General features: G+C 59.2%; 47 protein-coding genes and 1 tRNA gene. 29 read left to right on the top strand and 19 right to left on the bottom strand.

Features of this window, described 5'->3' with window-relative positions:
- Positions 1-287 precede the first annotated feature (287 nt).
- The 3 genes from HNQ50_RS20875 to HNQ50_RS20865 form a co-directional block, all read right to left on the bottom strand.
- Positions 288-1,580, bottom strand: coding sequence for a sugar MFS transporter (locus HNQ50_RS20875; RefSeq protein WP_184103191.1), 1,293 nt, complete (start codon positions 1,578-1,580; stop codon positions 288-290).
- Positions 1,581-1,980: 400 nt separating this feature from the next.
- Positions 1,981-3,000, bottom strand: a complete 1,020-nt coding sequence (locus tag HNQ50_RS20870; RefSeq protein ID WP_184103189.1) for a DUF1700 domain-containing protein — start codon at positions 2,998-3,000, stop codon at positions 1,981-1,983.
- A gap of 296 nt (positions 3,001-3,296) precedes the next feature.
- Positions 3,297-4,169 (bottom strand): AraC family transcriptional regulator, encoded by an 873-nt coding sequence (locus HNQ50_RS20865; RefSeq protein WP_221303299.1) that lies wholly within the window; start codon positions 4,167-4,169, stop codon positions 3,297-3,299.
- 126 nt (positions 4,170-4,295) lie between these two features.
- On the opposite strand from HNQ50_RS20865, the gene HNQ50_RS20860 reads away from it, so the two are divergent.
- The 10 genes from HNQ50_RS20860 (at position 4,296) to HNQ50_RS20815 (ending at position 12,855) form a co-directional block, all read left to right on the top strand.
- Positions 4,296-5,210, top strand: coding sequence for a DMT family transporter (locus tag HNQ50_RS20860; protein WP_184103185.1), 915 nt, complete (start codon positions 4,296-4,298; stop codon positions 5,208-5,210).
- Positions 5,211-5,337: 127 nt separating this feature from the next.
- The gene (locus HNQ50_RS20855) at positions 5,338-5,901 is read left to right on the top strand and encodes a biliverdin-producing heme oxygenase (protein WP_184103182.1); all 564 of its coding nucleotides are present in this window, start codon (positions 5,338-5,340) and stop codon (positions 5,899-5,901) included.
- Between the two features lie 167 nt (positions 5,902-6,068).
- Complete coding sequence (locus tag HNQ50_RS20850; protein WP_246428811.1) at positions 6,069-6,494, top strand: ProQ/FINO family protein; 426 nt, start codon at positions 6,069-6,071, stop codon at positions 6,492-6,494.
- A 240-nt stretch (positions 6,495-6,734) separates the two neighbouring features.
- Positions 6,735-6,938, top strand: a complete 204-nt coding sequence (locus tag HNQ50_RS20845) for a cold-shock protein (protein WP_184103178.1) — start codon at positions 6,735-6,737, stop codon at positions 6,936-6,938.
- A gap of 134 nt (positions 6,939-7,072) precedes the next feature.
- Positions 7,073-7,666, top strand: coding sequence for a gamma carbonic anhydrase family protein (locus HNQ50_RS20840; RefSeq protein ID WP_184103176.1), 594 nt, complete (start codon positions 7,073-7,075; stop codon positions 7,664-7,666).
- A gap of 101 nt (positions 7,667-7,767) precedes the next feature.
- Positions 7,768-8,229: a MarR family winged helix-turn-helix transcriptional regulator gene (locus HNQ50_RS20835; protein WP_184103174.1), complete on the top strand. Its 462-nt coding sequence runs from the start codon at positions 7,768-7,770 to the stop codon at positions 8,227-8,229.
- On the top strand, positions 8,226-10,253 hold the full coding sequence (locus tag HNQ50_RS20830) for an FUSC family protein (RefSeq protein WP_184103172.1): 2,028 nt from the start codon (positions 8,226-8,228) through the stop codon (positions 10,251-10,253). Before HNQ50_RS20835 ends, HNQ50_RS20830 begins: the two co-directional genes overlap by 4 nt.
- 54 nt (positions 10,254-10,307) lie before the next feature.
- Complete coding sequence (locus HNQ50_RS20825; RefSeq protein ID WP_184103170.1) at positions 10,308-10,517, top strand: DUF1656 domain-containing protein; 210 nt, start codon at positions 10,308-10,310, stop codon at positions 10,515-10,517.
- Entirely contained in the window at positions 10,514-11,410 is an 897-nt protein-coding gene (locus HNQ50_RS20820; protein WP_184103168.1) for an efflux RND transporter periplasmic adaptor subunit, read from the top strand. The genes HNQ50_RS20825 and HNQ50_RS20820 overlap by 4 nt, the downstream gene beginning before the upstream one ends.
- Complete coding sequence (locus HNQ50_RS20815; RefSeq protein WP_184103166.1) at positions 11,407-12,855, top strand: efflux transporter outer membrane subunit; 1,449 nt, start codon at positions 11,407-11,409, stop codon at positions 12,853-12,855. Before HNQ50_RS20820 ends, HNQ50_RS20815 begins: the two co-directional genes overlap by 4 nt.
- Before the next feature lie 256 nt (positions 12,856-13,111).
- Here HNQ50_RS20815 and HNQ50_RS20810 read toward each other — a convergent pair.
- Positions 13,112-13,188 (bottom strand) — tRNA-Arg (locus HNQ50_RS20810).
- 139 nt (positions 13,189-13,327) lie between these two features.
- Between HNQ50_RS20810 and HNQ50_RS20805 the strand changes: the two genes are divergently transcribed.
- Both HNQ50_RS20805 and HNQ50_RS20800 read left to right on the top strand, forming a co-directional pair.
- Positions 13,328-14,080, top strand: coding sequence for a c-type cytochrome (locus tag HNQ50_RS20805; RefSeq protein ID WP_184103164.1), 753 nt, complete (start codon positions 13,328-13,330; stop codon positions 14,078-14,080).
- 137 nt (positions 14,081-14,217) lie between these two features.
- A complete protein-coding gene (locus HNQ50_RS20800) occupies positions 14,218-14,709 on the top strand; it encodes a GNAT family N-acetyltransferase (protein WP_184103162.1) in 492 nt (163 codons plus the stop codon).
- Positions 14,710-14,778: 69 nt separating this feature from the next.
- On the opposite strand, the gene HNQ50_RS20795 is transcribed toward HNQ50_RS20800, so the two are convergent.
- From HNQ50_RS20795 to HNQ50_RS20785, 3 genes are all read right to left on the bottom strand, one after another.
- Positions 14,779-15,642: a dienelactone hydrolase family protein gene (locus tag HNQ50_RS20795; protein ID WP_184103160.1), complete on the bottom strand. Its 864-nt coding sequence runs from the start codon at positions 15,640-15,642 to the stop codon at positions 14,779-14,781.
- A 58-nt stretch (positions 15,643-15,700) separates the two neighbouring features.
- Positions 15,701-17,152: an aminoacyl-histidine dipeptidase gene (locus HNQ50_RS20790; protein ID WP_184103158.1), complete on the bottom strand. Its 1,452-nt coding sequence runs from the start codon at positions 17,150-17,152 to the stop codon at positions 15,701-15,703.
- Positions 17,153-17,269: 117 nt separating this feature from the next.
- Complete coding sequence (locus HNQ50_RS20785) at positions 17,270-17,737, bottom strand: DUF4124 domain-containing protein (RefSeq protein ID WP_184103156.1); 468 nt, start codon at positions 17,735-17,737, stop codon at positions 17,270-17,272.
- Between the two features lie 99 nt (positions 17,738-17,836).
- On the opposite strand from HNQ50_RS20785, the gene HNQ50_RS20780 reads away from it, so the two are divergent.
- Positions 17,837-18,517 carry an SDR family oxidoreductase gene (locus HNQ50_RS20780; RefSeq protein WP_184103154.1) on the top strand — a complete coding sequence of 227 codons (681 nt, stop codon included), beginning with the start codon at positions 17,837-17,839 and terminating at the stop codon, positions 18,515-18,517.
- 75 nt (positions 18,518-18,592) lie between these two features.
- On the opposite strand, the gene HNQ50_RS20775 is transcribed toward HNQ50_RS20780, so the two are convergent.
- Positions 18,593-18,898: a c-type cytochrome gene (locus HNQ50_RS20775; RefSeq protein ID WP_184103152.1), complete on the bottom strand. Its 306-nt coding sequence runs from the start codon at positions 18,896-18,898 to the stop codon at positions 18,593-18,595.
- Positions 18,899-19,056: 158 nt separating this feature from the next.
- Here HNQ50_RS20775 and cysG point away from each other — a divergent pair, with 158 nt between their 5' ends.
- The 7 genes from cysG to HNQ50_RS20740 all read left to right on the top strand — a co-directional run bounded on the left by cysG (position 19,057) and on the right by HNQ50_RS20740 (position 26,896).
- Positions 19,057-20,445, top strand: a complete 1,389-nt coding sequence (gene cysG / locus HNQ50_RS20770; protein ID WP_184103150.1) for a siroheme synthase CysG — start codon at positions 19,057-19,059, stop codon at positions 20,443-20,445.
- A 405-nt stretch (positions 20,446-20,850) separates the two neighbouring features.
- Positions 20,851-23,430, top strand: coding sequence for an ATP-dependent chaperone ClpB (clpB, locus tag HNQ50_RS20765; RefSeq protein ID WP_184103148.1), 2,580 nt, complete (start codon positions 20,851-20,853; stop codon positions 23,428-23,430).
- A gap of 475 nt (positions 23,431-23,905) precedes the next feature.
- Positions 23,906-24,349, top strand: coding sequence for a GNAT family N-acetyltransferase (locus HNQ50_RS20760; protein ID WP_184103146.1), 444 nt, complete (start codon positions 23,906-23,908; stop codon positions 24,347-24,349).
- 15 nt (positions 24,350-24,364) lie between these two features.
- Positions 24,365-24,769 carry a GFA family protein gene (locus HNQ50_RS20755; RefSeq protein WP_184103144.1) on the top strand — a complete coding sequence of 135 codons (405 nt, stop codon included), beginning with the start codon at positions 24,365-24,367 and terminating at the stop codon, positions 24,767-24,769.
- A 74-nt stretch (positions 24,770-24,843) separates the two neighbouring features.
- Positions 24,844-25,536: a tRNA (adenosine(37)-N6)-threonylcarbamoyltransferase complex dimerization subunit type 1 TsaB gene (gene tsaB / locus HNQ50_RS20750; protein ID WP_184103142.1), complete on the top strand. Its 693-nt coding sequence runs from the start codon at positions 24,844-24,846 to the stop codon at positions 25,534-25,536.
- Positions 25,533-25,982: a ribosomal protein S18-alanine N-acetyltransferase gene (gene rimI, locus HNQ50_RS20745; RefSeq protein ID WP_184103140.1), complete on the top strand. Its 450-nt coding sequence runs from the start codon at positions 25,533-25,535 to the stop codon at positions 25,980-25,982. Before tsaB ends, rimI begins: the two co-directional genes overlap by 4 nt.
- Positions 25,982-26,896, top strand: coding sequence for a uracil-DNA glycosylase (locus HNQ50_RS20740; protein WP_184103138.1), 915 nt, complete (start codon positions 25,982-25,984; stop codon positions 26,894-26,896). Before rimI ends, HNQ50_RS20740 begins: the two co-directional genes overlap by 1 nt.
- 380 nt (positions 26,897-27,276) lie before the next feature.
- Here the strand turns inward: HNQ50_RS20740 and HNQ50_RS20735 are convergent, their stop codons facing one another.
- On the bottom strand, positions 27,277-27,867 hold the full coding sequence (locus HNQ50_RS20735; protein WP_184103136.1) for an acyl carrier protein phosphodiesterase: 591 nt from the start codon (positions 27,865-27,867) through the stop codon (positions 27,277-27,279).
- 95 nt (positions 27,868-27,962) lie between these two features.
- On the opposite strand from HNQ50_RS20735, the gene HNQ50_RS20730 reads away from it, so the two are divergent.
- The 5 genes from HNQ50_RS20730 (at position 27,963) to HNQ50_RS20710 (ending at position 32,999) form a co-directional block, all read left to right on the top strand.
- The gene (locus HNQ50_RS20730) at positions 27,963-28,697 is read left to right on the top strand and encodes a TIGR02117 family protein (RefSeq protein WP_184103134.1); all 735 of its coding nucleotides are present in this window, start codon (positions 27,963-27,965) and stop codon (positions 28,695-28,697) included.
- A gap of 122 nt (positions 28,698-28,819) precedes the next feature.
- The gene (locus tag HNQ50_RS20725; protein ID WP_221303298.1) at positions 28,820-29,905 is read left to right on the top strand and encodes an MBL fold metallo-hydrolase; all 1,086 of its coding nucleotides are present in this window, start codon (positions 28,820-28,822) and stop codon (positions 29,903-29,905) included.
- A 126-nt stretch (positions 29,906-30,031) separates the two neighbouring features.
- On the top strand, positions 30,032-30,760 hold the full coding sequence (locus tag HNQ50_RS20720; protein WP_184103132.1) for a response regulator: 729 nt from the start codon (positions 30,032-30,034) through the stop codon (positions 30,758-30,760).
- A gap of 5 nt (positions 30,761-30,765) precedes the next feature.
- Entirely contained in the window at positions 30,766-32,190 is a 1,425-nt protein-coding gene (locus HNQ50_RS20715) for a sensor histidine kinase (RefSeq protein ID WP_184103131.1), read from the top strand.
- 125 nt (positions 32,191-32,315) lie between these two features.
- The gene (locus tag HNQ50_RS20710; RefSeq protein WP_184103130.1) at positions 32,316-32,999 is read left to right on the top strand and encodes a polysaccharide deacetylase family protein; all 684 of its coding nucleotides are present in this window, start codon (positions 32,316-32,318) and stop codon (positions 32,997-32,999) included.
- Between the two features lie 13 nt (positions 33,000-33,012).
- On the opposite strand, the gene tauD is transcribed toward HNQ50_RS20710, so the two are convergent.
- From tauD to HNQ50_RS20670, 8 genes are all read right to left on the bottom strand, one after another.
- Complete coding sequence (gene tauD / locus HNQ50_RS20705; protein ID WP_184103129.1) at positions 33,013-33,852, bottom strand: taurine dioxygenase; 840 nt, start codon at positions 33,850-33,852, stop codon at positions 33,013-33,015.
- Positions 33,853-33,890: 38 nt separating this feature from the next.
- Entirely contained in the window at positions 33,891-34,727 is an 837-nt protein-coding gene (gene tauC, locus HNQ50_RS20700; RefSeq protein WP_184103128.1) for a taurine ABC transporter permease TauC, read from the bottom strand.
- Positions 34,727-35,536, bottom strand: a complete 810-nt coding sequence (gene tauB, locus HNQ50_RS20695; protein ID WP_184103127.1) for a taurine ABC transporter ATP-binding subunit — start codon at positions 35,534-35,536, stop codon at positions 34,727-34,729. The genes tauC and tauB overlap by 1 nt, the downstream gene beginning before the upstream one ends.
- A gap of 22 nt (positions 35,537-35,558) precedes the next feature.
- On the bottom strand, positions 35,559-36,545 hold the full coding sequence (gene tauA, locus HNQ50_RS20690) for a taurine ABC transporter substrate-binding protein (RefSeq protein WP_184103126.1): 987 nt from the start codon (positions 36,543-36,545) through the stop codon (positions 35,559-35,561).
- A gap of 214 nt (positions 36,546-36,759) precedes the next feature.
- The gene (locus tag HNQ50_RS20685) at positions 36,760-37,434 is read right to left on the bottom strand and encodes a DUF799 domain-containing protein (RefSeq protein ID WP_184103125.1); all 675 of its coding nucleotides are present in this window, start codon (positions 37,432-37,434) and stop codon (positions 36,760-36,762) included.
- Positions 37,431-37,808, bottom strand: a complete 378-nt coding sequence (locus HNQ50_RS20680) for a DUF4810 domain-containing protein (RefSeq protein WP_184103124.1) — start codon at positions 37,806-37,808, stop codon at positions 37,431-37,433. Before HNQ50_RS20680 ends, HNQ50_RS20685 begins: the two co-directional genes overlap by 4 nt.
- A gap of 14 nt (positions 37,809-37,822) precedes the next feature.
- On the bottom strand, positions 37,823-38,494 hold the full coding sequence (locus HNQ50_RS20675) for a CsgG/HfaB family protein (protein WP_184103123.1): 672 nt from the start codon (positions 38,492-38,494) through the stop codon (positions 37,823-37,825).
- Positions 38,495-38,861: 367 nt separating this feature from the next.
- A complete protein-coding gene (locus tag HNQ50_RS20670; RefSeq protein ID WP_184103122.1) occupies positions 38,862-40,169 on the bottom strand; it encodes an MFS transporter in 1,308 nt (435 codons plus the stop codon).
- A gap of 282 nt (positions 40,170-40,451) precedes the next feature.
- Between HNQ50_RS20670 and HNQ50_RS20665 the strand changes: the two genes are divergently transcribed.
- From HNQ50_RS20665 to HNQ50_RS20655, 3 genes are all read left to right on the top strand, one after another.
- On the top strand, positions 40,452-40,874 hold the full coding sequence (locus HNQ50_RS20665) for an organic hydroperoxide resistance protein (RefSeq protein ID WP_184103121.1): 423 nt from the start codon (positions 40,452-40,454) through the stop codon (positions 40,872-40,874).
- A gap of 73 nt (positions 40,875-40,947) precedes the next feature.
- Positions 40,948-41,397, top strand: a complete 450-nt coding sequence (locus tag HNQ50_RS20660) for a MarR family winged helix-turn-helix transcriptional regulator (protein WP_184103120.1) — start codon at positions 40,948-40,950, stop codon at positions 41,395-41,397.
- Positions 41,398-41,403: 6 nt separating this feature from the next.
- Positions 41,404-41,664 (top strand): hypothetical protein, encoded by a 261-nt coding sequence (locus HNQ50_RS20655; RefSeq protein ID WP_184103119.1) that lies wholly within the window; start codon positions 41,404-41,406, stop codon positions 41,662-41,664.
- Between the two features lie 21 nt (positions 41,665-41,685).
- On the opposite strand, the gene HNQ50_RS20650 is transcribed toward HNQ50_RS20655, so the two are convergent.
- Complete coding sequence (locus tag HNQ50_RS20650; RefSeq protein ID WP_184103118.1) at positions 41,686-42,909, bottom strand: MFS transporter; 1,224 nt, start codon at positions 42,907-42,909, stop codon at positions 41,686-41,688.
- 102 nt (positions 42,910-43,011) lie between these two features.
- Between HNQ50_RS20650 and HNQ50_RS20645 the strand changes: the two genes are divergently transcribed.
- Positions 43,012-43,905, top strand: a complete 894-nt coding sequence (locus HNQ50_RS20645) for a LysR substrate-binding domain-containing protein (RefSeq protein ID WP_184103117.1) — start codon at positions 43,012-43,014, stop codon at positions 43,903-43,905.
- Positions 43,906-43,912: 7 nt separating this feature from the next.
- Here HNQ50_RS20645 and HNQ50_RS20640 read toward each other — a convergent pair whose 3' ends face one another.
- Positions 43,913-44,857: a LysR family transcriptional regulator gene (locus HNQ50_RS20640; RefSeq protein ID WP_184103116.1), complete on the bottom strand. Its 945-nt coding sequence runs from the start codon at positions 44,855-44,857 to the stop codon at positions 43,913-43,915.
- Between the last annotated feature and the right edge of the window lie 165 nt (positions 44,858-45,022).

Genomic DNA, 45,022 nt, shown 5'->3' with positions numbered 1-45,022 from the left:
TTCGTTTTCGCCGTTTCGCTGTTGTGTCTGCAGCGGAGAAACCGAACTATACGGACCATCCCCGGACCCGTCAACACCTTCCTGCAATATTTCCTCTCTTGATCACTCAAGTCATTGATGAAAAAGGAAATCGGCCAGCACCGATTTTTGGAGTGAAGAATTCGAGTGTGCGCCTGGCGGATATTTCAGGCAAAACCGGCCGACGAAATACGGGTGTAACAAACAAAAAACCGCTCCCAAGAGCGGTTTTTTTGTCTGGCCCTCCCCTTGGGGAAGTCACAGGTCTGTCAGGCGCCCTGAACCACTGGTGCGCGACGATCAGCCGGCTTTTTCTGACCGACCAGTTCACGATGGCCGCGTGCGCCGAAGTGAACAATATATAGATAGCAAACCAGCGGCACGGCAAACGAAGCCAGGATACCCAGGTGATCGGCCAGTGCGGCTTGCACTACCGGTACGATGGCACCGCCCACAATCGCCATGCACAAAATACCCGACCCTTCGCTAGTAAAGCTGCCCAGACCTTTCAGGGCAAGCGAGAAGATGGTCGGGAACATGATGGAGTTGAAAAGGCCAACTGCAATCAGTGCCCACATGGCTGTCTTGCCCCCCACCAGCATTGCCGCAGTAATCAGTACGACATTGATCAGCGCGTTGACGGTCAGAATGCGGGCCGGATTGATTCTGGTCATCAAGGCCGAGCCGGCAAAACGCCCCACCATGGCGGCGCCCCAGTAAATAGACAGATATTTACCGGCGGATTCCGGAGAAAGGCCGGCAATTTGTGGCTGGCCCATCAGGCTGACCAGGAAGCTGCCAATGCCGACTTCTGCACCAACATAAGCAAAGATACCCAGCGCCCCCAGGACCAGGTGGCGGAACTCCCACACACTTTTCTTGCCATGAACGCGTTCTTCCTGGGCGCGGGCCACTTCGTCCGTACCTTCAGCTTCTTTAATGACAGGCAGTTGGACCATGCCAATGATCAAGGCCAGCAGGAACAGCAAGCCGGCCAGTACCAGATACGGGGTTTGCACTGCGGCGGCCTGCGCAGAGGCTTGTGCGCCAGCGGCCGGTGCTGCAACAGCCAGGATGGTCACGGCGCCAAGCAGCGGACCAAGGGTAGCACCCAGCGAATTGAAAGCCTGGGTGAGATTAAGGCGGCTGGACGCGGTTTCCGGGCGTCCCAACACTGTGACGTACGGGTTGGCCGCCACCTGCAAGATGGTGATGCCACCGGCAAGAATGAACAGCGCCGACAGGAAGAACGGATACGACTGCGCACCTGCAGCCGGATAGAACAGCAGACAGCCCAGGCCTGCGGTAACAAGGCCCAGCACAATGCCGCGTTTGTAGCCAATCTTGCGGATGATGAAACCGGCGGGAAACGACACCACAAAATAAGCGGTAAAGAAACAAAACTGGATCAAGGCTGCCTGCAGATAGGTCAGCGAGAAGATGGCTTTCAGATGGGGAATCAATATGTCATTGAGCGAAGTGATCAAACCCCACATGAAAAACAGCGACGTCAACACCGTCAATGCCTTGCCATATTGATGGCTACCGGCAGTTGCTTGCATTTCGAACTCCTCAGTACAACGGGTAAAACGGGCCGCAACGTGTGCGCGCCCGGCACGGGATAGGTCTTATTACTTTGATTTCTCTGATCAACCTCAGCCAGCCACCTGTCCGGATGGCGGGAGTAGAACTCCGGCGCTGAATGCGTCAGTGCATCGTGGGACATTTATGTCAACAGCATTATCCCATCGCGCTAGCGCAATTTTAGAAGCACCACAAGCTGCGCGGAATACATGGAAACCGGCAGAAACTGCCTTTCAGTCCAGTGAACATTCACACTTTTGTGCTTTTGAGCAAAGACTGATGGCCCCTTCCCCGAACTTCGATCTGCTCTGAAACGAAAAAAGGGCCGGCATGACGCCGGCCCAGCACTTACCAACTCCGTGACACCAGCACGCCGGTTCAGAACACCAGGTGCAAAGGGATCTGGGCAATCTGGTCACGACCGTAGCGCACCACACCCCGCCAGGTCATGATCGCCAGCTTGAGCAGAACAAACAGAACCAGCGCCGCGATCAGCAACACCCCCACCGAAGCCCGCAGTACATGCGCAGTCTGATGTTGACCAGCCGGGACACGTACTTGCACAACGCCATCATTGATGGTGACTGCAATATGACCTGAACCGGTATGCGGGGTAATCACCGAGGCATCAATGCCGTCGTGGTTCATGGCGTACCAGTCGATGCGGCCCAGCTTGCTGTCCTGACTCCAGGTCAGGCTTTCTCCATCGGCCGCTTTGACGCTCACAGAAACCAGATTGCCCTGAGCAACGCGATATCCATGATCAAGACTGGACGGTGGCGTGCCATCGACCACCAGCACGCCGTTACGTGCCACAAGACGTGTGCTCTTGCCGTCACGCTCGGCCAGTTGCACTTGATCGCCCTCTTGTAACTGGACTTCCACATCGTCGTTGCGATAGCGGAACAGGTCTGCCTTGGCGACCCCTGGCATGCGGGCGACAATTTTCAGATCACCCGTGCCTTGCGTAGCATCGGTCAGCCGGACTGTCGGCGTCCCAAAGAGTGAATGGGCGCCCACCGCAAGCAGCGCGGCCAGCGCACCGGCGACCACAGCGCTGCTCACAAAAATGCCAGCGGTCAGCACACTCAGATAAATGATGAAGGGAATCGCCAGCAGGAAGTTAACCACCCCCAGGCGGGCGATGGCACCGACAGTGCGGACAAGACCACCAAATGTGCGCTTCTGTTGCCACTGGCCATACAGCTTTTGCACCCGCAGATCATGCCCCAGACGTTGCGGATCGCCCAGGCTGGCAGCCACCTCTTCTTCGCTCCGCCCCACCTGTGCGGCAGCGCGGAAGTATTCATTGTAATCGGCCAGGATTTGTTCGATATCCATTTGGGTCAGGCCAGCCAGGCTGGATTCCAGTTGCGACATGAATGCTTGTTGTTTCATTTTTGATTGCTCCAGTTCACGACGGTTACTGCGGCTTTTGATTGGTTGCGTTCAACGGGCCACAGTGCCTGTCGATGCGCTACGCCTGTGCTGGCACTACCTTGTATGCCAGCCTACCGTGCTATGCACGATACGATAAGTGCATCGTATAGCGATGTACCTTTCTTTGCAAGGTACATGTTCAAGCAAGAATGAACATCATGACAAACGGTTATTCTGATTACAGACGTAAGCAATCAACCGTAATACAACAAGGCGGGACTGGCGGGGATGTTATGGTGCTGGCTTGCGTTTTTTTATCGGGCAAGCGCAGCGCGGTATTGCGATGGATTGGCGCCAAGTGTGGCGCGAAAGCGGTTGCTGAAGTGACTGGCACTGGCAAAACCGCAAGCCACAGCCACATCCAGCAAAGGCATGGTGCTATGGCGTAAAAGCTGCCGGGCGCGGTCCAGTCTGCGCAAAGTCAGCCAGGCATGCGGTGGCATGCCAAAACTGGCCCGGAATGCCCGGGCAAAGTGAAATTCCGATAACGCCACCAGGGAGGCCAACTCCCCTAACGTCAGGCTGGCATCAAGGTGACTATCTATATACTCAAGCACGCGCCGCCGTGCCTGCGGGGCCAATCCACCTTTGGGCACGTACAGCCGGCGACCGCTGTGCGCACTGACCAGTCTGGCCAGGACCGCATGCGCCTGTTCGTTGGCAGCCAGCCGGGCACTACTGTCTTGCCAGTCCTGCCGGGCGATGTCACTGCACAGCGCGGCCAGAACCGGGTCCTCGGCATAAGTCAGGTCATGCAGTTGTACGCTGCGCGGTTCCCGATCCAGCAAGGTCACCGTTGCACTGGCCAGTTGGGCTGGCGAAAAATACAGATGCATGAACTCAAGGTCGCCCTCGATCACCCACGCGGATTCGTGCTCATCCGGCAACAGGCATAAACGCCCCGGGGCCCCAAATACGCCGGGCTTGTCCCGGCGCCACGTCCGGTATCCACCAGCCAGATAAAGCGACAGTGTGTGATGACCCGGGCCGCGATAGGTTGTCGCATCGTTCTGGTTGCGCCAGCGTGCCACGGTCATGCCATCCCCCAGATCACCCGCACGCTGCAACGCCGCGCGTGAACGCTGCAGCGTGGCAAATACATTGTGATCGAGAGTGACGGAGTCCATGTTGTACATGTTACCCGTAACCGCCCCGACCGCATGCCGCCACGCGACAAAAGCGCAAGATTACGCAAGTACCAGCCAGCCTCCCCTGTTTGAATACCCTCATTCAAATAGCTCCTGATACTCCTCATGAATGCATTGTTATATTTGGTGGTCGTTCTGATCTGGGGAACGACCTGGTTTGCGATCAAACTGCAACTGGGCCCGTCTCCAATTCCGCTATCGATCGCATGGCGTTTTGGCCTTGCCGCGATCGTTCTGTTTGGATTGCTGGCCTGGCGGCGCCAGCTCAAGCCATTGCCACGCAGCGCGTTGAGCCTTGTGGCCGTGCAGGGCCTTTGCCTGTTCTGTGTCAATTTCCTGTGTTTCTACAATGCCAGCCGCTATATCCCGACCGGACTGGAAGCCGTGGTGTTTTCGACATCCACCCTCTGGAATGCCATTAACGCCCGTATTTTCATGGGTCGCACCATTGCATCCAACGTGATTGCGGGGGCGCTGGTCGGTTTGATAGGCCTCGTGGCGCTGTTCTCGCCCGAATTTGCCAACACACACGACCATGCTGGCACGATCCTGGGCCTGCTCCTGGCTCTGGGCGGAACGCTGTGCTTTTCAGCCGGCAATTTACTGTCTGCCCGTTTGCAAGCGCAGGGTTTGAAGCCCGCTCATACCAATGCCTGGGCCATGCTGTTCGGCGCGCTGGTATTGCTGGCGGGAAGCCTGATTGCCGGGGTGCCTCTGGTGGTAGACACCCGGCCGGTGTATATCGGCGCATTGCTGTGGCTGGCGATCCCCGGCTCTGTCATCGGATTTACCGCCTACTTGATGCTGGTGGGGCGCTTGGGTGCGGAAAAGGCGGCCTATTGCACGGTGTTGTTTCCGCTTGTGGCGCTCAATATTTCAGCCTTGCTGGAGGGCTACCGCTGGACGCCTCTGGCGCTGGGCGGGGTCTTGCTGGTCATGGCTGGAAACTGGCTGGTGTTCCGCAAATCACGGCGCGCAATCCCGCCAACCACCGCAACAGGGCAATCACAATCCGCATGAGTTGTATACAAAAAAATACGGTCACGTGATTAATGGTCAAAATCTGGACTATAGTGTTAGTCCCCGTCAGTACGGTGCATTGCAGCAATAGTGCTTGGCAATCAACCGGATGCGACAAGAGGACGACATGACGACCAGAATTGATCTGAAATTGGCCACGGCCGACCGTCACGAAGCACTGGATCAGGCATTTTCGGGTTTTGCCCTGACCACCCTGCCCGGCTACAGCGCATTTTTGAATGCGCATGCCGCCGCATTGTTGCCACTGGAAGCGCGCCTTGAGGCCGCCGATGTGCAGCGCAAAGTACCCGACTGGGCCGCTCGCTCACGCAAAGCGGCTCTGCTACGAGATCTGGCGCACCTGGGCCTGGCTGTGCCCGGCGCGCTGGATATCCCGGCCATCGATCCCGATGGGCTGGGTGGCGCAGTCTATATCCTGGAAATTCTGCGGCAGAACGCACGCAGCCAGCTACGCCATGTTGAAGCGGCGACCGATCCGCGATTGCATGCTGCCACCCACTACCTGGCAGACCATCAGGACATGCCACTCTGGAATAGCTACACCACGTGGCTGGATCAACAGGACGCGGCGCGCTTTCCCGCCATGCTGACTGCGGCACGCCAGGTGGCGGATGTCTTTTTACTGGCCGCGCAACGCCACCACCCGGAACGCTCGCTGGTCACCTTGTAACTGGCGGTAAACCACCGATGTGGCCGCAAGGTGTCGCATCGGTGCGTTCCTTTTATCAAAAAAACGTAAAATTTGGCCACAAAGCACCGCCGGCAAGGCTTGCGGCATTGAGTCTCTAGCGCTGGCGCGGTATGCTGCCGCCAATCAGGAACCCCACAGTACCGAATATGTCTTCTTCCTCCCTCGGCGATGCCCTGCAAAAAGCCATTGGCACGCAAAGCAAGCGCAAACAACTCGAAATGATCAACGAGGAAATGTACCGCCGCTTTGCCGTGCTGCGCGAAAACCGTCCGCTGGCCATTGGCACGCTCGATATTCTGGTTGCCGCCCTGCCGCACTTTGATGCCATTGTGGTCAAACGCGCACTCAGCCAGCACTGCGCCCGTCTCACTTATCAGAAGCAGCTGGCCCGTGGCGGCAAGCGGTTTAACCTGAAGGGCAAACCGGACGGTGAGATCACAGATTCTGAAAAACAGAACGCCGCCAGCATCATTCAGGCCGCCAAACCGCAGGCCAAAGCGGCCAAAGCGGATGCAGCTGCACCGGCTGCCCAGAGCAATGCCGCCACTGAAGGCAGTACCGATCAAGCCTGAAAGTCCTCGTGACCGACAAAAAGGCCTGCGTCGATGCAGGCCTTTTTTGTTGTCAGTTTGACGTGAATCCACCTCAAAACCCGTAAGGAAGCCTTTTTGGCTGCCCGAACATCGGTTAATAAGGCCAGATTCGCGGTAAATGACGCAGTTTTCGTCCGATCCGTTTGTACAAGCCATACACGTTGGGTATGATACGGGACTTGAGCGCATGCTCAATTCAAGATATAGGAATCATAGGTAATGGCAACCGGTACGGTTAAATGGTTTAACGACGCCAAGGGTTTTGGCTTTATTTCTCCTGACGATGGTGGCGAAGACCTGTTCGCTCACTTCTCGGCGATCAACTCCAACGGCTTCAAGTCGTTGCAAGAAGGTCAAAAGGTCAACTTCGATGTAGTGACCGGCCAGAAAGGCAAGCAAGCTTCGAACATCACGCCAGTGTAATTTTACACAGGCGTACAAAACCCGGCCTCGTGCCGGGTTTTTTGTTGCCCGCGTTTTGCGGCACACGACGCAGCACATGCAATTGGCATCAGCTAAAGTAAGCGGAACCCGCCCTCTTACCGAGCCACCCCACTATGCTGATGACCCACGCTGGCCACACTCCCCGTATCGACCCCACGGCCTGGATTGCCCCCAATGCCGTGATTTGCGGCGATGTGACCATCGGACCCAACTGCCGCGTGATGTACGGCGCGCAGATCATTGCCGAAGGCAGCAGCATCCAGATCGGGCAGCAATGCATCGTGCTGGAAAACGCAGTTCTGCGCAGCACACACTCACACCCCCTGCGTATTGGTGATCATTGCATGGTAGGGCCAGGCACACACCTGGTGGGCTGTACGGTGGAAGATCAGGTCTTCATCGCCACCGGGGCGGCCGTGTTTCATGGCGCGCATCTGGAACAAGGCTGTGAAATCCGCATCCACGCTGTGGTTCATATCAAGACCCGCGTCCCCGCCAATGAACATGTGCCGATCGGCTGGGTGGCCGTGGGCGATCCAGCGCACATCTTGCCAGCGTCGGCGCATGAGCAAATCTGGCGGCATCAGCATCCGCTCAATTTTCCCCTTACCGTCTACGGCATTGATCGCAGTGAGGCCGACATGATCAAGATCACGGCCAGGATGGCTGATCTTTTGAACAGCCATAGTGATGATCAGCCTGCATAAGTACATTTAGTGTTTATTGTTCGTTAAAGCGGACAATCATTGCGTCTTGCCGTCCAATTATTAGCTTGCTAACGAATATTCTCCATGGTAACTTTTACTGCATGGATGATCTCGACACACTCCGCCTTGCTTTGACCAGTTCCCTGTTGCAGGTTGGCCGCCACTGGCGCCAGGTTTCGCAGGATGTCGTCACGGTATATGGCGTTTCCGCTGCCTGTGCCACCCCGCTGCTATTCATCGGCCGACTGGGCGAAGGGGTGCGCCAGGTGGCATTGGCTGACTATGTTGGAATAGAGAGTCCGTCACTGGTCCGCCTGCTGGATCAGTTGTGCAAAGCGGGCCTGATAAGGCGCGAGGTCGATCCGGCAGACCGGCGCGCCAATACGTTGTGGCTGACTGACACGGGGCGGGCCATGAGCGAAAAAATCGAACAGGATCTGATCAGCCTGCGCGCTGAGGTGCTCAAGAACATTAGCCAGGAAGACCTTCAGGCCACTCTGCGGGTATTTGGTGCCATTGAAGCCGCTGCAGCCAGCGATACCGACTCTGGCGCCGCATCATGATCCATTGGCCCACCGCCAGAGACTGGCTGTTTTCCTTCAAAGCCTTTTTTGCCTCGATGCTGGCTTTGTATATTGCGTTTGCCCTGGGTTTGCCACGCCCTTACTGGGCCATGGCCGCGGTGTATGTGGTCTCGCACCCGCTCACCGGCGCTACCCGCTCCAAGGCGCTGTACCGGGTACTGGGGACCATTCTGGGCGCCAGCGCGGCGGTCGCCCTGGTGCCGCTGCTGATTGATGCCCCGGTGCTGCTGTCTGCGGCTATCGGTGCCTGGACTGGCACACTGCTGTATATCTCTTTGCTGGATCGCACCCCACGCGCTTATGTGTTCATGCTGGCCGCGTACACCTTGCCCATGATCGCCCTGCCCGCAGTCAACGCGCCGCAAAACGTGTTTGATATTGCCAGTGCCCGCACACAAGAAATCCTGGTCGGCATTCTGAGCGCCAGCGTGGTGGCGGGTCTGATTTTTCCGGGCAAGGTCGCGCCGGTGATCAGTGCACGCACCGCGGGCTGGTTGCGTGATGCCGCAGCCTGGGCCGCCGACACACTCACCCCGGTGGCGGACCAGCGCGCGCATCTGGCCAGTCGCCATCGTCTGGCGTCTGACATTCTGGCGCTGGACCAACTCATCAGCCAGCTGGCTTACGACCCGGATACCGCAGATACCGTCGGCTATGCCCGCGCCTTGCGGGGCCGTATGAGCATGTTGCTACCGGTGTTGTCATCCATGACCGGCATGATGCAAGAACTGCGCGCCAACAATCAGGCATTGCCTGACGGTGTCGACACGTTGATGCATGACGTCACCCAGTGGATTCTCTCGCCCGCTTCGCGCCCGGAAGATGGCCAACGCCTGAAAGAAGAAATTGCCCGATTGGGTCAGACGGTCGTGCATAGCAGCGAATGGCGCAGTGCGCTGGGGCGCACCATGCGTTCCCGTGTGGGCACGCTGGTCGAGCTGTGGCAAGACTGTCTGCATCTGCAGCAACTGTTGTCGGGACAAGAAGGGGTCAAACCCTGGGTGCCGGTCTACACGCGGCGTGATGTGAATGGCGGTGCGCGTCACTATGATCACGGCATCATGCTGTTTTCTGCCATCAATGCCTCGGTTTCTATTTTTGCCGGCTGCATGATCTGGATCGGTATGGGCTGGGAAGATGGCGCGGGGGCCGTCACGCTGGGTGCCGTGGCCTCGTGTTTCTTTGCCGCAATGGATGAGCCAGCCCCGTTTATCCGGCTGTTCTTTGTCTGGACCATTGTCAGTATCGGGCTCTCGGCGTTGATGCTGTTTGCCATCATTCCCGCATCGCACGACTTTGCTACGCTGGTGGCGCTGCTGGCGGTGCCGTTCCTGATCATTGGTACGCTGATTCCCCTGCCCCGCTTCAACATGATTGCCATGTTGCTGTCGGTCAACACGGCCACGTTCCTGGGCCTGCAAGGCGCATACGACGCCAACTTCACCGCCTTCTTCAATGGCAACCTGGCCGGTGCCGCCGGCGCCTTGTTTGCGCTGGTCTGGACACTCATCACCCGGCCATTTGGCGTGCAACTGGCCACCCACCGTCTGGTTCATGCCAGCTGGCGTGATCTGGCAAACACCGCTGCCGGCGAGGATGCCCAGGATTACGCCCGCTTGAGCTCGCGCATGCTGGATCGCCTGGGCCAACTGGTGCCGCGCCTGGCAGCCAGTGGTGATGACAGCTACAGCGACGGTTTTACCGAATTGCGCGTGGGCTACAGCGCGCTGGAATTGCAGCGCGATGAACTCGATCTGTCCGAGCTGGATCGCCACTCCATTGATGCTGTGCTGGGTGGCGTGGCCGGTCATTACCGGGCGCGGATTGAAAACAGCCGTCACAAGCGCGCCCCTGACACCCTGCGGGCGCGGATTGATGACGCCATGAGCCTGGTGATCGGCCGGGCCGATCATGCCTCCCGCGAGGCGCTGCATGCGCTGGTGGAGTTGCGGGTGAGCTTGTTCCCCGGCACGCCGGGCTACCGACACGCGCCAGCCTTCTGAGTACCCGGTCATGCCTTGCAGAACTGACATCACATATGAAAAGAGAAACACCCGATGAGCGGTGAAATCGATATTTACGGCGTGTTCATCCCCAGCTTGCTGGCCTGGATGGTCATTGCTTTTTTTGTCACCGGCGCCTTGCGCTTTGTGCTGGCCCGCGTCGGCTTTTACAAGCTGGTCTGGCACCGCTCGCTGTTTAACCTTGCGCTATACGTACTCGTCCTTGGCGCAACCGTCACCCTGATCCACTGGTTAAAACCATGAATAAAATTGTTCGCAAAACGGGGACTATCGTCCTGACGCTGATCTTTGTCATCGCGGCGTTCATCGTCGGTCGCCACCTGTGGGACTACTACACCACCGCTCCCTGGACACGCGACGGCCATATCCGCGCCGACGTGGTTCAGGTCGCGCCCGATGTCTCAGGCCAGATTACCGACGTCAACGTGGCCGATAACCAGATGGTCAAACGCGGCCAGGTACTGTTTGTCATTGACCGCGCCCGTTTTGAGTTGGCACTGCGCCAGGCCGAAGCCACGGTCGCACTGCAAAAACCGCTACTGGCGCAAGCCAAACGTGAAGCCGCGCGTAACCGCAAGCTGGCAGACCTGGTGGCCACCGAAACCACGGAAGAGAGCATCGCCAAGGTGGAGCAGATAGAGGCCACCATCACCCAGGCGCAAACCGCTGTGGATGTCGCCAAACTGAACCTGCAACGGGCCACCGTGGTGAGCCCGGTCGATGGGTATCTGAATGACCGTGTGCCCCGGCAGGGTGACTACGTAAGCACTGGCCGCCCGGTGTTGTCCGTGGTGGATAGCCACTCTTTCCACGTCGACGGTTATTTCGAAGAAACCAAACTGGCGGGCGTGCAAATCAACCAGCCCGTCGAAATCATCATCATGGGTGAATCACGCCGCCTGCATGGTCATGTGGAAAGCATTGCCGCCGGGATTGAAGACCGTGATCGCACCGCGGGCGCAACCGGCCTGCCCAACGTCAACCCGACTTTCAACTGGGTACGCCTGGCCCAGCGCGTACCGGTACGGATTGCGCTGGATGAAGTCCCGGAAAACCTGCGGCTGGTCGCCGGCCGCACAGCCACGGTATCGGTGCTGCAAAACGCAGCCCCCGCCAAGGCAGGAGCAAAATCGTGAAACTCGTTAAAACCGCGCTGGCACTGGCCTTGTTGCAGTCGCTGCTGGCGTGTACCACGGTCGGCCCGGACTACCGGGTGCCAGACAAGGCCGTCGTCAACAACCCCAGCGCGGCTGGCAGCTTTATCGGTGCGCATGATCCGGCGGTTGCCATTGCGCCCGTGCCGGACGATTGGTGGAAGCTCTACGACGACCCGCAACTCAATGGTCTGGTGCAGCAAGCCATGACCGCCAATACTGAACTGCGGGTGGCCTCGGCCAATCTGCGCCGCGCGGTCTACATCATGGGTCAAGTCGAGGCCGAAGGCGGTCTGCACGGCGGCTTTGACTTTGCCGCCAAGCGCGCACAAGAGTCAGGTGAATCGTTTTTGCTTACCGAAAAACTGCCAGTACTGAACGAAGGTGACGTCGGTCTTGCCGTCTCTTATGACCTGGACCTCTTTGGCAAGCTCAAGCGCGGCGAAGAAGCCGCCCACGCCAACGCCGAAGGCGCACAAGCGGCACTGGATCTGGCACGCGTGAACGTCGTGGCGCAAACCGTGCGTGCCTATGTGATGGCGTGTTCGGCCAACCGTGAGCTATCGGTCGCCCAGCATGAGCTGGATTTGCAAAACCACAGTGTGGATATCACCCGCCGCATGGCAAACGCCGGGCGTGGCCGCAATACGGATGTGCTGCGCGCAGCAGCCCAGGCCGACATGTTGCGCGCCAATCTGCCGCGTTTTCAGGCCGATCACGATGCCGCCATTTACCAACTGGCGGTCATGGTCGGCAAAACGCCAGCCGAAATCACCCAGGCATCAATCCAGTGTGCCGAAGAACCCCGCCTGAGCCAGGCTATCCCGGTGGGTGACGGTGCCGCGTTGCTTAAACGCCGGCCGGATATCCGCGAGGCGGAACGGCAACTGGCCACTGCCACCGCCAAAATCGGCGTGGCCACGGCGGACCTCTATCCGGATATCAAGATTGGTGCGTCGGTGGGCTCGACCGGTATTTTTGCAGACCTGGGCACGCCAGCGGCCAATCGTTGGGGTATCGGCCCGCTGATTAGCTGGACCATCCCGGACAGTGGCTCGCGCGCGCGCATTCACGCCGCCGAAGCCAGCACCGATGCCGCACTGGGCCATTTTGATGGGGTGGTGCTGGGGGCACTCAAGGAAACCGAAACCGCCCTCACCCGCTACACCCATGATCTGCAACGCAATGCCGATCTGCGCGCCGCTCGGGACAAAGCGCGGCAGGTGGCGGCAGAAAACCGCACCATGTACAAGGCCGGCCGGGCACCGTTCCTGACCAGCCTGGATTCCGACCGCACGCTGGCCAGCGCAGATGCCGCTCTGGCGGGCTCGGACAGCCAGTTGGCGCAAGATCAGATCAATCTCTTTCTGGCGCTGGGAGGTGGCTGGCAATCTGCGGCAAAAGCGCAAACCACCGCCGAAAACTGATCTGGATCAAACCATCGCAAAAGCCCGGACCGCTATGGCCGGGCTTTTTAATGTCCGGTGTCATACTGCGCCCTGCGCACAAATACGCCACGCAAATGCAACATCGCGCGCAAATTCGGCAAACATGGCAAATAATAGGATTCAGATGAAAAACAGATGCACCCGGCCCGTATGGCAAAACAACCGGAAAACAAGCCTGAACGGCGCGCTGATGCCTGATCTGGCTATAGAAGGAGGAACAAGGGGAAAAGGAGATTGGTGCGCCCGACAGGAATCGAACCTGTGACCCTTGGTTTCGGAAACCAATACTCTATCCAACTGAGCTACGGGCGCATAACTTGCGAGGGATTGGATAATACCGTGTTTGGCTGAGAGCGTCTACGCAGCTTTCGCCCGTACTACCGTGCCGGTATAATCCGGCGCAAATTCTTGACTTGATTCACCTGACTTCACGATAAAAAGGGATGGCAGCATGAGTGGTTCAAACGCCTCAGGAGTTAAGAGCTTTGTCGGCCTCATCGTTGCGGCGCTGGTTGGCGTGCCGTTGTTTATCTTCATGGTGGTCAAACTGTTCACCTCCGGCAGCGGGGTGAATCTGGGTTTGATGACCATGACCGATCAAGCCATTGAAGCTCGCCTGCAACCCATTGGGATCAGCAAAGTGGTTGATAGCGCACCCATTGGGCAGCGCAGCGGCAAAATTGTATTTGAAAGTGTCTGTATTTCCTGTCACGGCGCAGGGCTGATGGGTTCACCCAAGTTTGGCGATACCGCCGCCTGGGGCCCGCGTATTTCCAAGGGGTTTGAAACCCTCTGGACCCACGCGATCAAGGGCTTCAATGCCATGCCGGCACGCGGTGGTTCGACGGATCTGACCGATGACGAAGTCAAACGTGCGGTGGCTTATATGGCCGACGACGCCGGTGCCAAGTTTGAAGCACCAGCACCCGCCGCAGCGGCTGGTGGCGTAGTTGATCCGGAAACCAAGGGCAAGGAAGTGTATGAAAGCACTTGCCAGGCCTGCCACGGTACCGGTGCAGCAGGTGCACCCAAGTTTGGCAACAAGGCAGACTGGTCAGCCAAGTTGCAAGGCAAAAAACCTGAAGACGTGATCGAAAACGTACTCAAGAACGGCAATGGTGCCATGCCACCGAAAGGTGGTTACAGCGGTAGCGACGACGAGTTCCGGGCTGCTGCGCACTATATGATCAATCACGCCAAATAAGCATGATTTGCCAGCATTGATTACTTTTTGCACGTTTTTTCGTAAATAGAACGACCGGACGGGCAGCCAGTGCTGCCCGTTTTGTTTTTACCGCTCCGGCGGATTGTTTTAGCAAAACCAGCATAAGGAAGCAGCGGATGTCCGCCCACGTAAAGATTCGCCCCGCCACCCCGGCCGATGTAAATGAAATTCTCGCCATGGTGACCGAGTTGGCCGAATTCGAGAAATTGACCCATTTACTCGATATGAGTGCGGAACGCCTGACCGCCGATTTGTTTGGCGATAAACCGCTGATTGAATGTTTGATTGCACAAGATGGCGATAACGTCCTGGCTTTTGCGCTCTATTTCCAGAGCTATTCCACTTTCTTGACCCGTCGCAGCCTCTACCTGGAAGACCTCTATGTGCGCCCGCAGGCGCGCGGTATGGGTCTGGGCAAGCGCATGTTGCTGCAGTTAGCCAAAATCGCCAAAGCACGCGGTTTTGGCCGTTTTGAATGGAGTGTGCTGGACTGGAACGTGAACGCGATCGGCTTTTATGAAGGGCTGGGCGCGACCGTCATGCCAGACTGGCGGATCTGCCGGGTGCATGGCGCAGCGCTGGATCAAATGGCCGCGCGCGAAGATTAAGCGCTGGCCCCCGACATCATGAAAAAAGCCGGCATCCCTGCCGGCTTTTTTGTTTGCGCCATGATGCGCTCATACGCCGTATTTGTGGAACCAGCCCAGCATGCGTTGCCAGGCATCCGTGGCGGCTTCGGCATTGTAACTGGGGCGGTAATCCGCATTGAAACCATGTCCGGCTTCCGGATAGACATGCAATTCAAATGACTTGCCGGCCGCGTCCATTGCCGCGCGCATCTTGCCCACGTTTTCCTGAGTAATCCCCTGGTCCTTGCCCCCATAAAAGGCAATCACCGGCACTTTCATTTGCGCCACCAGATCCAGCGGTGACTTGGGGCTATTGGCCGTGGACGGTTGCAACACCTGGCCATACCAGACCGCAATGGCCTTCATGCGCGGGTTATGCGCTGCATACAGCCACGCAATGCGGCCACCCCAACAAAAACCGGTCAAGGCCAGCCGGGCCGGGTCGCCGCCGTTCGCCACGGCGTAGTTCACCGTGGCATCCACGTCAGACAGAACTTGTTCATCGGGCACCTGACTCACGATGTTCTTGAGCAGATCGGCCACTTCCGGATATTTGCGCGGGTCGCCCTGCCGAAAATACAACTCAGGGGCAATGGCCAGATAACCCAACTTGGCCAGACGCCGACACACATCCTGGATGTGTTCATGCACACCAAAGACTTCCTGCACCACGATCACCACCGGCAACGGGCCCTGACCGGTCGCGGGCCGGGCCCGATAGGCCGGCATGTCGCCACCATTCACCGCAATGGTAATGGCACCGGCAGTGAGCCCCACCGAGTCGGTCGTGATGGTGGATGCGGCAACGGGCCGCACCGCAAGGGCAAAGCCCGTTGCCAGGGTGGCGCCAAGGAAACCCCGGCGGGGGGGACTTGCGGGTGCAGCGGGTATTTGATCGTCTTGAACCGACATGGATATTGCCCTCCAGTGCTATCAAAAACTGTAAACAAACCAGACTGCACCTGCAGGTTTAGCGCACCGGCACTGCCTTGAGTGCGTCCACCAGCAAGTCCCAGAAATACGCCACGCTTTCAATTTCCACGCGTTCATCCGGCGAATGTGCGCCACGAACCGTCGGACCAAACGAGACCATCTGCATCGCCGGGTATTTGCCCGCGATCAAACCACATTCCAGACCCGCGTGGATGACCTTGATTTCGGCGGCCTTGCCATAACGCGCCTGGTAGGCATCCTGCACCAGCTTGAGTGCGGTGGAAGACAGATCAGGCGTCCAGCCAGGATAAGCGCCGGAGCGCTCGGATTGCGCACCGGCCATGCGGGCGATGGCTTCAATCCGGCGAGCCACTTCATCCTGACCTTCGTCGGTCAGCGAGCGCACCAGTAATAACGCAGAGAATCCAGCTTCGCCGACACGGACCACGCCCAGGTTATTGGAGGATTCCACCACCCCCGGTACAGCCTGGCTCCAGCGCGATACCCCATGTGGCAGCGCCATCAACAGGTCGATCACCTGGCGGCTGGTTGGTGCGGAGAGGCTTTGCGTGGCTTGCGCGCTCTCGACACTCAGCTTGATGCCCTCATCCACCCGCGCCAGTTCGCGGCTCAACCGCTGTTGCCAGCGCCGCACCACGCCCTGCACGCGATCGCTGCCCTCTTCGGCCACGGCGATCACCGCAAAAGCTTCACGCGGCAAGGCATTGCGCAAAGTGCCGCCTTCAAACGTCACCAGACGCGCGTGCGGCAGCGCCAGCAAGTCATCCAGCACACGGGCCAGAAGCCGGTTGGCATTGCCCCGTTCCAGGTGGATATCCACGCCGGAATGCCCACCGTGCAAGCCCTTGACGGCTACGCGCAGGACTTGCATCCCGGCCACAATGGGCTCGTATGCCAGCGGGCGGCTGACGGCGACATCGACCCCGCCCGCGCAACCCACATACAACTCGCCCCAGTCTTCGGTATCCAGATTAAGCAGCAACTGGCCCGCGAGCCAGCCCGACTGCAAACCGTGTACGCCGCTCATGCCGGCTTCTTCATCGACGGTCAGCAGCACTTCCAGCGGGCCGTGTTCGATGTCTTTGCTTTCCAGCACAGCCAGTGCTGCGGCGACACCAATGCCGTTATCTGCGCCCAGCGTAGTTCCCTCAGCGCGCACCCAGCCCTCTTGCACGCGCGGGCGAATCGGGTCGGTATGGAAATCATGCGCGGTATCGGCGTTTTTTTGCGTCACCATATCCAGGTGACCTTGCAACACCACGGTCTGGCGATCTTCCAGACCCGGTGTGGCGGGCTTTTTGATTAACAGATTGCCAGTGGCATCCACTTCATACGCCAGGCCCTGGCCTTTGGCCCAATCCTGCAAATGCGCGCGCAAGGCGGCTTCATGCTTGGACGGGCGGGGAAAACTGCACAGCGTCTGGAAATGGCGCCACAACAGCGCCGGCTGCAATTGCGACAACGGCATCTTTACTATTCCCTAAATCAACTCAATCAACTCAATCAAAAGCGGACAAACAGAAAACCGGGATGTTACCCGTGGCCGACGGTGCTGGCAGTAAATATCCGCACACACCCCACCTGCTCAACGCCCGCCCGGCAGTGGCTGAACCCGTGGCCAGTTGCGTAGCGGCTGCCGGTTGGCGTCGCCTGATGAAGACCCCCGGCCCGTGTCATCCACCGGATTACCGTAAACAGAGCGCAGGTTATTGGGCTGACAGAAGACCGGATCGTAGGCCGGGTTATCCATATTGCAGTTGTCGCCCGCAGGGAGCTGCGGATTGGGTGTCGGCTGCCCTTGTACCGCAGCGGGGTTGGTTGCAGGTGCGGGAGTTTCGACCGGCGCAGGAGTGGGTGTGACCACCCGGCGCGGTACTTCAATGGTGGTCACCGTGCCGGCCTCGTAGGGCAAACGCTTTTGCTGGGCATGACAAGGTGTCTGCCCGTAAGTCACCTTGCCTTGTTCGTCCTGACATTTGTAGACATCCGCCCCGATGGCCAACTGGCTGGCGAACAGGGCGGCAAACAGTACGCAACCCGTTGATTTGCGCATAACATCCTCCTGAGGCAGCGCCTTGCACTGCTTGATATGCTTTGTTCTTGTAGGTTCTACCCACCGAGTTCCTTTCTTGTGCAAGCACCCGGAGCCTTCATGAGTACCGTTCTGATTACTGGCGCAGGCCGAGGCATCGGCCTTGAATTTGCCACCCAATACCTGCAAGACAACTGGCGGGTGATCGTCACTGTGCGTGAGGTCAGCCCGGCGCTCTCCAGCCTGCAGATTGCCTGGCCTGACCAGTTGAAAGTCATACTGCTTGATATCACCGATTGGCCGGGTGTCGCGGCGCTGGGGCAAACCCTTGCCGATGAGCGGATCGACCTGCTGATCAACAATGCGGGCTTCTACGGCGGCAACCGGCAAGACCTGGGTCATACCGAGGTCGAGACCTGGTTACAAACGCTGGCCATCGACACAATCGCTCCCATCAAGGTAGTCGAAGCCGTGCTGCCACGCCTGGCAAGCCATGCAAAAATCGCCACGCTGACCAGCAAAATGGGCAGCATTGCCGACAATCATTCCGGCGCGGCTTATCACTACCGTAGCGCCAAGGCAGGCTTGAATGCCGCAGTGAAGAGCCTGGCGCTAGACCTGGGCCGCCGCCACACCGTGTTGCTGTTTCATCCTGGCTGGGTACAAACAGATATGGGCGGCCCGGGCGCGCTGGTCACGCCAGAAGAATCCGTTGCCGGTATGCGCCGCATCATTCATCAGGCCGGGCCGGATGAATCAGGTCATTTTTACAACTTTGATGGCACGCCTTTGCCCTGGTAAGTCATCCCGTAAAGACAAAAAAAGCCGGATTGCGTTCCGGCTTTTTCATGGGGCTACCCTGCCCCTGACCCACGTTCAATATTTGCGGGTCAGAATCCATTTGGCCAACTGTGCCGCCTCCGCATCGCTGACCGGGTTGGGCGGCATGGGCACCGCGCCCCAGGTGCCGCTACTGCCATTTTTGATCTTGTCTGCCAGCAACTGCTCTGCGCCCTTTTGCCCATTGAACCTGGCCGCCACATCTTTCCAGGCCGGGCCCACGATTTTGTTATCCAGCCCATGACAGGCAAAACAGTTTTTGCTCTTGGCCAGATCCTGCGGGTCTGCCGCCAGAGCGGGCGTGGACAACACCAGCAACAACAATGCACTGCGCAGCAACATAAGGATTCCTTTTGCCCGGCATGGTATGGGCGGTTCGCGGTAAAATGCGCGGCTGTACTGGCGCGCGCCAAATGGTTCAGACTAGAACAATGGCATGGTGTATGTCTTGACCAGCGTCAGGCCACTGAGCCGCTTTGCTCCCTCTTTCCGGATAGACCATGGATTATTTCCCGCTGTTTCTTGACCTCAACCAGCAAGAGTGCCTGATTGTCGGTGGTGGCGAAGTCGCCCTGCGCAAAGCGCGTCTGTTGCTGGGTGCCGGCGCCAGCGTGACGCTGATTGCGCCAGAACTGGTCACGGAACTGGCGCAATACGCCAGTGAGGGCAAGATTAACCATGTGGCCCGCGCCTTTGCCGAAGAAGATATCCAGCGGCAACGCGTAGTCATTGCCGCCACAGATGATGAAGTGGTCAACCGGCGGGTTTTTGAGGCCTGTGAAGCGCGCGGCATCCTGGTGAATGTCGTGGATGACCCGGCGCGTTGCCGCTTTATTGTGCCAGCCATCATTGACCGTTCTCCGCTGCAAATTGCCTTGTCGACAGGTGGCCAGGCCCCGGTGCTGGCCCGCCTGCTGCGTGCCCGCCTGGAAGCCATCCTCCCGCATGGTTACGGCGTACTGGCCAAACTGGCCGGTCAGTTGCGCGATGCCGTCAAACAGCGGTTTGGCGACGATGAACGCGCGCGCCGCCGCTTCTGGGAGCAAGCACTGGATGGGGTGGCGGCAGAACAAGCGCTGGCCGGCGACGAAGCCGGTGCACTGGCCAGCCTGCATGACTCGCTGGACAAGGCTAGCGATGCCGAACTGACCCAGGGTGCGGTCTATCTGGTCGGTGCTGGTCCTGGCAATCCGGATTTACTGACTTTCCGCGCCCTGCGGTTGATGCAGAAGGCCGATGTGGTGCTGTACGACAACCTTGTCTCACCGGCCATTGTGGAACTGGTACGGCGCGATGCAGAGCGCATTTACGTGGGCAAGAAAGCCGACAACCACGCGCTGCCGCAAGAAGAAATCAATCGGCTGCTGGTGCGTCTGGCGCAGCAAGGCAAAACCGTCGTGCGCCTTAAAGGGGGTGACCCGTTTATCTTTGGCCGGGGCGGTGAAGAGATCGAAGAACTGGCCGCCGCGCAAATTCCGTTTGAAGTGGTGCCGGGCATTACCTCGGCGTCTGGCGCATCCAGTTACGCCGGTATTCCGTTAACCCACCGGGACTACGCGCAATCGGTCACCTTTGTCACCGGGCACCGGCGCGCGGGTGAGATTGAACTGGACTGGCCAAGACTGACCAATCCGACAGAAACCGTCGTGATTTATATGGGTGTGAAGCAGGCGCGGCGTATTTGCGAGCAACTGATTGCACACGGCCGCACGGCAGACACCCCGGCAGCCATCGTGCAGCAAGCGACAACGCCGCATCAGAAGACCTTGATTGGCACGCTGGCCACACTGCCTGGCTTGATTGAGCAAGAAGGGGTGAAGCCGCCGGCACTGATTATTGTGGGGGGCGTGGTGACGCTGGCGGACAAGCTCTCCTGGCGCAAGAATTGAGGTTTGAGGTGTGTGAGTGCCGGTCTGCCGGTTGCAACCTCTTTTTTCGTGCACCACCACTTCGTCATTCCGGTCCTCGGCGGCCCCCTTGCGCCGGAATCCAGGGTACCGCCGAGGGACGCCCACCAAAGGTGGGCAGACACTGGCAAACCATTTGATAAACCATTGTCAGTGCCTGCGGCACACCTGTTTACACCTGGATTCCGGCTCAAGGCCGGAATGACGAGTCTGGGGTATGCATCCTTCTCACTCCTCACTCCTCACGTCAGTCCCCCTTTCCCCCCAGCCGCTTTTCAAGCCTTCCTCCATTTTCCACAGCAAAAATTTTCCACATCTCCCCACGCTTGAAATGGTCTTAATGGTGCCCATCTTTTGTGCAATAACGCACATTGATAGAGGGCCACTATGCGCTTCGACAAACTGACCACCAAGTTCCAGCAAGCCTTTGCCGATGCCCAGAGCATGGCGCTGGCTAACGACAACAGCTATATCGAGCCGCAGCATTTGCTGCTGGCTTTACTCAACGACCCCGAGTCTGGCACTGGTGCCTTGCTGGCCCGCGCCGGGGTCAACGTGCAGCCGCTCAAGAACGCACTGCAAGACAGTATTGATCGCCTGCCCAAGGTAGAAGGCAACGGCGGCGAGATCACCGTGTCGCGTGATCTGGCTAACCTGTTGAACCTGACCGACAAAACCGCCAGCAAACGCGGCGATCAGTTCATCAGCAGCGACTCGCTGATTCTGGCGCTGAGCGATGACAAGAGCGATGCCGCCAAATTGCTGAAACAGCACGGTGGCAACAAGAAAGCCATTGAAGCGGCTATTGATGCCGTGCGCGGCGGTGCGGCGGTGGATAACGCCGATGCCGAGCAAAATCGTGAGGCGCTCAACAAATACACGCTTGATCTGACCGAGCGTGCTCGTCAAGGCAAGCTGGACCCGGTGATCGGCCGTGATGATGAAATCCGCCGCGCCATTCAGGTGTTGCAGCGCCGTACCAAGAACAACCCGGTGCTGATTGGTGAACCGGGCGTAGGCAAGACCGCTATTGTGGAAGGGCTGGCGCAACGGATTATCGAAGGCGAAGTACCTGATTCGCTCAAGCACAAGCGCTTGCTGGTGCTGGATCTGGCCTCGTTGCTGGCCGGTGCCAAATATCGCGGCGAGTTTGAAGAACGCCTGAAAGCGGTGCTCAACGAACTGGCCAAGGATGAAGGCAGCACCATCATCTTTATTGATGAGTTGCATACGCTGGTCGGTGCGGGCAAGGCCGAAGGCGCCATGGACGCGGGCAATATGCTCAAGCCAGCGCTGGCGCGCGGCGAGTTGCATTGCATTGGCGCCACCACGCTGGACGAATACCGCAAGTACATCGAGAAAGATGCCGCGCTGGAGCGCCGTTTCCAGAAAGTGCTGGTCGATGAGCCGAGTGTGGAAGACACCATCGCCATCCTGCGTGGTCTGCAAGAAAAGTATGAAATCCACCATGGTGTGGAGATCACCGACCCGGCGATTGTGGCAGCGGCCGAATTGAGCCATCGCTATATCACGGACCGGTTCTTGCCAGACAAGGCGATCGACTTGATCGATGAGGCCGCAGCCAAGATCAAGATGGAAATCGACTCCAAGCCAGAGTCAATGGACAAGCTGGATCGGCGCATTATCCAGCTCAAGATCGAACGCGAAGCGGTGAAGAAAGAGAAAGACGAGGCCTCGCAACGCCGGTTGGCGCTGATCGAGACCGAGATCGAAACGCTCTCCAAAGAGTATTCAGATCTGGAAGAAATCTGGAAAGCCGAGAAAGCCGCTGTGCTGGGCAGCCAGTCGATCCGCGAAGAGATTGAACAGGTGAAGCTGGCGATGGATGCCGCCCGCCGCCGTGGCGAGTGGGACAAAGCGTCCGAGCTGCAATACGGCAAGCTGCCGGAACTGGAAGACAAGCTGACCGTGGCGGAGGCCGCTGAAGGCCAGGACACGCCCAACAGGCTCTTGCGCACGCAAGTGGGTGCGGAAGAAATTGCCGAAGTGGTCAGCCGCGCTACCGGGATTCCGGTATCCAAGATGATGCAGGGCGAGCGCGACAAGCTCTTGGGCATGGAAAACGTCTTGCACAAGCGCGTGATTGGGCAGAACGAGGCCGTGCGCCTGGTGTCCGACGCTATCCGCCGTTCGCGTTCTGGTCTGGCGGACCCCAACCGGCCTTATGGTTCATTCCTGTTCCTGGGGCCAACCGGGGTTGGCAAGACCGAACTGACCAAGGCGCTGGCCGAGTTTTTGTTTGATTCGGAAGAGCACCTGATCCGCATCGACATGAGCGAATTCATGGAGAAACACTCCGTGGCCCGCTTGATTGGCGCCCCGCCGGGGTATGTCGGGTACGAGGAAGGCGGTTATCTGACCGAAGCCGTGCGCCGCAAGCCGTACAGCGTGATCTTGCTGGATGAAGTCGAAAAGGCCCATCCGGACGTGTTCAACGTGCTGTTGCAAGTGCTGGACGATGGTCGCCTGACCGATGGCCAGGGCCGCACGGTGGACTTCAAGAACACGGTCGTGGTGATGACCTCCAACCTGGGTTCGCAGCAAATTCAGGCGATGGCAGAACAGGAATACCAGGTGGTCAAACTGGCCGTGATGGCGGAGGTAAAAACCCACTTCCGGCCAGAGTTTGTAAACCGGATCGACGAGGTCGTGGTGTTCCACGCGCTGGATCAACTGCAAATCCGCAATATCGCCCGCGTGCAACTGGCGCGGCTGGAAAAGCGGCTGGCGCAGATGGAGATTGGCCTGCAGGTCAGCGATACGGCGGTCGACCTGATTGCCGATGCCGGGTTCGATCCGGTGTATGGCGCGCGGCCACTCAAGCGCGCAATCCAGACGGAGATCGAAAACCCGCTGGCCAAAAAGCTGTTGTCTGGCGAATTTGCGGCCAAGGACGTGGTCACGGTCGATGCCAGCAACGGCATTGTGAAGTTCGGTAAAGCCTGAGCACCGTTGCCCTTTGGAGAAAAGCCCGCCTTGTGCGGGCTTTTTTTTATGGGTATCTGCGAACGCGTAGCCCGGATGGAGCCACAGGCGGGAGTCCGGGGTGCATTGGCCCCGGCCCATTCAACACACATCCCACGGATTCGTCATTCCGGCCCTGAGCCGGAATCCAGCTGCAATACCTGCATGGTTGTCAGGGTGAATCCGGAGTAGAGCGGTCATCCACCGCAAGCAGCCCCTTGGGCTGCGGGCTGGATTCCTGCTTTCGCAGGAATGACGAGGTGGTGTGCCGGCACCGCAGCATCGTAGCCCGGACGAAGCCGCAGGCGAGCATCCGGGGTGGCAATGTGTACCAGGGCGGGGTTCTGTTCAGGCGTCCCCGCCCCGGATTCCCGGCCTTTGGCCTTCATCCGGGCTACATTGACTGCCTTCTGCCACCCGGTTAGGGTTTGATCCTCATCAATCAGCCTGCCCTGCCATGCAAATCCGCCCGCTCATTGCCACCGACCATACCGCCTGGCTCACCCTCTGGCAGGACTACTGCCAGTTTTATCACTCGGCGCTCTCAGGCGAGGTCAACGCCACCTTGTGGCAACGTCTGCTGGACGAAGCATCCCCCATCAATGGGCTGATTGCACTGGCCGACGACGGCCAGCCGCTGGGTTTTTGCCATACCGTATGCCACCCGCACACCTGGAGCGCGCGCAATGTGTGCTACCTGGAAGATCTGTTTGTCAGCCCGACGGCACGCCGTATGGGGGTTGCCTCGCAACTGATTGCCGCACTGCGTGAGCAAGGCCAGCGGGACAACTGGTACCGCATATACTGGATCACCAACACCAACAACGCCGCCGCCCGTGCGGTGTACGACAAACTGGCCACGCGTTCGGATCACGTGCGCTATGAGATTGCGCTGGCCTGAACCACGGAGAGCATCATGCAATTGCGCGGACAATGCCTGTGCAGCGCGGTGCATTACGAAGTAGAGGACGCGTTTGAATACGCTGGCTACTGCCATTGTCAGCGCTGCCGCCGCCGTACCGGCTCGGCTTTCAATACCTATGCCGGCATCAAGGCCGCCAAAGTACACATCACGCAAGGCACCAGACACGTCAAATACCTGGATGAAAGTGACCAGGGTTATGACGCCTACTGCGCCGAGTGCATGTCGCCGCTGTTCTCTGCCGTACGTGACCGCGAATACATTCATGTGCGGATTGGCTCCTTGACCGATACGCCCACGCGTCAGCCCGATCACCACATCTACGTGGCATTCAAAGCGCCGTGGTATCAAATCACCGACCAGTTGCCGCAGTTTGCCGAACTGCCACCGCATGATTGAACGCCATCTGAAACGGCCTGCGAGGGTGGCGACACGCGTGGTAAAATCGCGCCTTTGCCTGTCGGCCCGTGGCCATGCCTCATTACCTTGCGCTTGATACCTCTACCGAATACCTCTCGCTGGCACTCTCTGGCACCGCAGAGGGCGTGACCGTGCGCGACTGGCACGTCGGCCAGCGCCACGCCGAACTGACCCTGCCGTCGATTGAACAACTGCTGGCCGATACCGGCGTATCCCGCAAGGACATCGCCGGTATTGCGTTTGGTATGGGGCCCGGTTCGTTTACCGGGCTGCGCATTGGCTGCGGCATTGCGCAAGGTCTGGCGTTTGGCTTAAGCGTGCCGATTCTGGGCGTCTCTACCCTGTTGGCCCTGGCTGAACAATGTCCGGCCGAGCGCGCCTATGCCTGCCTGGATGCCCGCATGAACCAGGTCTACAGCGCGGCCTGGCAGCGCGACGCCAACGGCCAGTGGCAAGAAGCTATCGCCGCCACCGTCTGTGACCCCGACGCCGTTCCCGTGCCGGACGACGCTGGCTGGACTGTGCTGGGCAGCGGTTTTGCCGCGTATGCCGATGCACTCAATACCCGTCTGGCCGGCAAGATCAGCCAGCACATTGCTGAACGTTTTCCGCACGCGCGGGAAATCCTCAAGCTGGCTGCGCCGCAGTTTGATGCGGGCAAAGGTCTGCCGGCGGATCAGGCAGAACTCTTGTATCTGCGCGATAAAGTTGCCCTCAAAACGCACGAACGGGTCGCCAAGCCTTGAAAATCCGCGCGCTGCATCATCGCGATCTGGATGCCATTCTGGCGCTGGATAGCCAGACCAATCCGCACCCCTGGGCGCTGGGGCACTGGCATGACTCGCTGGAAAACCACACCTGTCTGGTGCTGGAAGACGACGGTGAAATCATTGCCTTTGCCATCGCCAGCCTGGTGCTGGATGAAGCGGAACTCCTGCTGATTGCCGTGGCACCCTGGCTGCAAGGGCAAGGTCTGGGCCGCAAGATACTGCAAGCCTTGATCGACCAACTGCGCCAGCGCGGCGCCGCACAGATGTTCCTGGAAGTGCGCGAAGGCAACACCGCTGCCCGCGCCCTGTATGAAAAACTGGGCGGCAGCGTATCGGGCCGGCGCAAAGGTTACTACCCGCTGCCAGGCGGCGCGCGCGAGGATGCGGTACTCTACGCCTTTGCCTTCACTGGGGCCGCCTGATGGGTCGTCGCGAGAACCTGCTGCATGAAATGGGCTTTACCCCGCTGTGGGTGGAGCGCACGCGGCTGGCGGCTTTGCAGGAACAAGCCGCATTAGAGACCCCGGCAGACAACGCGGCACCCACTGCGCCGGTCGCGCCAGCGCCGACCGTTACCCCAATCCGCGAGCACATTGCACCGCTGGTCGCAGCGGTGGCAGAGCACGCACCCGCAGTTGCGCAAACCCCCGCAGCCCGGCCGGCGCCGTCGATCCCGATTGCCATCCCGGGTGCAGCCCCCACCGGTCGCGAACGCACGCCAGCGCCGGTCGAAGCCCCCGCAGAAGACGCGCGCAGCCTGGAAATCGGGCAGATGGACTGGGCAGCGTTACAGCAATCCGTCGCCGCTTGTACCGCATGCGGTCTGTGTCAGGGCCGCACCAACACCGTTTACGGCGTCGGCAACCCCAACGCAGACATCATGGTGATTGGGGAAGCCCCCGGTCAGCAGGAAGACCTGCAAGGCGAACCCTTTGTTGGCGCGGCCGGGCAGTTGCTGGACAACATGCTGAACGCCATTGGTGAGAAGCGCGGCGAGCGCGTTTACATTGCCAACGTACTCAAATGTCGCCCGCCGGGTAACCGCAACCCGCAGCCGGATGAGGTGGCGCAATGCTCGCCCTATCTGCGCCGTCAGGTGGCGCTGGTGCAACCGCGCGTGATTTTTGCGGTCGGCCGCTTTGCCATCCAGACCTTGTTGCAGACCGATGCGCCGGTCAGCGCACTGCGTGGCAAGTTACATCACTACCAGGGCGTACCGGTGGTGGTCAGCTATCACCCGGCCTACCTCTTGCGCAACCTGCCGGACAAAGCCAAGGCCTGGCGTGATTTGCTGTTGCTCAAATCAGTGGAAAACGGAATACCGCCCAAGGGTTGAGTTTGATGGCGCGGCCTGCAAACAAACGGGTTGCCGTTGCCGTTGCCGTTGCTTTTGATTGTCCTTCCCCATTAAAGCCCAGCGCCGATGGAGTGGAGGGAGACCTTAGGCTCCCGACCGACTGAGGGGGCCGCCGAGGTGGCGACACACCTCGGCGGCCCCAAAGAAAGTAACGTGCTCCGGCCACCGCCGGGTTGCAAACAACGCGCCAAAGGCGCTAACAAAGGTTTAAAGCTTTGTGGCAGCCACGGTGGATTGTCGCTTCGCTCCGAATCCACCCTACGCCCTCAGCAATATGAACCAGGCCAGTCACCCCGGATTCCCGGCCTCGCGGCCTCCATCCGGGCTACGCAGTGGTTCTCCCCGCAGAAACAGCCCCCTCACCCGCGCGCCAGCAAAAACCCCTGGGCATGGGCCAGCACCTCTGGCCAGAAAGCCAGAAAATCCGCCTCAAACTCCGCGTATTTCTCCAGTAACTCCTCCCCGCCCCCACCCAGTGCGTTAGGCTGGCTGAGCCGGTGGGTCGCCATGCCGTTGATGGCACCGGCAATGGCCTCTGGCCGGCGATAAGAGGTCAGCCAGTCATTGCGCGTCATATTGGGCAGAATCTGCGCCAGCCGTGGTGGCAGCAGCGCGCTGTTTTGCGCAAACAAGGCATAGGTGTCGCGGGCAAAATCGGGTAGCGTATCCCGGCCCAGCTCGGCCCAGTGTGTCGCCAGAAAATGATCGTAAAACATATCGATCATGATCCCGGAATAACGTCGCCGCGCATGACTGACCCGGGCCCGACTGATCAGAAAAGCCGGGTGAGCGTCGGTAAAGACGTCGATACTGCGATGCAAGGCAACGCCGTCGGCCACCGGCAGTGGCAACGCCCCTGGTAGCGGACCTTTGACAAAATCACCCAGCATGGCGCCCAGCCGATAAGCCGGTGCGGGGCCAGCCAGCAAGACGTGGGCGAGGTAATTCATGGTGTGACCAGGGCAGAGTTGATACAACAAAAGATCAGGCCACGCGGCTTGCATATCAAGCACCACCCGCATTGCGATCTCTGGAAAGCCAGATCATGCCCTCTCCTTGCGCCGACACCTGCCCCGCACCAAACCCACGCCGGATGCCGTGGCTGCCGCGTGCCGTCCTGTTTCTGATCGCAGCCCTGGGGCTCGCCATCAGCTTGTATCTACTGGCTGCAATGGTACTGGGTGTCTTGCCCAAACAGCGCAACGCGCAACTCGCGGATGCATCCATTGTGATTTACCTGGAAACCAACGGCGTGCACACCGATTTGCTGCTGCCCGCCCGCAACGAGGTCATCGACTGGGCCCGCTGGTTTTCGCCCCGCCACACCCGCAGCGGGCAGTCCCCGCCAGTGGCCGATGCCATCGCCATCGGCTGGGGTGATCGCCAGTTCTATCTGAATACCCCCACATGGGCTGATCTGAAACTGTCCACCGCGCTCAATGCCCTGACGGGCCGCGATACCACCTTGTTGCATGTGTCCTGGGGGCCAATGCCTGCCACCGGCGACCCACAACGCATGGCCTTGCGGCTCAGCCCGGACAACTATCGGCATCTGGTCGAGTACATTGAACACAGCACCCGCCTTGATGCACAAAATCAGGCAATCTGGCTGGGCGGCCGCGCCTATCGGCAGGATGATGCGTTCTATGAGGCCACCGGCCATTACTCGCTCTTCAAGACCTGCAACGAGTGGGTACGTGCGGGACTAGAGGTCGCGCACGTCCGTGTGCCCTGGTGGTCCCCTTTCGATCAAGCCCTGTTCTGGCAACTGCGCCAATGAGTGAAGACGCCCACCGCCCTGGTTAATCGGTGCGAACTTTCTGCCCGGTCAACGACCAGATATCATCAAAGCGGGCGCACACCCGCGTTTTGCCAAAACACTGACCCCAAAGGCCGCACTTCATGACCTGGATGAGACGCACACTGGCACTGGCGCTGACCGCGCTGACCGGCAACCCGCATCGGAACCTGCATTACGACGCCGCCAAATCCCACCACACGCCCACGGGGTTTCGTAACCGCTATCCGCATGGCCGCCCTTCCGGCGAAGATCTGCGCCGCTGGCGAGCCGAGCGCAAAGCGCAGCACCTGCCCCCGCCACCGACAGCCGACCTTTCGGCTGTCGCGCCCAATCTGGACTTCATCCACCAGCGCCAGCAAGACCCGGCGGTCACCTGGATTGGCCATAACACGTTGCTGTTGCAAGTGGCCGGGCTCAACATCCTGACCGACCCGGTATTCAGCGAGCGCTGTTCACCCGTCCAGTTTGCCGGCCCCAAGCGGCACCAGCGGCCGGGTGTGGCGTTGGGCGAGTTGCCGCACATTGATCTGGTGCTGATCTCGCACAATCACTATGACCACCTGGACTACGCCAGCGTGTCTGCGCTCTACCGCCAGGCCGGTGGACCGCCCGTGTTTGCGGTGGCGCTGGGGATGGATATCTGGATGAAACGCAAGTTTCCCCGCCTGCCCGCCGACAAACTCATCACGCTGGACTGGTGGGAGAGCGCGCAAAGTGGCGCGGCTACACTCACCTTTGTACCGGTACAGCACTGGAGCGCCCGCACGCCCCTGGATCGCAACGCCACGCTCTGGGGCGGCTGGGTGCTGGAGGTCAACGGTTTCAGGTTCTTCTTCTCTGGCGACCTGGGGTATTCCAAAGATGTCACCGACATTGCCGAACGCTTTGATGGCTTTGACTTTGCCGCCATTGGCATTGGCGCCTATGAACCGCGCTGGTTTATGCACAACCAGCACGTTAACCCGGCCGAGTCGGTGCAGATACATCGTGAATTGCGCTCGCGCCAGTCCATGGGCATTCACTGGGGCACGTTTGAGCTGACCGACGAGGCGCTGGATCAACCGCCGCAAGACCTGGAACAGGCTTGTGCCGACCAGGGGCTGGCACCGGGCGAGTTTTTTGTGCTGCGCCACGGACAAACCCGCGTTCTGGCCGGCACGACGCAAGGCCCTCGTTATGACAAATGAGTATTTTGTATCAGTCCTTGCAATCGACCATAAAGTTTGTATCCGCGCGTCCTTTTTGTCCGGTTTGATACTTGCAGATACAAACCTGGCGTGTGCGCCTTTGCAGCTTTGACATAATCGGTCGCCATGGACACTCAAACCCCCTCCCGCATCCTGGTTGTCGATGATGATCAGGAAATCCGCACCCTGCTGGCCGACTATCTGGACTCGCACGGTTTCAAGACCATCATGGCTGCAGATGGCATTGCCATGCAGAAAGTCATGGAAACCAGCAAGGTCGATCTGGTTGTACTTGATCTGACCCTGCCCGGCGAAGACGGCCTGACGCTGTGCCGCAACTTGCGCGCCACCTCGGGCGTACCGGTGATCATCCTGACCGCGCGCGGTGATCCGGTTGACCGCATCCTGGGTCTGGAAATGGGGGCCGACGATTACCTGACCAAACCTTTTGAGCCGCGTGAACTGGTCGCCCGGGTACGCACTGTCTTGCGTCGCACCTGGGCGCTGCCGCCCAACCTGGACGCCCCCGACGCCACCGCCATGAAGTTCTCTGGCTGGACACTGGACCTGCGCGCCCGCCACCTGGTGCGTACCGATGGTGTGCTGGTGATGTTATCGGGCGGCGAGTTCCGCTTGCTGAAAATCCTGCTGGAACACCCGCAACGCGTACTGAACCGTGACCAGATCCTGAACATGACACAAGGCCGTGACGCTGATCCGTTTGAGCGCTCCATTGACTTGCAGATCAGCCGTTTGCGCCAGAAACTGGGTGACGACGCGCGTTCACCGCAGTTGATCAAGACGGTCCGCAACGAAGGTTACGTGCTGTCGACCACCGTCGCTGTTGAACATTGATCCGCATGAAATTATTGCAGACCCTTTTTGGTTCCATCACCAATCGCGTTTTCCTGCTGCTGGCGGCCGGTATTCTGGTGGCCATTTTTGTGACCGCTGCGCTGGCCATCCGCGAAGATCGCCAGACCATGCAGTCCATGCGTAACGAGCATGAGGCCGAACGGGTCGCCCAGTTTGTGCGGCTGATGGAATCCGTGCCCGATTCAGTGCGGCCCCAGATTGCCCAGTCTGGTCCGCAGGTCGGCTTGCGGGCGTCTTTGGTGCCGCCGCAGCCGCTGGCCAGTATTGAAGACAGCGATCTGATCACCTTGCTGCGCGCCCGCCTGCCCAAAGGGGTGAGCGTGCGCCAGGCCGGGGCCGCCAGTGATTGCGTACACCATGGCGAAAGCATGACGGGCGGCGGCTTGTTTCCGCGTGCACCCGGCCCGGTGCCGGGCGGTGGTGATCGGGGTGGCTGCCATTTGCTTGATCTCACGCTGAGTGATGGCACGCCCTTGCATCTGGCGCTGGGCTGGTCGTTTGCGCCACCGCCACCACCCGGCTTTGGCGGCCCCCGCTTCAATTTTCCGTGGCACTGGCTGGTGTTCTTTGGCCTGATTGCCATTCTGGCCTATCTGGGCGCACGCATGGCGGTACAGCCCTTGCGCCGCCTGACCAATCTGACCGAAGAACTGGGCCGCAATATTGACCGCCCGCCGCTACCGGAAAAAGGCCCGGGCGAAATCCGTGATGCCATTGCGGCCGTGAACGGCTTGCAGGCGCAAATCCGCAAGCATATTGAACAGCGCATGTTCATGCTCTCGGCCATTGCGCATGATCTGCAAACGCCACTGACGCGCATGCGTTTGCGTCTGGAAAAAGTCTCTGACGATATCTTGCGCCGGCAACTGCTGGGTGATCTGGCCGCCATGCAGCAAATGGTGCGCGAAGGCCTGGATTTTGCGCGCAGCATGAATTCGGTAGAGCACTTCCAGAGCGTGGACATCGACTCCCTGCTGGAAACGGTGTGTACCGATGCCACAGATACCGGCCAGGATGTCAGCTACGAAGGCCACACCGGCGTGGCCGTGCGCGCCAGCGTCAGTTCCATCCGTCGTTGCCTGGGTAATCTGGTGGAAAACGCCGTCAAATATGGCGAACAGGCGCGCGTCCAGGCGGTGGTCATCGGCCGGCAGGTGGAAATCCGCATTGCCGATAATGGCCCTGGTATTCCTGTGCAACATCTGGAAAGTGTATTTGATCCGTTCTTCCGGGTAGAGAATTCGCGCTCCCGCGAGACCGGCGGCGTGGGGCTGGGTCTGGCGATTGCGCGCAATATCGCGCAAAAACATGGGGGTCAGCTACGATTGGAAAACGGCAGCACCGGCGCCATTGCCATTCTGACTTTACCTGTAGAAAAAAGCCCATCCCGATTCGGGCTTAACGCATAACAGACGGCGCCCCACGAAGGCGTCGCGCTCAACACAACCGCACGACAAAAGGCGAATCCCTGTCGCGTACGGACACGTATATCTCATAGCAGGCTTGTCTGAACCACTTTCAGGGTTTCACAGCGATGTATCAGCAAGAACTCGATCTTGCCCAGGCGCGCCGCCTTGCCACGCAATACCCGGAACATTATTTTTATCAGGGTAACGGCAACCGGCTGGAAATTGCGCTGACCTTCAGCGACGGCCCCGCCCCCACGACGGCGCCGCTGCTGGATCTCTTGCGCGTGCATCAGGTTCCTGCCACCTTTTTCTGGCAAGGCAACCTGCTGGCCGGACATCACCAGCTATTGCGGCAGATTCTGGCGGACGGCCATACCGTCGGCAGCCACACCTGGGATCATGTCCACGCGGCGGAGATCTCTGTGGCGGATTTCTGGCTGGAACAAATCCAGCGCACCGATCAGGAGTTCCAGCGCCTTGCCGGGCTACGCCCGCGTCTGTATCGCCCACCTTATGCAGAACTCACCGCAGAACAACTGCGCATGCTGGTGCGGCATGATTTCCGGGTCATGGGCTGGTCGATTGATCCGCGCAACTGGGAGCACCCGGATGCGCAAGGTCACGTCATGCGGGTGACCGAAACCATACTGCGCCAGATTCACCCGCAAGCCATCATCGTGCTGCACGAGGGCGAAGCGCGCATGCATAACGTGGCTGACATCGTGGAACAAGTGGTACCCGCACTCAAGTCACGTGGTTATCGCTTTGTCACCGCCGACCGCCTGACTGGCGTGCGGGCCTACGGCTGACGCCCTGCCCCTCTCAATACGGTTTGTCGCCCAGGATGGTGGCGCGATGCATGATGCGCCGATGCGGCAGGTAGTCGGCCACGGCGTAATGCTGCGTAATGCGGTTATCCCAGAATGCCACGTCGTTTTCTTGCCAGCGCCAGCGCACGGTGAACTCTGGCCGGGCCACATGGGCAAACAGAAACGCCAGCAGCGCATCGCTTTCTTTGGCCGGCAACTCGTTGATCCGCGTGGTAAACCCCTCATTCACAAACAACGCTTTCTGCCCCGTTTGCGGATGCGTGCGCACGACCGGATGACTCAATGGCGGGTGTTTGGCGCGGCTGGCGTGCCATTGCGCCAGCGCGGCCTCGGTGGCGTTGTGGCGGTTTTCCGGAAACGATTTGGCAAAGTCATGCGTAGCGGTCAACCCGTTCAGCAGCGCTTGCAGTTGCGGTGACAGCGCCGCAAAAGCGGCGGTACCACTGGCCCAAAGCGTATCTCCGCCCGTGGGTGGCAGGTGTTTGGCAGCCAGCACGGCGCCCAGCGGCGGGGTCTGGATAAACGTCACGTCGGTATGCCAGTTGTCGTTATCCGGCAGATTGCCATCGTGCGTGTCCAGCACCAGGACTTCTGGCGTTTCCGGCACGTTGGGGTAAATCGGGTGGATATGCAGATCGCCAAAATGGCGGGCGAAATTGCGCTGCTGCTCCGGATTCAAGGGCTGGTTACGGAAAAACAGCACCTGGTAGCGCAACAGCGCGGCTTGCAGTTCGGCCAGTTCGGCGGCGTTCAGCGGGCCAGCCAGTTGCACGCCTTCAACCATGGCGCCCAGCGCCGGGCCCAGCCGGGTGATATGCAGTGATGTCGTCATGATGGTTCCTTTGTATTTTTTGTTGTGGGTGTCAGTGCTTAGCGCTGCGCCGCAACCCAGGGCGTCAGCTTGCGTTGCAATGCGCGCAGCGCCAGCTCCAGCGCAAAGGCAATCACGGCGATCACGGCAATACCCAGCACCACCACATCCGTTACCAGAAATTGCGCGGCAGATTGCACCATGAAACCCAGGCCACGCGTTGCGGCCACCAGCTCTGCCGCGACCAGGGTAGACCAGCCCGTGCCAAGGCCAATCCGCACACCGGTCAGTACATCTGGCAAAGCGCCGGGCAGGATCACAAAGCGCACCAGTTGCCAGCGGGTGGCCCCCAGCGACTGCGCGGCGCGGATGCGGGCCGGATCAGCCGCACGCACACCCGCAGCGGTTGAGATGGCAATCGGCGCAAAAATGGCCAGATAAATCAGCAAGACTTTGGAAAACTCGCCAATGCCAAACCAGATCACAATCAGCGGCAAATAAGCCAGCGGCGGGATCGGACGATAAAACTCGATCAGCGGGTCCAGCACGGCCTGCACGCGCGGTGACAAGCCCACCGCAATGCCCACCGGCACCGCCAGCACAATGGCGGCAATCAAGGCCAGCACAATCCGCGTAAGGCTGGCGCCCAGATGCTGCCACAGCGTGGCGTCCATAAATCCGTGGGTAGACACCACCCACAACTGGCGCAACACGGCTTGCGGGGAAGGCAGAAACAACGGCTGGATCAACCCCGCCGCCGTCACGGCCCACCACAGCAGCACCAGCACGGCGACCGTGAGTACACTGATCTGCCAAGCCGGGCGAACGCGCTTGATCTGCGGTGCGGGTGCCAGCAGCGGCGCGTCAGCCACGATGGGCTCAAGAACTTGTTCCATCAGGCGACCTTTTTGTCCCGGTGCGCGAACACCTGCGCCAGCACGTGTTCTCGTGTGGCGATGAATGCCGGATCAGATTTGATACTGCGGGCGGATTCGCCGCCGGCATACCGTTGGCTGAAATCCAGCGACAAGCGCTCGACAATCCGGCCTGGGCGCGGCGACATCAGCACCAGTTCACTGGCCAGAAACACGGCTTCTTCAATGTCATGCGTGATCAACAAGATGCGTTTGCCCGTTTGCCGCCACAAGGTCAGCACCAGTTCCTGCATCTGTTCCCGGGTAAATGCATCCAGCGCGGCAAAGGGTTCATCCATCAGCAACAACGCCGGGTTGGCCGCCAGTGCCCGGGCAAGGCCCACGCGCTGGCGCATGCCGCCGGACAATTGCCAGATGCGGTGATGGGCAAAGCCGGATAAATCCACCTGCTCCAGCACAGCCCGGGCGCGCGTTTCCCGCTCTGCGGCCGGTATGCCTTGCAGCCTCAGCCCCAGCGCAACATTGCCCAGTACGTCCAGCCAGGGCAGCAAGGCGTTGTCCTGAAATACCACCCCTCGTTCCGCCGCCGGGCCTTTGACTTCATGACCATCAAACAGCACCCGGCCGCGGGTAGGTTGCAAAAATCCGGCAATCAGGTTGAGCAAGGTAGTCTTGCCGCAACCCGATGGTCCGAGCGCCACCACCAGCTCACCCGCGTTGATCTGCAACGAGACATCCTGCAGCGCGGCATTCTGGCCGGTGTGGCCGGGGTATTGCACGCTGACGTGCTCGACAATCAGGCTACCGGGGGCGGAACGAGTGGTGGTCATCGGGGTTACTCACTGGTCGCAATCAACGTGCAGCGGCGGCGTACTTGCCATCGACGTAGGGTGTGTAGCTGGGTTGCACGCTATCCACCTTGCCTTGCTGCTTGAGAAAACCGGAAGTCTGGGCGATGGCGTTGGCAATCTGCGGGCCCAGCAACTTGCTTTGCTCAGCAGCATTGGGGTAGCCGTTGCCTTGCAAAAGACCGGCCACTTCTTCTGGTTTGGCGCCAGTCAGACGTGCCACTTTTTCCACGTTGGCCGCATTGGCCAGCCACGCTTTGGGATCAGCGTTGTAATCGGCATACGCCTTGAGGGTGGTGCGGGCAAAGGCGGCCACAAAGTCCGGGTGCTTTTCGGCAAAGTCTTTGCGTACAATCCAGGCGTCAAACGTCGGCGAGCCCCATTGCGCCACTTCGGTCGAGCTCACCAGCACCTTGCCGGATTCCTTGGCCTTGCCCAGTGCCGGGTCCCACACGTAGGCGGCGTCAATATCGCCCCGTTGCCAGGCCGCCGTGATTTCAGACGGACGCAGATTCAGAATCTGCACTTTGGCTGGATCAATCTGCCAGTGCTTGAGCGCAGCCAGCAGGCTGTAATGGGTGGTTGAAACAAACGGCACGGCAATTTTCTTGCCCACCAGGTCTTGCGGTTTGCTGATATTGGCGCCATTGCGCACCACCAGCGCCTCGGCCGACCCAATCTGGATGGCGATCAGGAATGTCTGGATTGGCAAGCCACGGCTGGCAGCGGCAGCCAGGGGGCTGGAGCCGACATAACCCACTTGCACATCACCCGATGCGACAGCGGCCAGCACTTCTGCCCCGCTTTCAAACTTGCGCCAGTTGATCTTGCTGTTGGTGGCTTTTTCGTAAAGGCCATCGGCCTGCGCCACTTTGGCGGGCTCTACGGTGGTTTGATACGCCACGGTGACTTCTTCTGCCTGCGCAGCAGCGGCGAAACCCGCCAGCGCCAGTGCGGGCACCAGCCATTTGAATACGTGCAGCTTGCTCATTCGTTTCTCCTTGTGGGTATAGCTGTGTGATTGCCTGTGCAGAATCTAACAAACGCTTTTATAAACAAAAAGGAATATGAAGCTATGTTTATATATTATTTACAAATATAAGAACCAATCGCGCTATGATATTTGTTTTCGGCAATAAAAAACGGCCTTCCCGTCAGGGAAAGCCGTTGTCATTGAAGCAGCCGGGATGTCGGCGTGGCCGCACTTAGTTGGTAGCGGTCTTGCCGTATTTGGGCGAACGCGGTCCGTACAGCAAACCGCCGGGCTGGCCTGCGGACAACAAGCGCCAACTAGTAATGCCTGCAATGGCGTGGCTCTTGTCACTAAGGTTGTTGATCAACTGGTTCACCACGGCGGTCACCAGCATGCCAATCAAACCACCACCAGAACTGTTCTGGTTTTCTGCGCTGGACGCAAATGCATGACCGGTCCACAGGATTTTGCCGGTACGCAGGTCAACCAGTTTGGCATTGGCTTCCACGTTCACCACGCTATCCACCACGCGATAACTGACGCCATATTGCGATACGCTGATGTACAAACCGGCATCCGCACCAAAAATGCTGCGCAGCTTGTCGACCGGCACCGCCTGGATTTCATCGGCCGTGGTCAAACCGTTCTGCTTGAAGGTTTCATCGGCCACCGCCACCGGCACCACGTAATAGCCAGATTCAGCCAGCGGCATGGTCACCAGCGACAGCACACTATAAGAGGCCATGATATCCGGCGAGGTATTCACTGGCGGCAGAACCAGAATCGAAGCGGGATGGCTTTCCCGAAAGGCCGTGTAGTCCACAGCCGGGCCACGCTGGGCACAACCCGTCGCCAGCATGGTCAGTGCAGCGATAGCGGCAATCAGGCGCAAAGGTTTAAACATCATTTTTTGGCCACCTGTTGCTGTTGTTTACGTAGCAAAAAATCCATATATGCCGCAGATTCCGGGTAAAGCTGTTTTTCGGTCGCAAACTCGCGCGCGACTTCATCCTCCTTACCCTGGCGGGCATACAACAAACCCAATTGGGCATGTAGCCCCGGCGGGCACGCTTTGCCCTTGCCTTGCATCTGCTGCAAATCGGCTTGCAACAGATCAATCTGCTGCTGCTCGTTCAGGTTTTCGCCCTTGAAATACGTGTAGAGGGAGTCCTGGTAATGCCCCCAGCCGTACAACTGTTGCGGCTGATTGGCACAACCGGTCAATGCCGCAGCCAGCACCAGGCCAGCCCAACCCATCCGGGTACGGGAAACAAAATTCATGATGGCCTCAGAGGTTAGTGCGCAGCCGGTTGCCAGGCGCCGCTGTTGATACCGCCGACGAGGTTGTCGACAGCCTGGCGAATGGCCAGATCCAGCACCTTGCCATTGAGCGTGGAGTCATAGCTGGCGGTGCCGCCAAAACCCAATACTTCGCGGTTATCCAGCGCGTACTCCCCTGCGCCCTGCGCGGAATACACCACTTCAGAGGTACGGGTATTCACGATATTGAGGGCCACTTTGGCGTAGGCCACTTGCGACTTGCCCCGGCCCAGCAGGCCAAAGAGCTGCATGTCGCCTGTTTCCTTGCGACCAAACTCGGTCACATCCCCCGTGACCACGTAATCCGCACCCTTCAAGTCTTGCGCTTTGCCCTGGATGGCGGCTTCTTGCTTGATCTCGGCCATGTTGTCACGGTCAAGCACATTGAAGCGGCCGGTCTGTTGCAGATGCGTGATCAAGATGGTCTTGGCCTGGCTGCCCAGACGGTCCACGTTGTCAGAGAAAATGCCGCGCATATAGCTGGAGCGGTTATCAAACTTGCCCACAGCGATGGGCGAACGCGCACCCTGCCAGGCAACGCTGGCAGCGGCCGTTTGCGGTACTGCAATACTGCGGGAGGATTCGGTCGCGCAGCCGGCAAGCAAAGCGGCGGCGATCAGTGCGGGGAGAACCAGCTTGTTATTCATGTTGCAAGGCCCAAAACAAAACAGAATTAAAGAATTAAATAAATCAACAGGAGCCGCTGACGCGATTATCAATAATGACCACGCGTGATGCGCAAAGCCTGAAAGAAACGGTAAGCGTGTGCGGAGCGCGAGTATGACAGTATTTTCTAATGTATCAAACCAGAAGTGATCGGGGAAACTTGATTCCAATCAGTAAATCTAGCCTGCCGCCCCAACCTCACCCTTCCTGCGCGCGCTCTACTTGTAAGATTTTTTGTAAGATTAGTCGCAATATGCGCCGGTGACAGGCAGAGAAAAGCCCGCGCTGACAAACAGGCGCGGGCTTTGGCGTGGACCCTCTCCGGCCAGTCATGCAGGCCGGCTTAATTCACGCGCGGGCCAGATGGACAGCCCGCTCCACTTTTTCAAACAACCCCATGCGGTTCAGGATCAAGGTGGCAATCAGCCCGCTGGCCGCGGCAAAGGTCAGCCATACCCCTGGCATGGCTTTGTTACCGGTAGCCTGGATCAGCCAGGTCGATACCGCTGGTGTGAACCCGCCGAACAGTGCCGTGGCCAGGCTGTACGCCATAGAGAAGCCCGTGGTCCGCACATGTACCGGCATGATCTCGATCAACGAAACCACCATGGCACCGTTGTAGCTGGCGTAGATGAAGGAGAGCCACAGTTCCACCAGCAACAAATGGCCAAAGGACGGCGCAGTAACCAGCCAGGCCAGCGCCGGGTAGGCGGTCACCAGGCTGAGCGTGGTAAAGGTTAACAGCAGCGGGCGACGACCAATGCGGTCCGACAAGGCCCCCATGACCGGCAACCAGAACAGGTTGGAGATACCCACGCAGACCGTGACGATGAGCGCGTCCGAGTCTGACAAATGCAATTCATGCTTGCCAAACGTGGGGGTGTACGCCGTGATCATGTAGAACGACACCGTGGTCATGACCACCAGCAACGTGCCCAGGATCACGATGCCCCAGTTCTTGATGATGGAGTCCACAATCTCTTTGGGCGAGGGGCGATGCTTGCGCTTTTCAAACTCTTCCGTCTCTTGCAAAGAGCGGCGGATGATGAACAAGAACGGCACGATCAGACAGCCCACAACAAACGGCACGCGCCAACCCCAATCGTCCATCTGCCCGTGGGAGAGGTTGGAAGCCAGCAATACACCCAGCACGGCGGCAAAGACCACGGCCACTTGCTGGCTGGCCGATTGCCAACTGACATAAAAACCCTTGTTACCCGGGCTGGCAATTTCCGCCAGGTACACCGACACCCCACCCAGTTCCACACCGGCAGAGAAACCCTGCAGCAAGCGCCCCGCCACCACCAGCAGCGGTGCGGCCAGACCAATGCTGTTGTAGCCCGGCACACAGGCAATCAACAGCGTGCCACAGGCCATCAGCGCCAGCGTGACAATCAACCCGGCACGGCGGCCGTGGCGGTCAATATAAGAGCCAAGCATGATGGCCCCCAACGGGCGCATTAAAAAGCCCGCCCCAAAAGTCACCAGCGCCAGCATCAGCGAGAGGAATTCATTACCACTGGGGAAAAACGTTTTGGCAATGGCGCTGGCGTAATAGCCGTACACCATGAAGTCGTACATTTCCAGGAAGTTGCCGCTGACAACACGGAACACAGCACTGGCCGGCGATTGCGCCGGGCGGGTATCTGAAGTCATTGCGACCTGACCTTTTACATGAATGGTCTGTCTGATTATCCAGAGCTTGTAGTCGGCGCGCCGTAACTACTTTCTCCAACCAGGCTTTCAGAAAAAGCCGTCAACCAATTTTCAACATCATGTTTTTTAAAGATTTTGTTGTCATACAGTCCATTGACAGGATTCCCCGCCTTCACCGTTCATCCAGTTTTTTTATTTATGCGTTGCACATTTATATTGTGCACAATATTATTTTGAGCAAGAACACAGCAACAACCAACAACCTCAACAAGGAGCAACATCATGACTATTCTGTATCGCACCAAGGCAACCACCCACGGCGGCCGCAACGGCCATGTCGCCACTGCAGATGGCGTATTTACCGCAGATCTGGCCTTGCCGCGTGAGCTGGGCGGCAGCGGCAAGGCTGGCACCAATCCGGAACAACTGTTTGCCTCCGGTTATGCCGCGTGTTTTGAGAGCGCCATGCTGTTTGTGGCCGGCCAGGCCAAGATCAAACTGGGCGAAACCCAGGTACAGGCCGAAGTGGGTATCGGCCCGCGTGAAGACGGTGGCTTCAAGCTGGAAGTCGCCCTGACCGCCACCATCAAGGGTGTGGATCAAGCTACCGCAGAAGAGATCGTGGCCAAAGCCCACCAGGTTTGCCCGTATTCGCACGCCACTCGCGGCAATATCAAGGTCGATGTCACCGCCATCGCCGCCTGATCCAGCGGCATAACGATGGCATGGGCTGCGGCTCATGCTATCGTTACGGCGCTTTTCTCTTTACCGGACCGCCATGTCAGACCTGCTTAAACTCGACCAGCAACTGTGTTTTCCGCTCTATGCGGCCAGCAACCTGATGACGCGGTTGTATCGGCCGTTACTGGAAGACCTGGATCTGACCTACCCGCAATATCTGGTCATGCTGGCCCTGTGGGAAACCGCACCGCGCAGTGTGGGCGATCTGGGCAAGCAATTGTTTCTGGATACCGGCACGCTCACGCCACTACTCAAGCGCCTGCAGACGCGCGGCTTGATCAGCCGGCAGCGTGATCCGGGCGATGAACGCCGGGTGGTGGTCGATCTGACCGCTGAAGGTAAGGCCCTCAAAGAGAAGGCCGAGGCAGTCCCGCGTGGCTTGCTCTGCGCCCTGCCCTTGCCGCTGGAAGACGTGGTTGATATCCGCGACCGCTTGCAGCATTTTCTGCACTTGCTGGCCAGCGCGGACCCGCGCAATCAAGGTTAACGATTGATGATTCTTGCCGGATTTCCATTGCCTGCGCACGACGCGGCAGGCCTGCCGCTGGGCCAGGGTTCCCTGGTACGCATTCTCTCGGTTCATTCCTGCATCAGTGAACTGGCGCAGGACGATATTTCCCGTTTGCAGGGACTGGTCGGCCACTTCAGGAAGATCGTCGCCTTTGATGCATTTGGCTTTGCCTGGCTCTCGTTTGACCCCCACGAGCAGCGGTCCGATTTTTGCGTGTTCCCGCAAGAACTGGCGCTGCCTTAACAAGCCGCTCCGGGCCGCCTCTCAGCCGTAAATAGCCAGGGAAATCACCTTGCGCCGTGGCGCAAAATACCAGATCGCCGCAATGATCTGCAGACCCAGCAAAATGCCCCAGGCGGTCAGATGCGCCAGCGCCGGGTAGTGGCCATTCACCACTGGCCAGAAATCAAGTACGGTTCCCACCGCCACCTGGCCAATAAAGATCAGCACAAAAATCACCAGGGTCAGGCTGGTATTCACCCGGCCAATCAGGTTGAGCGGGAAATGCTCCACCAGCACGGCGTAACTGAGAATGCCGCAGCCGCCAAACAGCCCATAACCGGTCCACAATACCCAGGCCGGCACCGGCACTTGCGCCATGATCAACGCCTGAATCACCACAAACACCAGCATGCCCAGACCGCTGAAGGTTCTTACGCTGACCCCCCGGTGTTCCAGCGAACGGGCCAGAAAACCAAAACCCACGCTGCCCACCACCATGGCGACCCCCAGGATAGAGATCACCTGACCGGCTTGCCGGGCCGATAGGCCATTGACGTCACGCAGCCACGGCGCCATCCACAACGATTGCATGGTGTAAAACACGGCCTGGGTCAGGGAAGAAAACGCCGCAATCCGCCAGAACACGCCGCTGCGCAATACTTGCCAGGTGCCTGCCAATTGGGTCCGGAAATCAGACCGGGTCGAAACCTCTTTGCTGGAAGGCACACCAAACCAGATCGCCAGCGCCACGGCCACAGAAAACGCCGACAAACCCAGACACACGCTACGCCAGTCGGTTTTGTCCAGCAGCCACAGCAGTGGCGTGCCCATCGCCACGCCACCCAAGCCACCCACGGCCATGGTCAAGCCGTTGACTAGCGGCAGGCGTTTTACCTCGTACCACTGCGCCAGCGCTTTGAACGCGGCCCCCAGGCACGCCGACAAACCCACGCCAATCAGCAAACGACCGACCATCAAACCGGCTTTGCCATGCGCCAGCCCGAACACGGCCGAGCCCGTCGCCGCCACCAGAATCAGGATGGCGGTCACCCGGCGCGAGCCAAAGCGATCCAGCAAAATGCCCACCGGCAACTGCGCGCTGGCAAAGCCCAGAAAATACAAACTGGTCAAAAGCCCCAGATCCGCGCCGGACAAGCCCATTTCATGCGTCAGATACGGCGCAAAGCCAAGGTTCACGCCGCGATAGACGTAAGAAACAAAATAGCCCAGGGCAAACAGGACAAACACACGCAAGGCGGCAGACATAAGCAGATCCGGCAAATACTCAACAGAGCCGTATTGTCCCGTTTATCTGGCGACAATGCGAACGAAAGCTTTCAACGCGCATTGTGAGTAAAATTTGCTGGCATGAACCCCAAAATCCCGCCCTTGCCTGCTTTGCGTGCACTGGAAACCGCGGCGCGGCTGCGCAGTTTTACCCGCGCCGCCCAGGAACTCAACGTGACGCACAGCGCCGTCAGCCATCATTTACGCGCGCTGGAGGACTCTCTGGGCACCGTGCTGTTCAACCGCTCCGGCCCGCGCATGATCCCGACCCCGGCCTGCGAGCGGCTGGCGGCCAGCGTACGCAAATCACTGGAAGAACTCGCGGACGCTCTGGCGCAAGCGCGCGCGCAGGGTTCCGGCGTCACCTATTTGCAGGTCAGCGTGATGGCCGATTTTGCCAGTGCCTGGCTGATACGCCGGTTAGCCTTGTTTGCTGAGCAGCACCCGGATATCGAATTGATGCTGCGCATTCATTACCAGCTGGAACCGCCCGACCCGGATAGCGTGGACATCGGCATCTGGCACCGGCGCATCAATCGCAAGGGGTATCTGTGCCGCAAATTGCTGGATGACCGGGTGATTGCGGTGGCAAGCCCGCAATTGCTGGCCCGCTACCCAGGTTATACGCTGGCCGATGTGCCGCGCATGCCCATGTTGCGCTGGACCATGCGTTCCTGGCGGGACTGGCTGACTGCCGCCGGCTTGCCGCCCGATGAGCCGGAACGCGGGCCGGTGTTTGATGACCCTGGCATCATGTTGCAAGCCGCTGTGGCCGGCCAGGGCCTGGCCACCGCACGCTGGCAAATGGCGCGACATGATCTGGAGGCCGGCAATCTGGTGCAGATTGGAGAGATCTCAATCCCCGCCAGCATGGAGTACTTTGTGGCCTGGCGCGAAAACCATGTACGTGAAGCGGCGATCCTGCGGTTTTATGAATGGTTGCAAAGCGAGCTACAAGCCACCGCCGTGGCCTGAGCAAACCTTAACCAGGCAGCGCGTTGATGGTGACCCACGGTGCGGGCCGGGAGAACGGGGTATCGGTGAGCAAGGCTTCTACCGCATCCAGAAAATGGCGGCTCTTGGCCGGCATCAGGCTGCGTGCCGGCAACAAGGCATAGATGCGCAACGGATTGGGTTCATAGCCTGGCAACAACGGCACAAGGCGCCCGGCATCGCACTCATCTTCACAAAAACTGCGGGCCAGCACGGTTGCGCCCAGACCAGAGACGGCAGCACGCACCCGCAACCAGGCATTGGCCGTGCGCAAACGCGGATGCAACGGCACCACCACCGATTCATGTTCTTCTGTGCTGGAGAATGTCCATTCGCTTTCATACGGCGCGGCAATCAGCGGCCAGTGCGCCAGATCCGCCGGCGTGCGCGGCAACCCGTGGCGGGCGACCAGTTCCGGCGAGGCAAACAAGCTGCGCGATGTATCAAACACGCGCCGCGCCACCTGGCGTGAATCTGGCAAAGGCAAGGCGGTCACGACAAAAGCGATGTCATAACCATCGGCCAGCGGGTCAACAATGCCGGAAACGACATCCACCTCAATCGACAGTTTGGGATGACGCAGCATCATCTCGGTGATCACGTCACCCAGTTGCATGCTGCCAAATTCGTAAGTGGCGGCAATGCGTAACACGCCACTTAGCGAGGCATCACCCGCATCGACGTGGTCGGCAATATCTTCCAGCCGCTCGAACAACGGGCCGATCTCTTGCATCAGCCGCTCGCCGTCTTCGGTCAGGCGCATGCGGCGGGTGCTGCGTTCCAGCAAACGCACGCCAAGGCGCTGTTCCAGTCTGGCCACGGCCATGCTGACTGTCGACTTGGGAACATCCATGCGTTCTGCCGCACGGGTAAACCCACCCAGTCTGGCCACGCTCACAAAGCAGTGCCAGTCATTCCAGTCGTTTGTTCTCATGGTTGGACAATATATCCATTATTGGGTGGTTTATCCAGGGTAAGATTGGCCTTATTATTTGCCTTTGCAGACAATCAACCGACATTACCGCGCGGAGCACGAACAATACCTTTGGCATAACGGCGAGCGCCCGCTGTTCTGGTCCGGTCGCCTGAAAAAGCGTGG

The organism is Silvimonas terrae (genome assembly GCF_014202765.1).
Taxonomy (GTDB): domain Bacteria; phylum Pseudomonadota; class Gammaproteobacteria; order Burkholderiales; family Chitinibacteraceae; genus Silvimonas; species Silvimonas terrae.
The sequence above is the reverse complement of the archived record's forward strand: the minus strand, read 5'-3'. Positions and strand labels throughout refer to the sequence as shown.

Excerpts from the sequence above, each read along its gene's own strand:
- HNQ50_RS20845 (WP_184103178.1), top strand. The coding sequence starts at position 6,735 with ATGGCAACCGGTACGGTTAAATGGTTTAACGACGCCAAGGGTTTTGGC.
- HNQ50_RS20835 (WP_184103174.1), top strand. The coding sequence starts at position 7,768 with ATGGATGATCTCGACACACTCCGCCTTGCTTTGACCAGTTCCCTGTTG.
- HNQ50_RS20830 (WP_184103172.1), top strand. The coding sequence starts at position 8,226 with ATGATCCATTGGCCCACCGCCAGAGACTGGCTGTTTTCCTTCAAAGCC.
- HNQ50_RS20760 (WP_184103146.1), top strand. The coding sequence starts at position 23,906 with ATGCAAATCCGCCCGCTCATTGCCACCGACCATACCGCCTGGCTCACC.
- HNQ50_RS20785 (WP_184103156.1), bottom strand. The coding sequence starts at position 17,737 with ATGCGCAAATCAACGGGTTGCGTACTGTTTGCCGCCCTGTTCGCCAGC.
- HNQ50_RS20645 (WP_184103117.1), top strand. The coding sequence starts at position 43,012 with ATGAACCCCAAAATCCCGCCCTTGCCTGCTTTGCGTGCACTGGAAACC.
- HNQ50_RS20715 (WP_184103131.1), top strand. The coding sequence starts at position 30,766 with ATGAAATTATTGCAGACCCTTTTTGGTTCCATCACCAATCGCGTTTTC.
- HNQ50_RS20725 (WP_221303298.1), top strand. The coding sequence starts at position 28,820 with ATGACCTGGATGAGACGCACACTGGCACTGGCGCTGACCGCGCTGACC.
- tauA (WP_184103126.1), bottom strand. The coding sequence starts at position 36,545 with ATGAGCAAGCTGCACGTATTCAAATGGCTGGTGCCCGCACTGGCGCTG.
- HNQ50_RS20875 (WP_184103191.1), bottom strand. The coding sequence starts at position 1,580 with ATGCAAGCAACTGCCGGTAGCCATCAATATGGCAAGGCATTGACGGTG.
- HNQ50_RS20720 (WP_184103132.1), top strand. The coding sequence starts at position 30,032 with ATGGACACTCAAACCCCCTCCCGCATCCTGGTTGTCGATGATGATCAG.
- cysG (WP_184103150.1), top strand. The coding sequence starts at position 19,057 with ATGGATTATTTCCCGCTGTTTCTTGACCTCAACCAGCAAGAGTGCCTG.
- HNQ50_RS20740 (WP_184103138.1), top strand. The coding sequence starts at position 25,982 with ATGGGTCGTCGCGAGAACCTGCTGCATGAAATGGGCTTTACCCCGCTG.
- HNQ50_RS20850 (WP_246428811.1), top strand. The coding sequence starts at position 6,069 with ATGTCTTCTTCCTCCCTCGGCGATGCCCTGCAAAAAGCCATTGGCACG.
- HNQ50_RS20685 (WP_184103125.1), bottom strand. The coding sequence starts at position 37,434 with ATGATGTTTAAACCTTTGCGCCTGATTGCCGCTATCGCTGCACTGACC.
- HNQ50_RS20665 (WP_184103121.1), top strand. The coding sequence starts at position 40,452 with ATGACTATTCTGTATCGCACCAAGGCAACCACCCACGGCGGCCGCAAC.
- HNQ50_RS20800 (WP_184103162.1), top strand. The coding sequence starts at position 14,218 with ATGTCCGCCCACGTAAAGATTCGCCCCGCCACCCCGGCCGATGTAAAT.
- HNQ50_RS20655 (WP_184103119.1), top strand. The coding sequence starts at position 41,404 with ATGATTCTTGCCGGATTTCCATTGCCTGCGCACGACGCGGCAGGCCTG.
- HNQ50_RS20790 (WP_184103158.1), bottom strand. The coding sequence starts at position 17,152 with ATGCCGTTGTCGCAATTGCAGCCGGCGCTGTTGTGGCGCCATTTCCAG.
- HNQ50_RS20840 (WP_184103176.1), top strand. The coding sequence starts at position 7,073 with ATGCTGATGACCCACGCTGGCCACACTCCCCGTATCGACCCCACGGCC.
- tauB (WP_184103127.1), bottom strand. The coding sequence starts at position 35,536 with ATGACCACCACTCGTTCCGCCCCCGGTAGCCTGATTGTCGAGCACGTC.
- HNQ50_RS20650 (WP_184103118.1), bottom strand. The coding sequence starts at position 42,909 with ATGTCTGCCGCCTTGCGTGTGTTTGTCCTGTTTGCCCTGGGCTATTTT.
- HNQ50_RS20860 (WP_184103185.1), top strand. The coding sequence starts at position 4,296 with ATGAATGCATTGTTATATTTGGTGGTCGTTCTGATCTGGGGAACGACC.
- HNQ50_RS20640 (WP_184103116.1), bottom strand. The coding sequence starts at position 44,857 with ATGAGAACAAACGACTGGAATGACTGGCACTGCTTTGTGAGCGTGGCC.
- HNQ50_RS20670 (WP_184103122.1), bottom strand. The coding sequence starts at position 40,169 with ATGACTTCAGATACCCGCCCGGCGCAATCGCCGGCCAGTGCTGTGTTC.
- HNQ50_RS20710 (WP_184103130.1), top strand. The coding sequence starts at position 32,316 with ATGTATCAGCAAGAACTCGATCTTGCCCAGGCGCGCCGCCTTGCCACG.
- HNQ50_RS20795 (WP_184103160.1), bottom strand. The coding sequence starts at position 15,642 with ATGTCGGTTCAAGACGATCAAATACCCGCTGCACCCGCAAGTCCCCCC.
- HNQ50_RS20780 (WP_184103154.1), top strand. The coding sequence starts at position 17,837 with ATGAGTACCGTTCTGATTACTGGCGCAGGCCGAGGCATCGGCCTTGAA.
- HNQ50_RS20870 (WP_184103189.1), bottom strand. The coding sequence starts at position 3,000 with ATGAAACAACAAGCATTCATGTCGCAACTGGAATCCAGCCTGGCTGGC.
- HNQ50_RS20660 (WP_184103120.1), top strand. The coding sequence starts at position 40,948 with ATGTCAGACCTGCTTAAACTCGACCAGCAACTGTGTTTTCCGCTCTAT.
- HNQ50_RS20755 (WP_184103144.1), top strand. The coding sequence starts at position 24,365 with ATGCAATTGCGCGGACAATGCCTGTGCAGCGCGGTGCATTACGAAGTA.
- clpB (WP_184103148.1), top strand. The coding sequence starts at position 20,851 with ATGCGCTTCGACAAACTGACCACCAAGTTCCAGCAAGCCTTTGCCGAT.
- HNQ50_RS20820 (WP_184103168.1), top strand. The coding sequence starts at position 10,514 with ATGAATAAAATTGTTCGCAAAACGGGGACTATCGTCCTGACGCTGATC.
- HNQ50_RS20680 (WP_184103124.1), bottom strand. The coding sequence starts at position 37,808 with ATGAATTTTGTTTCCCGTACCCGGATGGGTTGGGCTGGCCTGGTGCTG.
- HNQ50_RS20675 (WP_184103123.1), bottom strand. The coding sequence starts at position 38,494 with ATGAATAACAAGCTGGTTCTCCCCGCACTGATCGCCGCCGCTTTGCTT.
- HNQ50_RS20730 (WP_184103134.1), top strand. The coding sequence starts at position 27,963 with ATGCCCTCTCCTTGCGCCGACACCTGCCCCGCACCAAACCCACGCCGG.
- HNQ50_RS20805 (WP_184103164.1), top strand. The coding sequence starts at position 13,328 with ATGAGTGGTTCAAACGCCTCAGGAGTTAAGAGCTTTGTCGGCCTCATC.
- tauD (WP_184103129.1), bottom strand. The coding sequence starts at position 33,852 with ATGACGACATCACTGCATATCACCCGGCTGGGCCCGGCGCTGGGCGCC.
- tsaB (WP_184103142.1), top strand. The coding sequence starts at position 24,844 with ATGCCTCATTACCTTGCGCTTGATACCTCTACCGAATACCTCTCGCTG.
- HNQ50_RS20825 (WP_184103170.1), top strand. The coding sequence starts at position 10,308 with ATGAGCGGTGAAATCGATATTTACGGCGTGTTCATCCCCAGCTTGCTG.
- HNQ50_RS20865 (WP_221303299.1), bottom strand. The coding sequence starts at position 4,169 with ATGGACTCCGTCACTCTCGATCACAATGTATTTGCCACGCTGCAGCGT.
- HNQ50_RS20855 (WP_184103182.1), top strand. The coding sequence starts at position 5,338 with ATGACGACCAGAATTGATCTGAAATTGGCCACGGCCGACCGTCACGAA.
- tauC (WP_184103128.1), bottom strand. The coding sequence starts at position 34,727 with ATGGAACAAGTTCTTGAGCCCATCGTGGCTGACGCGCCGCTGCTGGCA.
- HNQ50_RS20775 (WP_184103152.1), bottom strand. The coding sequence starts at position 18,898 with ATGTTGCTGCGCAGTGCATTGTTGTTGCTGGTGTTGTCCACGCCCGCT.
- HNQ50_RS20735 (WP_184103136.1), bottom strand. The coding sequence starts at position 27,867 with ATGAATTACCTCGCCCACGTCTTGCTGGCTGGCCCCGCACCGGCTTAT.